Below are 55491 nucleotides of genomic sequence, written 5' to 3'. Positions count from 1 at the left end.
GCCCGGTGCCCGCTGTTCCAGGTTAGCCATTAGGCCGGGTAGCATCATCTCGGTGAAAAAATCCGACGCTGCAATGCGGAAAGTCTGCACCGCACTCACCGGATCGAAGCTTGCCGGGTTTAAGAGGCGGCTTGAATCCTCAAGCAGTTGCGTCAGCGGCAACACCAAAGCAAGTGCAAATTCGGTCGGGCGCATTTGCTGGCCATCACGCATCAGCAGTGGATCGCCGAAGGCGGCGCGCAACCGCCCAAGGGCCGCCGACACGGCCGGCTGCGATAGGCCAACCCGCTCCCCGGCGCGCACGGTAGACCGTTCGCGCAACAAGGCATCCAGCACTTTCAATAGGTTAAGGTCGAAGGCGGATAAATTCATGGGATCAATTCAGTCGATATAATCATCCAATTTATCACAAGCCCGGCGGTGCGCTATTTCGGGGGCCTTCCGATCAACCAACCACGAAGGTCCCTGTATCATGAACGTATATACCCAGCCACAGCAGTCTCATAGCTGGAACGGCACCACCTATCGCATCCTGTTGTCCTCCGCCGAAACGCAAGGCGCCATGTCCATCGTCCACGGCGTTGCCGGCCCGCTTGAGGGCCCGCCTTCGCACATCCATGAGGCCGAGGACGAAACTTTCCTTGTGCTGGAAGGCGTCATTGATTTCGAACTTGAGGGTACCGTGTTTCGGCGCGGTCCGATGGAGACTGCGCATATCCCACGTGGCAAGCGTCATAGCTTCCGCACCGGTCCCGACGGCGCTGTTTGCATCGCCGTGCTGACGCCGGGTGGCTTTGAAGGTTTTTTCGAAGAAGTCGCCGCAGCCGGTTTTCAAATACCGCGTGACATCGCCGCGGTTGCCGAATGTGCGGCACGCTATGGCTCGCAGTTTACCGGCCCCGGGCTGGCGCAGAGAGGCTGATATGCGTGACATCGCCTTTATCTTTTTTCTCGCGGCGGTCGTGTGTGTCACCTCTGGCATGGTTTGGGGGATCCAGATGGCAATCAGCGAGGACCACTTGCTGGCGCCGGCCCATGCGCATCTCAACCTGGTGGGATGGACGACGCTGGCGTTGTTTGGCCTGTACTACCGGCTGACCCCCACTGCAGCGCGGGGGATACTTCCCCGCGTTCACGCCGGACTTGCCATCCTCGGTGTCGCTCTCATGGTCCCAGGTATTGCCATGGTCATGGCCGGAGGTCCGCCCGCTCTGGCGAGTGCCGGCGCGATACTGACTTTGGCCTCGATGCTGCTGTTTCTGGTGACCGTTGCCCGCCACGGATTTGGTGCAGAGGCGTGACGACTGACCGCGGGCTTCGCAACGCCCGCGGTCAAAAGGCTTGGTTTAGCCTCCGGGCATTATAAGAGAAGGGGACCGAACGCCGCGAGAACTGCCGTCCGATTGCCAGAGGTCCTGTGGCGGCATCACCTGCTGTCTCGCCAGTTCGGGCAAATGTCCGCTTTGCGGGTGCGGCTAAAAAATCTCAATGTCCGACATAAGGGCGCAAAGCGGTCAAGACCGCCGTCGGCCCCTTTGCTGCCGTTCGAGGTCGATCCGAGGAACGTGCGGTATGTGCTAGAATGCGGCCTGAAGGCGGAATGCGACGGACGCACTGCGAGGGACGGTGTGATCGTACCGGAATTCGCGCAACCGAGAGCCCACGTTGTGCTCTTGAAAGGGGAGACGAGGACGATGCCGACACCACAGCAACCCAGTCTAATAGTTCGACAGAAATCCCCACAGAACATCGAGTTTCCGTTTGCGTCGCTCTCCGATTGGCTGATCCCAACCGAGCTGTTCTTCGTGCGAAACCATTTCCCGTCGCCGGACCTCGATGCGCGAGACTGGAGATTGCGCGTTGGCGGGGCGGTGGAGCGGCCGATCGAACTTGACCTCGACAGCATCAAGGCGATGCGGAGCACGACTTTCACCGCCGTCGTCGAGTGTGCAGGGAACGGGCGCGTCTACTATGAGCCGCCGAAGGAGGGGTTGCAGTGGCAGAACGGAGCCGTCGGCAATGCCGCGTGKACAGGTGTTCTTCTGCGCGAGATTTTGGAAATGGCGGGCGTTAAACGAACCGMACGTGAGGTACTTCTCGCAGGCGCCGACAGCGGCGTCGTCGACACAAACAAGAAAACGGCTTCTCCCGGCCCCATCGCTTTTGCGCGCAGTTTACCGCTTGAGAAGGCCATCGCTGACAGCACGATCCTTGCCTATTCGATGAACGAGGAGCCGTTGACGCGCGATCACGGCTACCCGCTACGCGCGGTCGTGGGTGGCTGGTTCGGCATGGCTTGGGTCAAGTGGATCACTGATATCACGGTTGTGGAGCAACCGTTCCTTGGCTACTGGCAGGCGCGCGACTATTTCCGTTGGGAGCGCAGCCTCGGGGAACCCAGGCTGGTCCCCCTTGCGGAGATGGAGGTCAAAGCGCAGATCGCGCGTCCCGTACAGGGGGCGCGTCTCATCGCCGGCCAACCGTACCGGATTTTCGGAGCCGCCTGGAGCGGAGAGGCTGTTATCCGGCAGGTGCAGGTCTGCACCGGAGATGGCAGGGGCTGGCGCGAGGGAAGGCTCCTCGAAACAGAACGTCCCTTTGCATGGCGCTTGTGGGAGTACATGTGGACCCCTGAAGAAGTGGGGCAATATATACTGCGATGTCGCGCGATCGATGGGGCGGGGTGCGTGCAGCCCGAGCTCCAGCGTTCCGACTGCGAGAGCTACGCAGCCAATTGGATCGTTCCGGTGGAGGTTACGGTCGTTCCCGAGCCACAGACGTACGAGGAGGAATTCGTGATCTAATCACCCGCATGGGGTGGAATATGAAGGCCGGCGCAACTCGACCAGCAGGTATCTGGCTGGACCGGCTCAACAATGGCGGAAGGCTGATCCTACCGCTTACCACCGATCTTGGATTTACCAGCAGCAACTGGAGCAACAGGCACCTTCGCGGGCCGGACTCTGCTATCTGCAGGAGATTGTCCAAAGACGTTCGTGGAGTGAGAAGCACCCCGAAATCATGCCGGCGGGCAGCCGTAATTGCTTGGGGTGTCATTCGCGCCTAGCCGAATCCGACCCCTGGCAGGACGAACCGCCGAAACAGGGCCAGTCGGCTCAGGCCGCCGTCGGATTGATCACGTTCATATCGATTTCGGTCAGTTCCACGCGCCGCTCGAAAGCTATGCCCGCCTCGTCGAAGAGGTGGCAATCTGCGGCATTGATGCCGGTTGCAACCGGCACGTCCGCGCGGATGCCGACGCTGCCCGGCAGCATGGCGCAGAAATTTTCGGCCTCTCCGTTGAGCGAGGCGTAAGCGACCGTATTTGCCCCGAGGCGCTCGATAACCGTCGGCGTCACGGTAAAGACGATATCGCCGCCGTTAAGCTGGATATGCTCCGGCCGGATGCCGAGCGTCAAAGCCTTGCCGACAATGCCGTCGCGCGGCGCCACGGGCAAAAGGGCTGTCTGGCCCTGATAATCCACCTCGACGCCATTGGCGCTGACGCTTTTACAGGTCACAGGAAGAAAATTCATTTTCGGATTGCCGATGAAACCGGCGACGAACTGGTTCGCGGGCTTGTGATAAAGCTCCAGCGGCGCCCCCGTCTGGGAGATATCACCGGAATCCAGCACGACGATACGATCGGCCATGGTCATCGCCTCGACCTGGTCGTGCGTCACATAGATCATCGTCGCCTTCAACTGCCTGTGCAGCTTGGCAAGCTCGATGCGCATGTCGGCGCGCAACGCCGCGTCGAGGTTGGACAGCGGCTCGTCGAACAGGAATATCTTGGGTTCGCGCACGATCGCGCGGCCGATCGCGACGCGTTGGCGCTGGCCGCCGGAAAGCATACCGGGTTTCTGCTGCAGCCGCTGTTCGAGGTGAAGGATGCGCGCTGCATTTTCTACCTTGGCCTTGAGCTTTTCCTCTTCCATCCTTTCGACGCGAAGCGGAAAGGCGATGTTCTCGAAGACTGTCATGTGCGGGTAAAGCGCGTAGGACTGGAACACCATGGCGATGCCGCGCTTGACCGGCGGCAGGTCATTGACCCTGATACCATCGATAACGATGTCGCCCGCGCTCGTCGCGTCGAGACCGGCAATCATGCGCAGCAGGGTGGATTTGCCGCAGCCTGACGGGCCGACGAAGACGACGAATTCGCCGTTCTTCACATCGAGCTGCACGCCCTTCAGAACTTCGTAGTCGCCATAGAACTTCTGAACTTTGTTGAGAAAGAGCTRTCCCAAAAATCTGTCTCCACCGGCGGCCTTCGTCGCACATTCGATCATCGTTCCTGCATATTCCCTAAATCGGATTCGATTTAGAGATGAAATTATGCAGCAATTCAAAGTGTTACAGCGTTTCCTTGCGGCTGTGGAACAGACGCACGGCGCTGTAGGGAAGGGATCGCGGKCTGTTGCCGTCCGCGATCCCAGGGGCCCAAAAAGCTTACTTGAACGCCTCGACTTCGCCAGCAGCCTTCTTGAGCGCCGCTTCCGGCTCGGCCTTGCCCGTCACCACGGACTGGATCATCTCGATCATCGAGTTCTGGAAGCCCTTATAGTCGGTGAAGAGCGGCTCGGGACCACCATAGCTGATGCCGTCGATCAAGGGCTTCCAGTAAGGATCCTTGGCGACGAACTCGTCGACCTTGGCTGACGGACGCAGGGGAGTGAGACCGGCGCCGCCCTGCAGTTCGTATTCCGACTGCACGTCGGGCGAGGTGATGAACTTGGCAAATTCCGTCGCCTTGTCCTCGACCCCCGAACCCTTGAAGATCGCCAGGCTGTCGGTGATCAGCAGCGTGCCGGGGCCCTTTGCGTCGGGACCGAGCGGCAGCGTCGTGATGCCCCAGCTGATCTTCGTTTTCTTCAGGCGGTCGGCCGCACCCGAACCTGCCTGGATCATGGCGACCTTGCCGTCGAGGAAGATGGCGCGGACTTCGTTCTGCTCGTAGGCGGTCGGACCTTCTTCGGAGTAKGGAACGATATCCTTGTAGGCCTTCAGCGCAGCAAGAATCTCAGGGCTGTCGAGCGTGACCTTGCCGTCGGCATCGATCACCGCGCCATTATTGGTGTAAACCCAATGCATGAACTGGTGCATCGTATTGTCGAAGGTCTTGGCGGAGAGACCGTAGCCCGGAATGCCGGTCTTTTCCTTGATGGTCTTTGCCATCGCGATTTCTTCAGCCCAGGTCTTCGGCGGCGTCTCGGGATCGAGGCCGGCCTGCTTGAAGAGATCCTTGTTCCAGTAGAGCGCCTTGGTGGAGAAGGCGATCGGAACGCCCCACTGTGAGCCCTCGAAGGTGACCGTGTCGACGATGTGCGGATAGTAGGTCTTCTTCTCGTCGTCTGTCATCGGCACCGGAACGATGAGGTCGTTCTGCGCGAATTCCTTCAGCGTGCGCGAACCGACATAGGCCATCGCCACCGGCGTGCCGGCGGCGGCGAGCGTCGTTGCCTTGTCCTGGCACTGCGCCCATCCGACGACCTCGGGGGCGATCTTCCAGCCTGCGTTCTTTTCTTCCCACTGCTTGATGTATTTGGTGTGGACCGGGTCGATCGTGTCGCCGCAATAGATCCAGCTGATTTCCTTGTCGGCCGCCTGGGCAGTGACGGCGGTCAGTGCCGTCGAACCGAGCAGGGCGAGCGCCATAAGGCCTGTCTTGATGGTAATGCTCACGTCGTGACTCCCATTCTTGTGTTAGCTGTTCACTCGTTTTTTGGTCTTATTGTTTCACCGCACCGGCGGTCAGCCCGCCGACAAGGTAGCGCTGAAGGAAGAAGATGACGACCATTGCCGGCGCGATACCGACGAAGGAAGCCGCCATCAGTTCGTTCCAGATGACCTCCTGCTTGCCGAAGTAAGCAAAGAGCCCCACCGGCAAGGGCATGTATTCGGTCTTCGAGTTGAACGTCAGCGCGAAGATGAATTGCTGGGCGTAAGCGCCGATGAAGGTGGTAATGGCGACGACGATAATCCCCGGCATCGCAATGGGCAGGATGACACGGCGAAGCGTATAGAAATGGCTGGCGCCATCCATGTAGGCCGCTTCGTTGAGTTCCTGTGGAATGCGGATCATGTAAGTGCGCAGCAGCCAGATCGCCGACGGAATCAAGAAGGCGACGCCCGGCACGATCATGGCGAGATAGGTGTTGAGCACGCCGATGCTGCGCATCAGCCGGAAGAGCGGGATCAACAGCACGGCGCCGGAGAACATGTTCACCGTCAGGAACGCGCCGAGCAGGATCCCCATGCCCTTGAATTCGAACTTCGCAAAGGCATAGGCCGCCGGAATGACGAGGCAGAGCACGATCAGCGTGACGATGATCGAGATGAAGAACGAGTTGAAAATATAGCGCCCGAAGCCCGGCACGCTGATCCACATCGTCCGATAGGCTTCAAACGAGCCGTTCTCCGGCCAGAAGCGGTAGGGCGAAGAGAAGAGCYGGCTGAGCGGCTTCAGCGAAACCAGGAAACCTTCGACGAAGGGCGACAGCACAAAGAAAAGAAACAGCGCGATGCCGCAATAGATCAGGATGATTTCCCACCAGCGGTAACGGTCGATCATGGCTGCATTGCTCATGCGCGCTTCTCCGGGTTGAGACGGCGGGTGACGCGGAAATAGGCGAAGCAGAAGAGCGACAGGAAGATGCAGATCAAAACGGCGCGCGCGGCACCTTCACCGTATTTCTTCGAGCCGATCGCGGTCTGATAGGTATCGATGATCATCGTCGTGGTCTCGCCGCTCGGTCCGCCCTGCGTCAGGATCCAGATGATGTCGAACGAGTTGAAGGTGGCGATCAGCGACAGCATCGACATGGTGATGATCGCCGGAACCATCAGCGGCAGCGTGATGCGGCGGAAGCGGTACCAGCGGCCGGCGCCGTCGGTCCAGGCGGCCTCGTAGAGATCCTTCGGAATGGATTGGATCGCGGCCAGGAAGTAGATCGTCACCAGCGGCACGCCGATCCACACGTCGGTGACGATCGTTGCCCAGAAAGCGGTGCTTCCATAGGCGAGGAAGGCGACCGGACCGTCGACGAGACCGAAGCGCTGCAACATGCCTGATATCATCCCGAACTGGCCATTATACATCCAGCCCCACATGAAGATGCCGATCGCCATCGGCACGATCCATGGCGGCATGGTCAAAAGCCGGAACAGCGAGCGGCCGGGGACCGCGGCATTCAGCATGGTCGCACCGAAAGTGCCGATCACCATTTTCAGGGCGACCGAGAAGAATGTCCAGATGAACGTACGGATGATGACTTCTGCAAACCGCTCGTTGAAGATTTTCTCGTAGTTGACCCAGCCGACCCAATTGGTGGTCTTCTTAAGGGATGCATCGGTGAAGGAGAGAATGAAGGTATCGACCAGCGGATAGGCGACGATCGCCAGAACATAGAGCACAGCCGGAAGAAGAAGGATGCAAGCGAAGATGAAGGTGCTTCTTTGAACACTCATCTTGCCGCCCTCCTCAAGCCGCTCTTGCGTGAAGGGCTTCGTCGAAGCGGTCCCAGATGGGACGCAGATCGATGACCGCTTTCTTCATCCTCGCTTCGTCCATCGCCAAGGCGAGGATACCGGCTTCGAGCGCATTCAGCGTGGAAACAGGAAGTTCGAGCCCGGTGCGCACGCTTTCAAGCAGATCGCTCGCCATCTGTTCATCGGCGCCGTAGTGCTGGGAGAGCTCGGTGGCGGCATATTTGTTTTCGACAATCTTGTTGCCGGTCAGCTGTTCGTGAACGTCGAGATAGCCGCGCACGAAATCGCCTTCGGCCATGCCGCGCGAACCCATGATGGCAAAACGGCGGAATTGATCGGGCACATTCAGATTGGTGTGAAAGTTCATGCCGACGCCATTGGCATATTCGACGATCGCCACCTGATAGTCGATGATATCGGCATCGCTGTCGAAGACCTTGTCCGATCCCATCCACCCGCTCGGCTTGCGGTGGAAAAGCTCGAGGTCGTTGATGCCCTCGCGCGCCGGGTCGTTTGCCGGAATGAAGCTCTTGCGGCCACCGAAACTTGCGACGCGTTCCGGCCTTGCGCCGGCGACACCATTGTAAAGATCGAGGTCGTGGCAGCATTTCTCCAGCATGAAGCTGCCGGAATAGCGCTCATAGCGGCGCCAGTCGCGCATGAAGAAGGCACCGTGATAAGGCTCGATATGTTCGGAGGCCTCGATCGACACGATCTGACCAAGCTTGCCCTCGGCCTGGATAGCGCGGAGATCCTTATAAAGAGGAGAATAGCGCAAGACGAGACCGACCATCAGTCGCTCGTGGCCGAATTTTGCCATCAGATGGGCAAGTTCGATGCTTTCAGCGATCGTGGTGACGATCGGCTTTTCGCAGAAGACCTTGAGACCGGCTTGAAGTCCGAGCCTGATGTGGTCGAGATGCAGGTGATTGGGGGAGCCGATCATCAGGAGATCGAGCTTTTCGGAGGCAAGGAGCTCCTCCGGCGAACCATAGGCCTTGCCGACCGAAATTCCCTTTTCCGTCAATCCGGGAAGTCCGGCTGGTTCCGGATCCACATAGCCTACAATGTCGAAGCTGCTATCGATTGCCTTGAAAACATAGCCGAGATAGCCGAGCCGGAATCCTAGCCCGATGATTCCCACTTTCATGCCGATCAAGTTCCCATTTAGTAATTTATTTTCTTTAAGTTGGGACAAAAATCGCGAGGCGTCAATAGAAAACGGGCCTCAAAGCGCGAGCATGAAATTAATTTTCATAGATCGGTAGCCGGCGGTCGATTGCTGGCTGCGACCGGCCGGACGCCGATTGCCAAAGGGAATAGGCCGCATCTCTTGACGCCGGGGCGGCGAATTCAGCGACTGTTGGCGCAGCCAACGATCGCCCCGGCAAGCTCACGCAGAACTCGCGAAATGTTGAAAAGAGCCGCGAGTTTACGTGTGTAGGATAGTGCGAGACCCGAAGGCAAGGAGGAGCCATCATGACCCGCATGACAGCCAAGGATTTCCCTCAGGAACTTCTCGAACTCTACGATTATTACGCGCACGGGAGAATTACCAAGCGCGAGTTTCTCGACAGGGCCGGCAAATTCGCTGTCGGCGGCGTCACGGCAGCCGCCATTCTTGCGTCACTGAGCCCCGACTATGCGCTGGCGACCCAGGTCGAGTTCACCGATCCCGATATATCAGCCGAATACATCACCTATCCCTCGCCAAAAGGAAATGGAGATGTCCGCGGCTATCTCGTCCGCCCTGCAAAAGCCGCCGGCAAAGTCGCGGCCGTGGTGGTCGTTCACGAAAACAGAGGTCTGAACCCCTATATCGAGGATGTGGCGCGGCGCGTGGCAAAGGCAGGCTTCATAGCCCTTGCGCCCGATGGGCTCACGTCGGTCGGAGGCTACCCCGGCAACGATGAAAAGGGGCGGGACCTGCAGCAGAAGGTCGACCCGGAAAAGCTGATGAACGATTTCTTCGCGGCGGTCGAATTTTTGATGCACAGCGATCTCACCACCGGCAAGGTCGGCATCACCGGCTTCTGCTATGGCGGCGGCGTCGCCAACGCCGCGGCGGTGGCCTATCCGGAACTTGCCGCAGCCGTGCCCTTTTACGGCAGGCAGCCGCGCGCCGAAGACGTGCCGAAGATCAAGGCGCCACTGCTTCTCCATTATGCCGGGCTGGACAAGGGAATCAACGAAGGCTGGCCGGCCTATGAAGCTGCGCTGAAGTCAGCTGGAAAGACATTTGAGGCCTACATCTACCCTGACGTCAATCACGGTTTTCACAATGATTCCACGCCCCGCTACGACGAAGCAGCAGCCAAGCTCGCCTGGCAGCGAACGGTCGACTGGTTTACGAAATACCTCGCCTGAGAAGGCTGCCGCCTGAACGATGATGCGGCCGGGGAGGCGTTCCCCGCCGCCTGTCCGTCCCCACGGCTTGTCAAGGCGACTAACGGTCTGCAATCAGGCTCCAGAAGAGATCGTCGCCAGACAGGTTTTCAACATCGGCAAGCTTGCGAAGCTGCAGGAAGAAGGCGCCGGACGCAGTCCGACTTCCCCAGCGCAAGCAGTCGATGAATTTGACTTCACGTTCATGAACGCTCATCGGCGCTTCGAGCGATCCCTTCGCATGCAAGCGGGATTTGTTCAAAATGCGCCCGTCGCGCATCATGACCGTGACGACATGCGGGAGGCGCTCCACGCCTTTTTCCTCATCAGCCGAATAGGACCGCATGTCGATGCGCGGCATGAATTCCCGGATTTCCGGCCGCCCAATCTCCTGCCGTGTAAAATCCGAAAGGCTAAGGGAGCCTTTGAGGAAAGCTGTCGCCAGGCAATACTGCATCGAGAAGCGTGCCTGCATCTCGTCGGCAGGGTCGGGATAAGCGAGGTTGCGGACAGCGGATATGCCGACTTTCGCCTCGATYCTGGCAATGTCGCCCGCCAAAAGCCCATGCTCCTGCTTCAGATCCAGAAGCGCGTCGATTGCGCGATGGGTCGAGGCGCAGCAGGGATGGCGCTTGGTCACCACGCCCCGGCTTTCGATGATATGCTCCTTCTCGAATGTCAGGTCGTCCCAGCCCTTGGCATCATCGCCCCCGAAAAGATCGAGGAAGCCTTGCGGCCGTTCGAGGATATCCGCCCGTCCGCTCATGCCCGCAAGCGCCATGCGCGCCGCGTCCACGGCATTGCGCGCTGCAATGCCGGCATGAAGCGGTTTGGCGCTCGTGCCGAATTGCCCTTTCGGGCCGCAGGCGAAGCTCGTCGCGAGGCTCATCGCCGCGGTTAGGCTCTCTTCGTCGGCGCCGAGAAGCCGTGCCACGCCAGCCGCGGCCCCGATGCTGCCGACCGTCGCCGTCGCGTGCCAGCCCCTGTTGTAGTGAGAGGGATTGACGCCAAAGCCGACAGCCGCCTGCGCTTCCAGCCCGGCCAGGTAGGCCTCGAGAAACCGTCTTCCGCTTGTCACCTTGCCGCTCGTCAGAACCGCCAGCAGCGCCGGCACCAGCACCGCGGAAGCATGCGCCCTTGCCGGATGGAAATTGTCATCGAAATCGAGCGCATGAGCCGCCGTTGCGTTGATGAGTGCGGCGAAAGAGGGCGAGGCGGAGCCGCCGGTGATGAGCCGCGCTTTGCCGCCTCCGGCGATTTCCCGGTCGAAGGCGCGGGTGAGCGCAGCAACGCTTTCATCGCCACTGCCTGCAATCATGCAGCCGATCGTGTCCACCACAGCATCTCTTGCCCGGTCCATGGCGACGTTCGAGAACGTCGTTCGCGACAGGACCTGTTCCGCGATCTTCCGGAGAATGGTGGCCATTGACGAAAGTCTTTCCGTGAGTTTGGTTCTCAGCGGAAAATGTTCAACTTTCCGCAGGTCCGCAATCTTATGCGGTTTGCGGGTAGGGCTATCGACATTGGAGATAGAATGGCGCGCGACACGAGTGCGGCGATCAGCCTGAAGCATATCGAAGCCTATGACGCCATCGCCGCGACAGGCTCGACGATCGCCGCTTCCGTCGAGCTTGGTATCTCGCAATCGAATGCCAGCCGCTTATTGCAGCAACTGGAAGACTATCTCGGCGTCCGGCTTTTCGACCGGGAAAAGAACCGGCTTCAACCGACCCGCGAGGGGCTGCAGCTCGGCCCGGAAATCCGTGCCATTTCAGACCGGCTGCGCGCCTTGAAAACGGCGGCGATGGAGCTCGAGAGCGGTCGATCGCGCGAGATCATGCTGCGGCTCGCCTTTCCCTCCAGTCTTTCCTCGACGCGCATTCCGAAGCTGGTGAAGTACTTTCTTGCAGCGAATGGTCCGATGCGCGTCGAAGTCGCATCCGGCAGCTATCTGGCAATTGAACGGATGGTGGCCGACGGCGAGGCCGATCTCGGCTTCGCGCGTCTGCCGCTGATGAGCCCGGGATTGAAACAGGAGAAGATCCTGTCGTCGCGGATCATTTGCGTCCTGCACAACGATCATCCGAACGCCGGCAGCCGGCAATTGTCGGTCGGCGATCTGAAGGGGCAGGATCTGATCATGCTGAACAGGGAGCGACCGGTTCGCCATGAGCTGGAGGCGTTGTTCTACAAGGCCGGCATCCGCCAACGCCCCTTGCTCGAAGCGCATTCGGTGGCGAGTGCCTGCGCGCTGGCCGCGCAGGGGCTCGGCATTGCGCTGGTCGGCGAGATCATCGCCCGCGAATATGCGACGCTGCCGCTGCAGTTCATTCCGCTCGAACCGGAACTGCCGGTTGCCTACGCGCTGATCAGCGGCGAGAAATTTCCGATGCCCAAGGCCGCCAGCCTCTTCCTTCAAAGCATTTCGGACTGGGCATGATGACGGTGCCTGAACCGTCCCGGGGGATCGCAAACACATGAATATCAAGCAACTGGAAGTCCTGCGCACGCTTCTGGCGACAGGGTCGACGATTGCCACGGCAAAGACGATGGGGCTCAGTCAGTCCGGCGTCAGCCGCCTCCTGCAGCAGCTCGAGGCGGACCTTTCGATGTCGCTTTTCGTGCGCGACAAAGGCCGTCTCATCCCCACCCCCGAGGCCCTGCTTCTTGCCCGCGATGCCGAAAACATCTTGCTCGCGGTCGATCGGATGTCGGGCCACGCGGAGGACTTAAGAAGCGGCGCCGCCGGCCCGGAGATCGTCCGCATCGGCCTGCCGAGCAGCATGTGGGAGCATTTCGCGCCGGCAATGCTGGCCGATTACATCAGCGATTTCCCAGGTGTGCGGATCGAAACCTTCTTCGAGACGACGACCGCGATCAACAAGCTCGTCGAGCAGCGGGTGATCGATTTCGGCTTTCTGCGCATGGAGGGCGAGAGCGGACCGGGCATCGAGGTCGAGCGCGTCGCCACCGGCGAAAGCGTCTGCGTCGTTCCGAAGGATCATGCTCTTGCGAAACTGGAGGAAATCACGGTCAGGAATTTGCGCGACGTTCCTCTCATTCTGATCGGCCGCCAACGGCCGAACCGCATGGCGCTCGACCAGACCTTCCGACGGGCCGGCATCAAGCAGATCGTCAAGATCGAGACGCATACCAACAGTTCCGCCTGTTCCTACGTCGCGCATGGCCTCGGGGTCACGATCATCAGCAGCTTTTATGCAAATCTCTATCGCCATCTGCCGGTGGTCCACCGTCCTTTCGTGCCACGCGCGACCCAGGAATTCGGATTGGCGAGGGCGGTTGGGACGCCACTCTCGATTGCCGCCCATGCTCTGAGCGATGCCTTAAAGCGACAGATTAAGCTTTCGCAAAAAGACATTTAAAATCAAATTTTTAGCCTGAACTCTTACACCAACGCAGCCGCTTTGGTTGCGGTCATATTCCGCATAGACTTATGACAGAATCGCATAATATTGCGGATATTTCTTCATTCGATCATAGTCTGCAGCAACGAAACCGATGGCGCCGGGTACTGTCCGTTGCCCATCGCGGGGAACAAAAATGCTGAAATTCGTTCTGAACCGCCTGCTGATGGCATTGCCGACGATCGCCCTCGTCTCGGTGACTGTCTTCACGCTGATTCGCTTCATACCCGGCGATCCGGCGGCACTGATGCTGGGCGATATGGCTGAGCCGGAGCAGATCGCGGCGATGCGCTCGGAACTCGGCCTCGACAAATCGCTGCCGCAACAGTTCCTGATCTGGACCGCCAATGTCGTCCAGGGTGATTTCGGCCGCTCGATCGTCAATGACGAGCCGGTTCTGCCGCTCGTCGCATCACGCTTTCTGGTCAGCGCCGAAATCGTTGTCGTCGCCGTCCTTCTGGCGAGCCTCATCGCCGTGCCGGCGGGTGTCATCGCCGCCTGGCGGCAGAACAGTCTGACGGACCTGGCGCTGGTCGGCACGGCCACGATCCTGCTGTCGATCCCGACATTCTGGCTCGGACTCCTGCTTCTGCTTTTCTTCGGCTTGAAACTCGGCTGGTTACCGGTCCTGGGCTATGTCTCGATAGGCAGCAACGTTACCGGCGGCCTGGTCTACCTCGTGCTGCCGATCATGACCCTGGTCATTCACGAGATGGGTGTGTTGATCCGCATGGCACGCGCCTCGACGCTGGAAGTGCTGCGTCTCGACTATATCACCCACGCCCGGGCCAAGGGTCTTTCCGAAAGCGCCGTCCTTTGGCGGCACGCCTTCAAGAATGCCTTCGGCCCGACCTGGACAGTCATCGGTCTGATCCTCGGCAATCTGCTCGGCGGCATTGCCGTCATCGAGACGGTCTTCACCATTCCGGGGCTCGGGCGACTGATGGTCGACAGCATTTTTGCCCGCGATTACCCCGTGATCCAGGGCTGCCTGCTGTTCGTCTCGCTATCCTATGTGCTGGTCAATTTGGTCGTCGACCTGCTCTATCCCCTGTTCGATCCGCGGGTCGTCGCCGAATGAAAAACGTCACGTTCAACGGCTTCATCGGCAGCATTCTGATTGCCGCATTGCTGATCTCCGCTGCGATCGGCCTTTTCTGGACCCCCTATGATCCGATGAAGCTCGGCTTCACGGCACGGCTGGCGGCACCAAGCAGCGCCCACTGGCTCGGAACCGACGAATTCGGCCGCGACGTGCTCAGCCGCCTGATCGTCGGCGCCCGGGCGAGCGTCTGGATCGGCACCTTGACGGTCACATTCGCGACGGTCTGCGGCACGCTGATCGGTCTCGTCAGCGGCTACGCCCGCGGTTGGATCGATGCGGTCATCATGGCCGTCAACAATGCGCTTCTTGCCTTTCCGGGCATCCTTCTGGCGCTGGGATTGCTCGCCGTCTTCGGCGCCAACCAATATGGCATCATCTTCGCGCTGGGCATTGCCTATTCTCCCTCCATGGCCCGCGTTGTCCGGGGTGCCGTCCTGTCACTGCGCGAGCGGGAATTCATCGAGGCCTCCAAGGTGATGGGCAATGGCGAGCTCTACACCATGTTCCGCCATATCCTCCCCAATTGCATCGCTCCGATCACCGTGCTGGCGACCTCGATGTTCGGCTGGGCGATCCTTTCCGAAAGCGCGCTCAGCTTTCTCGGCCTCGGCGTTCCGCCACCGGCACCGACCTGGGGCAACATGCTGGCCGCCGGCCGGCCATTCATCGAGCAGGCGGTCTGGCTGGGTCTCTTCCCGGGCCTGGCGATCGCCCTGACGCTCCTCGGCATCAATCTTCTGGGCGACGCTCTTCGGGACAAGCTTGATCCGCGGATGAGGGGGCTGAAATGACCAATAGAACGCTTTTGAATGTCCGCAACCTGTCGCTTCAGGTCACCGGAACCGGTGTGCAGGTTGTCAAGGACGTCAGCTTCGACATCGCGCCCGGCGAGATCTTCGGCATCGTCGGAGAAAGCGGATCGGGCAAGACGCTGGCAACACGCGCCCTGATCTCGCTGCTGCCGGCGCCCATCAAGGTGATCGGCGGCTCCGTTGCCTACAAGGGACGCGACGTGCTTTCCATGAACGGCGCGCAATTGCGCCAATTGCGTGGTGCAGAAGTCGGTGTCGTCTTCCAGGAGCCGATGACCTCGCTCAATCCCTCGATGACCGTCGGCCGCCAACTCGAAGAAGGGCTGCAGCTGCATACGAAACTTTCGAAGGAAGAGCGGCGCAGCCGGATCCTCGACATGCTGAACCGGGTCGGAATCCACGATCCCGCCGGGGCGCTCACTGCCTATCCGCACGAATTCTCGGGCGGCATGCGCCAGCGCATCATGCTGGCATCCGTCATGCTGCTGAAACCGGCGCTCTTGATCGCCGACGAGCCGACGACCGCGCTCGATGCCGTGATCCAGCGCGATGTCATGGAATTGATGGTGGAGCTGACGCAGGCAGAAGGCACCGCCGTGCTGCTGATCAGTCACGATCTGCCGATGGTTGCCCGCTACACGAACCGCATCGTCGTCATGGAAAAGGGCGTGATCGTCGAAGAAGGGCGCACCGCCGATCTGCTCGACGCACCGCAGCGTGCCTATACGAAGAAGCTGCTTTCCTCCCTGCCGTTCCGCGGAGAGACGCGGACGATCGACAAGACCAAGGCGCCGATGGTTTCGGCGCGGGATATTGTCGTCGACTATGCGGGCCGGCGGTCGCTGATGAAGAAGGCAACGCCGAAACGGGCGCTGCATGGCGTCAGCATCGATATCCACGAGGGCGAAGTCGTGGCACTGGTCGGCGGTTCGGGTTCCGGCAAGACCACGCTCGGCCGCACCATTGCCGGGCTGGTCCGCGAGAGCGAAGGCGATATCCGGTTCAAGGGACGCAGCCGCAACGACGACTGGATGGACTATCGGCTGAATTGCCAGATGGTTTTTCAGGATCCTTATTCCTCGCTCAATCCGCGCATGACCATCCTCGCGCTTGTGGAAGAAGCGTTGCGGCTCGTTCCCGATCTCGACGCCATGGCTAAGCGCAAGCGCGCCCTGGAGACGCTGGAGGAGGTCGGCCTTGGGGCCGACTACGCCGGGCGCTATCCGCATGAGCTTTCGGGCGGCCAGCGTCAGCGCGTGGCGATTGCCCGGGCCATTGCGCGCCGGCCGAAATTCCTGATCGCCGACGAGCCGGTATCGGCGCTTGACGTGACGGTCCGGGCGCAGGTGCTCGAACTCCTGTCCGATCTGCAAAAACGCTACCGCTTTTCCTGCCTGTTCATCAGCCACGATCTCGGCGTGGTCGAACAGGTGGCCGATCGCGTCGTCGTCATGCAGGACGGCCGGATCATCGAAGAGGGCGACCGCGATACGGTTTTCGACAGCCCGAAGGAGGCCTATACGCAAAGGCTTCTCTCGGCCATCCCCGCTCTGGACCACAATGCTCAGGGCGGCGTGATCCTCAAATGGCGCCTGGAGAACTGACATGACGACGATGATTGAATCCGCAAAGCTCGCGGAGCGATTGAACGCGATCTGCGATGCCCAGCCTTTCGTAACGCGCTTCTTGGTGCGTGCGCTTGGCAGCGGCGAAACGATCGGCAGAGGCGCGGACGAGGAAACCCCCTCCGCCAGTACCCGAAAGACATCGATCATGATGGCAGCCCTGAAGGCCGCCCATGAAGGCCGCCTGGATCTGGACGAACCGATCACCTACGAAAAACGTTTCGCCGAGGAAGTGGCGAGCGGGATGTTCCGCTATCTGACGCCCGGTATCGTCATATCGCTGCGCGATGCCATCACCGGCATGATGGTGCTGAGCGACAATGTCTGCACCAAGATGGTGTTCGAAAGGCTGACGCTCGAAGAGGTCGACAGCTATTGCAAGTCGATCGGCATGTCAGGCACCAACCATCGCTTCCTCATCCCGCCCTTGGCGCTGTCGCCCGATCATTCTTTGAAAGCCGTCACCACGACGACGGCGCGGGATCAGGTCTATCTGCTGCAGACCATCCTGGATGCGCAGGATTCGCGGGAAGCCGCAGACCGGCTCGGCTGCTCGCAGGCGCTCAGCGCTTACGCGCTTCAAACCCTGAAGAACCAGATCCTGCGTTATGCCATTCCCTCCCGGCTGCCCTTCGGTGTGCTCGTCGCCCACAAGGGCGGCACGGGAAAGCGCGGCCGCATGAATGCCGGTATCGTCTATCGCGAGGGTTCCCCCTTCTACATCATCGCCGCCTATACCGACGAGGTGCCGCAGGAAATGCCGGACGGCACCCCTGGCTACACGGTCGCGCTTGAAACCATCGGCAGGCTTTCGCGCGCCTGCTGGGATGAACTCCGATCCTAACAATCCATAAAAAGAGGGTAGAACAATGCACAAGCTTCTTCTTGCAGGCACCATGTTGATGGCGATGACCGGCGTGGTCGACGCCCGCGACATCGTCGTGGCTCAAAGTTCCGATCTGCGCAGCAACAATCCGGGCGTCAATCGCGACGGCAATACCGATGGCGTCATCCTGCATATCGTCGAGGGACTCGTCGGCTATGCCAACAACGGCGAGGTCAAGCCGCTGCTGGCAAAGAGTTTTGAAGTCTCGGCGGATGGGCTGAGCTACAGCTTCAAACTGCGTGACGACGTCAAATTCCACAACGGCAAGACATTGACCGCCGATGACGTCGTGTGGAACTGGAACCGTTATCTCAAGCCCGAAACGAAATGGACCTGCCTTCCCGACTTCGACGGCAGCGRCTCCGTGCATGTTACGGGGGTCAAGGCAGTCGATGCTTCCACAGTCAGCATCACGCTGGAAAAGCCATCCGCAGTTTTCCTTGGCCTGATGTCGCGCCCTGAATGCGGTTACACCGGGATGATTTCCCCGGAATCGGTCGGCGCGGACGGAAGCTTCATCAAGCCGATCGGCACCGGTCCCTTCAAATGGGATGAATGGAAGAAGGGCGAGTATATCCATCTCGCCAAGTTCGACGATTATGTCTCGCCAGAGAATGACGGCAAGCCCGACGGCATGGTCGGTTCCAAGCGCCCTCTCGTCGATGGCATCAAGTTCATGGTCATTCCCGATGCTTCGACCGTAAAGGCCGGCCTTCAGTCCGGCGTGCTCGACACCGCCGAGATTTCGCCGGATCTCATTCCCGAATTCAAGACGAGCGACACGATGCAGCTGATCGTGGCGCGCAACAACGGCAAAAACCTTTTCTACATCCAGACGCGCGACAAGGTTCTGAGCAATCCCGGCGTGCGTCGCGCCATGGCGATGGCACTCGATCTCGACCAGCTCGTCGAGGCCGCCTCCAATGGCACCGGCGCAGCCAACGGTTCGATGGTTTCGCAAGACTCGCTCTATTTCGACGATGTCCAGAAGGAGCGTCTGCCCTACGACATCGAGGCCGCGAAGAAAGAGCTTGCGACGGCCGGCTACAAGGGCGAGCCGATTACGATCATCGCCAACAAGCGCAGCAACGTGCCAAGCTTCCCGGCCGCGGTGATGGCGCAGGCCATGATGCAGCAGGCAGGTCTCAATGTGCAGATCGAGGTGCTCGACTATGCGACGCAGGTCGATCGCCGCCGGTCCGGCAACTACCAGATCATCTCGCAATCGGTCGCGCCGCGCCTCGATCCGGCGCTGATGTACGGCTTCTATGTCGGCAACAAGGACAAGAACGCTTCCTTGATGTGGGATGACCCGAAGGCCGTCGAGTTGATGAAGGCCGCCTATGCGGAAGCCGACCAGACAAAGCGTCAGGCGATCTTCGACGAGTTTCACACGCTGATGCTCAAGGAAATGCCGGGCATCTTTCTCTATGACATGGTCGATGTCTGGGGCGCGACCAAGAAGCTGAAGGGCCAGCCCGTCTGGCAATCGAATGCCCGTCTTTGGGAAGTTTCGCTCGACAATTGAGCCTGAACTGCCGCGCCCGGTAGGTCGGGCGCCGCCATCCCGCTTCGACAGTCAACAGGAGATCCGGCAGGCAGTCCTGCCGGATCCGGTGCAACACGTCCMTGTGGCGGCAGGACAGACAGCGAGGAAATGCCATGAATCTTGACGCGATCGGCTCCATTGCCGCGACGATCGAAAAGATGAAGCCGGATTATATCGCTCTCAGCGACAGTATCTGGGATTTCGCGGAGTTGAAGTTCGAGGAGCGGCGCTCGTCGCAATTGCTGGCAAGGACACTCGAGGAAAACGGCTTTGCCGTGCGCCGCGGCGTGGCAAGCATGGAAACGGCCTTCATCGGCGAATCCGGCAGCGGCAAGCCGGTGATTGCTTTCCTCGGCGAATTCGATGCCCTGGCCGGAATGAGCCAGGCCGCCGACGTGGCCGAGCCTCTTCCCGAGGCGGCGGGAGCAACCGGTCACGGCTGCGGGCACAATCTGCTTGGCGTCGGATCGCTGATGGCGGCGGTTGCGCTTGCCGGCCACCTCAAGGCGAACAACCTGCCCGGAACGGTGCGCTATTACGGCTGCCCGGGGGAGGAGGGCGGCTCCGGCAAGACCTTCATGGTTCGCGCCGGCGCATTCGATGACGTCGATGCCGCCCTGACCTGGCATCCGGCTCCGTTCAACGGTGTTCGTTCAACGAACAATCTTGCCGTTCTCGAATATTACTATCGCTTCAGGGGTGTCGCGGCACATGCTGCCAACAGCGCCCATCTCGGCCGTTCGGCGCTCGATGCGGTCGAACTCATGAATGTCGGCGTCAATTTCCTGCGTGAACACATGCCGCAGGATTGTCGCGTTCACTACGCGATCACCGACACCGGCGGCAGGGCCGCCAATGTCGTGCAGGCCAGCGCCGAGGTTCTCTATCTGATCAGGGCGCCTGACATGCCACAGGCGCTTGAGCTTGCAGGGCGCGTCGAGAAAGTTGCACGAGGTGCGGCGATGATGACCGAAACCGCGGTCGAGATCGTGTTCGACACCGCCTCGACGAACCTTCTTCCCAACATCACGCTCGAAACGGCAATGCACGAGAACATGGTCACGCTCGGGCCGATAGCCTTCGACGATGCCGACATGGCCTTCGCCCGGAAGATCCAGGAAACCTTCTCGCAGGAAGCGATCAGGAGCAGCATCCGCCTCTACCAGATCAAGGGCGACGTATTCTCCAACGCCAAGGTCGATGGCTCGACGCCCTTGCACACCGGTCTGCGCGATTTCGAGGGACAATCGCATTTCCGGGCCGGATCGACCGACGTCGGCGACGTCAGCTGGGTGACGCCGACCGCGCAATGCTGGGCGCCAGCCTGGGCGATCGGCACCAATCCCCATACCTGGCAGGTCGTCGCGCAGGGAAAAAGCCCGGCCGCGCACAAGGCCATGGCGCATGCGGCCAAGACGCTTGCGACCACGGGGCTCGCATTGATGTCGTCATCCGACCTCCTGGCAGCCGCGACGGCCGAGTGGCGGGAAAAGACCAGTGGCAAAGCCTATGTGTGCCCGATCCCCGACGATGTGATGCCTGCATCGGTTCATAGCCGGTAACTCCGCGCTGAGAACACCGCGCCTAAGAGATGCTGCGGGGGCGGGGGGCCACTCCCCGCCGTCCATCCCTCTCGTGGCTATTGTGCGCCGCTGGCTTTGCGTCGGCGGCTGATCATCATTCCGCCGACGATGAGAACAATTCCGGCCGCGTTCGCCCAAAATGACGCTGGAACGGCGCTGATATAATCAAACGCTACCCCTGTTACCATCTGGCCACCGATGATCAGCAGAGCCGAATTAACCGCACCTATTCGGGCAATGACCCAACTGCCCGCCGCCACGAAAACAACGCCGATGGAACCACCCAGATAGGCATACCAAGGCGCCTCGGCAGCGCCCGCAGGAAGCAGGCCCCCGACAAAGAGACCAAGGCAGGTAAGGACAGCAAAGCCTATGGCATGGTTCCAGAAGGATGCGATCAGCGGCGTGGTGGATATGCTCAACCGCCCATTGAGCTGACGACTGAGGCCGACGAGCACACCGCCCAGGCAAGCCAGGAGAATGAACACCGTCACGCCGCACCTCGGCCAAACAGGATAATGAGTGCAGCCCCCGTGACGACCAAGCCGAGTGCTACGATGTCTCGTGTATCTGGACGCCGCTTTGGCAGACCAAACAATCCCCAACTGTCGGCCGCGACGCTGAAAGCGACCTGGCCTGCCAAACCCAAAGCCAAGGTGCCGGAGAGCCCGAGCGGTGAGTTGACCGCGGTCGAAGTCAGAATGACCGTTGCCGCGCCGGATATCCCACCGAAGTAAGCCCACCAAGGCGCGTTAGGGGCTTTTTCTGGCCTCGGCGTGCGTCGGCGGTGGACCACCAGGAGAAGAACGACGGCTGCTATGATGCCTGTGCCGTGAGCGGTCCACGATGAGAACAGGGGATTCCCATAACGGGCCAACTCCCCATTGAGGTGCACCATGAACGTCAGGAGCCCACCCGTGGCAAAAGCTCCGATGAAATAGATGGGATGCGAATTACGCGCTGCTTCGGTGGTCATTGTAGATCCCGTCAAAGAATCGATTGCGCCCGATATTTTTCAAATTGCCACTAAGGCCATTCATCGGCATTTTCAGCAAGATGATTAGCACCGTCCGATCGACGCATGGTTGGTGTATTTGACAGGCTAAATTCGAGCGATGTCCCATAATGCAAGATGATGCCATGTCCGCGGAACTCGATGGTCCAGACGCCTCCACGATGCCGAAAGCCGGATTGTCGGAAATCCTCGCTCCTGGCCTTTCCGTGGTTTTCTGCGGATTGAATCCGGCTCTATCTGCCGTTCGCGACGGGCATAATTTCTCGAACCCGAGCAACCGTTTTTGGCGGGTATTGCATCTGGCTGGATTTACACCGCGTCTGCTGCGGGCCGATGAAGAGCGCGCGCTATTGCAATATGGCTGTGGTCTGACATCGGCGGTTTCACGCCCCACGAAAAGCGCAAGCGAGCTCAAGAGGCAGGATTATCTCAGCGCCGCGCCCGTCCTGGAAAACAAGATACGAAAGTTTGCGCCAGCCAATCTGGCCTTTCTTGGAAAGGCGGCATACGCGGCTATCAGTCTTCGAGCCAATGTTGAATGGGGTCGGCAGCCCGAGGAATTTGCCGGCGCATGCGTCTGGCTGTTGCCAAATCCGAGCGGCCTCAACAGAGCCTTCACCTTGACGACTTTGACCGAACACTATCTCGAACTGAGATTGACGCTGTAGTCATCCTGCGTCGATCTCGAAATTGCGATCATCGTCATTCGGGAGAAATGTCATGGTACGCTTGCTTTCGGTCAATGTGGGCCTGCCACGCGACGTCACCTGGCAAGGCAAGATCGTCAACACTGCCATTTGGAAGACGCCGGTCGACGGCCCGCGCATGGTGCGGCGCCTGAACGTGGACGGCGATGGACAGGGCGATCTGGCTGGCCACGGCGGCGAACGCCGCGCAGTCTTTGTCTATCAGATCGATTCCTATCGGTACTGGCAGGAGCAATTGCGCCGAGACGACTTCGTTTACGGACAGTTCGGCGAGAATTTCACCGTCGATGGGTTGCCGGATGCAGAGGTCTGCATTGGAGACCGTTACCGGATCGGCGGCGCTTTGTTCGAGGTGACGCAACCGCGCGTCACCTGCTACCGGCTCGGCATACGCATGGACGAGCCGGAGATGGCCGCACTGGTGGTCAAACATGGTCGACCTGGTTTCTATTTCCGTGTGCTGGAGGAAGGGGAAGTGCAGTCCGGCGACGAGATCACGAAGGTGGCGTCCGGGCCTGAGGGTATGAGCGTTTTCGAGATCAACGCGCTGCTTTATATGCCGGGTCACCCGCGCGATCAGTTGGAGCGCGCGCTGCGCATCCCGGCGCTGAGCGCAGGCTGGCGTCATTCTTTCGAGGCCCTGCTCAAGCAGGAGCGGAAGGAGGGCGCGACGACAGGAAATGCCGGGCTGACAGCTGCTCCCGGCCTGCCTCCGGCATGGCGCGGGTTCCGCCCGCTGCGTGTGTCGCGCAAGGTGCGCGAAAGCGGCAGCGTGGTTTCCCTCGTGCTCGAACCGGCGGATGGCCAGCCTGTTGCCGCCGCACTCCCCGGGCAGTTCGTGGTGCTGCGGCTCGGACGGGATTCGGCGCCGGCGCTGATGCGCAGCTATTCGCTGTCGGGCGAGCCCAGCGCCACGCATTATCGCGTCAGCGTCAAGCGGGAGGTCCATGGCGCAGCCAGCGGCTACATCGACAACGAGCTGCAGGTCGGCGACATCGTGCAGGCAAGTGCGGCACGCGGCAGTTTCACATTACGGCCAGGCGATACGCCGGTTGTTCTGTTGAGTGCCGGGATCGGAGTGACGCCGGTGCTCGCGATGCTTCATGTTTTGGCCGCCAAAGCATCGACCCGGGAAGTCTGGTGGTTATACGGAACCCGCAACGGCCGCGAACATCCGTTTGCCGAGGAGGCGCGCGGCCTGCTCAAGGCGCTCGCTCACCATCACAGCCACATTTGCTACAGCTCCCCCGACCCCAAGGATCGGCCCGATATCGATTTTGACGCTCGCGGCCATCTTGATGCGCAGGCGCTCAAGTCGCTCAACCTGCCGCGCGATTGCGACGTCTATGTCTGCGGACCATCGAGCTTCATGAGCGATCTGACCCTCGGCCTTGTTGCGTTGGGTATCGCGCCGGATCGCATCCACACCGAGATGTTCGGCGCTGGTCCTGCGATGACCCCCGGCATAGCAGCTTCGCCCCGCCGGCCACCACATTTGCCGGCAGGGCTTCCAGGCTCTGGGCCGATGGTGTCGTTTGCCCGCACGGGTCTCAATGTACGCTGGGAGCCGACATTCCAGAGCTTGCTCGAACTGGCCGAGGCCTGCGACGTGCCAGTGCGATGGTCGTGCCGAACCGGCGTCTGTCACACTTGCGAGACCGGACTTGTGGAGGGCAGTGTGGGCTACCGGCCGGACCCTGTCGATGCTCCGGCGGATGGCAATGTGCTGATTTGCTGCGCAAAACCTAAGGGCGACATCGTGATTGATTTGTAATGCCTGGACGAACGCGCCGACCGTGATTCTTGCTCATGATGCGCGGCGCGGCAATGGCCTGGTGTCGTCACTGCCTTGCAAGCATGGAGGATGCGATGCTGCTCAAGGGCGAACGAACATTCGTGGTGCGGGATATGGGAGGCTTCGTCGCACATCTCAACATGCCGGGCTGGTTGAAGCCGAAGCCGACCGATCACGGCCAAGGCCCTCTCGCCATGGTCGTTGAATCCATCCTCGATCCCGGCCGCTTGATCGCCATGCACGAGCACAGGAATGACGAGATTATTTCCTGGGTGCCCGAAGGTGTCATGCGTCACGACGACAAAGCCGCTGGCCGACTGGTGATCGACCGCGATCATCTGATGGTGATGAATGCCGGAGCAAGCTTTTGGCATTCCGAAGAGACGCTGGCATCCGATCCGCCTCTGCGAATGCTGCAGATCCTCGTTCGCCCTTATGCGGTTGATCTCGAGCCGAAGATCCAGCACGGGCCGATGCCAGCTGCCGCGGCAAACGTGTGGCGACACCTGGTCGGGCCGGAAGGGGAGGGCGCGCCCTTCTATGTCCGCAGCGCAATCGACGTCTTCGACATGCGGCTGGACGCGGGCGTACGGGTGGAATTCCCGCAGAAACAAGGCCGAGATCTCTATTTCTATGTCTTTAGCGGTTCCGTTGTCGTCAATAGGCAGACGTTCGCCGAAGGCGAGCAGGGGCTGCATTTATCGGATGACAAGCTCGAAGTAGAGGCGCAGAGTGCAAGCACGTTGGTCGCGTTTCTGCTCGACCCGAACGCATCTATCACCAGGCAGGGGACTGTCGGCKACCACAAGAAGATCCCGCCGGCAATCATCATTCGCGCGTTCCTGCGATGGAGGAAATTTCGCCATATGTGGCGTCGTCATCTTTCGCATCGCCGCTCGAAGACCGAAAAGGCGATATGAATGGAACAAGGATGCCCTGAATGGGTTTCGAACCTTAGCGTTCAATAGGAGGAGCATTTCATGCCTACGGTTGCCGCCACACCCATCACCCCACCAGACCAGCACGTTGTAACAGCCCGCGAAGCCATCGAGCCGCTATACGAGAAGCTCGAGCTTCAAACGGAATCGCTGGTCCTGTCTGCGGCGCTGGAAGCGGGATGGTCTTCGGATGAGGCAACCGAGGCATTGGCGGCGCTCAGACTGCAGGATGCACTTTCCACCCTTGGACGAACGGACTGACCGAGAAACCGACAAGATCGGCTGCAAGGTTGGCAAAGCACCTTCCGGTTCTATCAGATAGGAGATCAACAAGGCTGGACCTTGGTTGAAAACTTCGCCGATGAATTGTATATGCATATGTATATACACGGGAGTCTGATGTGGCCTATTCCCGACATCAAGAGCCTATTCCCCCGCGGGAGGCGAAGCTTTTCAGATACAACAAGAGTCAGGCTGTGCGAATCCCAGCTGACTTTGAGCTACCCGGTGACCGAGTGATGATCCACCGCGATGGCGATCGCCGAAAGCGGTGTCCTGGGCGCACCTGGACCAAGATGCTTTAAGCAGATTCGAAGACTGCCGCCATGACGGGGCGACTGGTTCGTGTCGCAAGGGGACAGCACACTGTGAACTGACCTTTCCAGGGTTCTCCCTGAAACAGGGAGGTGGGATGATATTACCCCTCGCTCGCCTAAAGTGATTACGAATGGAACGTTGCGCTTGAGGGCGAAAGCGCGCATAAAAACCCTATCGAAGCCAACCTTTCACGGGCGGGCTCCGACTGGAAGTGACCCAGCTTCCGCCCCAACCTGAAAGGACGAACCATGTTTGGCTACGTCCGAACCCGTCATCGAAAACCGTTGGGACTGTCAATCGTCGAGGAAAATTTCGACGGCTCCGCCGCCAAGCGCGGTCACGGTCACCAAACTCTGTCCAGTCTTCGCTTCACAATGTACGGCGAGGGATTCGGAAGCGACAGCGATCTCCTTAAAATAGCAAGAGCCAACTGACCACGCGGCAGTAGGCTTGTCCTTAACAACCGAGTTTCGACTACGGTCGAAAGCAGCGTGGGCTCTGAGTATGGTTCACGCTGTAGTATCCCTGTTAAGTGCGCAGGTCTTTCTCTCGCCCAATTTCAGGTGCGTTTCGACTTGCCGTCCGGACATCACGTCGATGGACAGGTTTGAAAAATCGGGCCGATAGAGCACCGTGGCTGCATAGACCAAGGAGTCGTCAAAAAGCTGCTAATCAGGGAATAAGGTCGATGTGCCCCACAGCCGAAGAACAGCGAATACTAAGACTCATCCTAAAGCGAGCGGACTACGCGACATCGGAAATACAAGCTGCCGACGGTGACTCCCATTTGGTGGAAGTCACTACAATCCGTCGAATTGAAGCGGCAACGATCCCCACCATGAATTATCCAGCCTCCAAACGTCAAAGGTCGAGTTTTGATCTCGCTGCTCTTTCTGCTTGGGAGAGCGAGGGAGGCTCAGTGCGTTCACGAGTGGGAAGAAAACTCGCGAGAAGCCTGCCACAAGGTTGAGGAGCACTACGGGAAATTTTTCGAATTGCACGGCCGGCTAAAACATGGTCGCTAGCTGCGGCATCGACCATTGCAGGAGGTTCGATGAGCGATACCGACATGCCGCCGCTGACGAAAGCGCCGGAGATGTATGTCCATTACTGCGAAGAAGAGGGTCGCACGGAGTGGAGCGGCTGGGGAAACAGCCCGTCCCCAGCTGTGACGACCCGTTGGTGGTGCTTCGCGCATTTCCCGCACAGGTCGTACGAGCAGGAACAGGCGCTCAGGCGTATGATCGAGGCGGCCGAGCGTGGGAATATTATTCAATGATAGTTGAACTGATCATCTGCGCATCGCTAACCGTCGTCGACGGCGACACGGTCAAAATGCGACGGGCAGAACATGCGGCTGTTGGTAAAGCGTTCCGTTCGTCTCAGGCATCGATACATCAGAGATCGGTTCGCACGCAAAGTGCATGAAGGAACGGAAGCTAGCCCTGACTGCCAAGGGAAGGCTGAAGGAGCTGCTGGCTGAAAAGGGCTTGAGGATTGAGTGGAGCGGCGCGGTGGACAAGACCCCCACTCACCGGCCGCCAATCAAGATCTACCGATCGAATAGTGAAGAAATCGGAAAAAGGCTGCTTCAGGAGGGCCACGCCAGGACATGGAACCCGAAGCGACGAAACGACTGGTGTTCACGATCTTTTTGATGCGTTTAGCCATCTAGAGTCAAGAAAGTAGATCGATATCACTAATGATGAGACGTCGACGTCGGCGCGTTGACGTCCAGCGAGTGAAGGCAATCAAACTTGCTGATCAGCAGCGTGACCAGTTCCTCGCGCGTCCTGTGTCCTTGATTATAGAGGTCAAACGCCGCGCTGCAAAGCAGCTGTGTTGATTGTTCCGTTGGCGTGGCGTGATTATGCCGGTACCAGATCCGAACAGCATCCGAAAGCATGTTCACGTCTGCTAGCTGGAGTGAGAGATTGAAGTCCGTCATATCATCCTCCTTGAGCGTCGCAAAAGCTCGCCCGGATCGCGATAAGAAAACCGTAGTGCATCAACCTCCCAAGGCCAACCATCAGTGCGGTTGCGCACAGTTGCAGTCGTGACATGGCACAGTGGCGAATGCGTTGCCGATGCTGTTACTTTGAGCGCGACGGAAAGGCAAAATGGCCAGGCTATCCTGCCCGGCCATGCCGGCTTTGAAGGATTTCGAATGCCCCGCTTCTACTTCAACATTCTGTCTGAAGCAGGATCGCTCGACGACTGGGAAGGAACCGAGCTTGCTGATTTGGATGCCGCTCGCATTGAAGCGGTGCGTGATGCGCGCGCATTGATGAGCAGTGCCGTGCTCCACGGATATGACATTGCGTCAAGAAGCGTCGAGATCAGAAACGAAACAGGCGATATCCTGCTCGTGTTGCCCTTTTCGGAAGCGGTTAAGCGAGTGGGCTAATCTACCTGGCGCAGTGCGGAAGACCCAGCACCTTTTCGTATTCGCGCTCCGGCACTCCATAGCAGCCACCGGCGATTTCGATCAACTTCTCCCTGTCCAGAATTCTAACATTTCCGCGGGTCGATCGGATCGCGTGGACGCCCTCAAGSACGTGTAGTTCATTGGTGACGCCCGAACGTCGGACACCMAGCATCAATGCCAGAAATTCATGGGTAATTGCCAGGTTGTTGCCTTCAAGGCGGTCGTGACACATCAGTATCCACCGAGCCAGCCGTTCATGCATATTGTAGCGGGCGTTCGCAAGCGCCGAATGGGCGAGCTGCAGCACGGTTGTGTGAACATAGCGAAGGAAGAAATCCTTCATCTCGGGATCATCGGCGAGCGCSCGCTGAAACGTCTCCATCGGCACCATAATTCCGGACCCTGCGACTTGCATGAACGTGCGCGTGGGAGTCGTCTCTACTGCCAGGACGACGTGCATGCCGGATGCGCCTTCGGGCCCGATGTGGCCAATTTCCACCACTTCTTCGTCGGTGCTGCTGACAACCATGGATCCCAAGCCTCTTTCCAAGAAGCAGACATGCGTGGTTGGGACGTCGCTAGCAACAAGAACGTGCCTTAATGGAAGGTCGACGCGCTCCATCTCTCCCGAGAGGCGTGCGAAGCCGTCTACGCTCAACAATTTCAGTAGGGTGTTCTCGACCGTCGATTGGTCGAAGTGGTTAGCAGCTCCGCGTGGGGAGTTTGGATGTCAAACCAAACGCCTGTGGGTATGGTGAAAGCTACGGGACGGCCACAGATTTGGCTAAAGGTCCCCAGGAAGTGTGCGTTTATGACCAACCGCACATAAGCCACTGACATTGTGGATCATCAGCGACGATAGACCGGCAACGATGTTCGATACCGACCAAGAGACCTTAGCACATTTTGCCCCGGCATGTGCGCTCATTGCGAAAGGACGAGCGATTGACAATATAAATATCTGCCCTTCGTGGATCGTTGACAGAAGTCGCAATCAATCTCGCCAACCAAGTCAGCGGCAATGCACTTTTCTAACGATTGGTGCGGAATGGTACAGGAACGCTATCGCGCGTGCGTCGTTAGGAAGTCGGATCGCAGGAGAAGGAGACTCAGTCTCCGAGTCTCAGCCACCTCCAACACTCTTGCGATCCGCCCCTCCCAGGGGTTGGCCGCGCAGAGGCAAGGTTTTGGTGGTTCCTCTCACCCGACGCCTTCGGTAACGCTCTGCGCGGTCTCCTGATGCGAAATTCTATTGGCGAGGGAGCAACCGTCGCACCCCCTTGGCCAGCCCGCTTTGCGGTTCGGGAGGAACAACTTCCCTCTCAAGTGGTTAGGGGGCTTTCTTGATGGAGCAAACCATGCCGAAGTATTTTTTCCACGTCCGCAGGAGCGGTGCCTTCAAGGAAGATCCTGAGGGCATTGACCTAGCCACTCCCGAGCTGGCGTTCGAGGAAGCAACGGCCGCCGCCCGCGAAATCATGGCGGAGCGGATCCGCATGGGCGATCCGGCAAACGGAGACACTTTCGAGATTATGACGGAAGACGGCTCGTTGGTCGCAACCGTTCCCTTCCGATCCGCTGTCCGCCTGGAATAGCGCCCTCGCGCAAACGCCTGACCGGTCGCTGCAATGTTGAAACCGTACAGTGTGAAACCCTCTAACGAAAGGGATCTCGTTGACCGTTCAACGTAAGCGCTATCTCGCTCGCACCTTGACCACGATGTTTTGCCGTTTCGAAGACTGCCGCCATGAGGCGGTCGGCGCTTCGCGCCAACACCGGGCGTTCCGACAAGTAGATCATCGCTATTTTCGGGGCCGCATTGATGCCCACCTTGTTCGAGATGCCGTTCAAATGATCACGAAGCCTGTCTTCGACATGCTCGGGACTCCAAACAGCAGCGCATTCTAGGCGGTCTGCCTCTTCAAAGCTAAGCGGAGACTCGGCATTCGCGATGGCATCACGGCTCGGTTCACCGTCGGAATTTGCCACCCGAGTCATCGTGACGCACCTATTCGATTGCTGCTGGTGCTCTCGTCTCCACAGTACGGACCCGACGCCAATCGAGGCCTGCAAACAGCGCCTCGAACTGGGCATGCCCCAAGGTCAGCAGGCCGTCTCTGACGCCCGGCCAGATGAACGTGTGCTCCTCCAGCCGCTTGTAGGCCATCACCAGACCGCTGCCATCCCAATAGATCAGCTTCAACCGGTCCGCTTTGCGCGACCGGAATACGAAGACCGTCCCTGTGAACGGGTCCTTGTGCAGCTCATTCTTGACCAGCGCCGCCAGACCATCGTGACCCTTACGAAAGTCGACTGGCTTGGTCGCCACCATGATCCTTACCCGGTTCGATGGAAAGATCATGCCGGAACCGCGCAGGCACGCGCAACAGCGGCGATCCGGGCGACAGATGCGCCTTCTTCCAATCGGATGGTAATGGAACCGACGATGATCTCGGGGCGACTGGCTTTCTTGATCGGCGGCTCCGAAACGGGCGGATCAACGATCACCGCTGCGAATTCCAGCGCATCCTCAGGCGCAGGCAGAACCAGCTTGCCCTGCCGCGCCATAGTCCGCCAGGTGGAGAGGTGGTTGGGCTTCAACCCATACCGCTCGGCGACCTCATTCACCATCGCGCCCGGCCGCAGGCTCTCCGAAACGATCTGCGCCTTGAACTCGTCCGGCCAGTGCCGGTGAACCTCACGTCCAGACTTCCTGGTCGTGAGAACCTCCAATGTAGTCTCCATGGAGAAACTCCCGTTGCTCATCCACGGAATCCGATCACAGATTATGACGGCGGGGACAATGTGGGAGCGGGACACCGGTTACCGATCGGCTCATTATTGAGCCTGTGCACCGCAAAAACCTCCTGGAGGTTCTCGCCGGTTTGGAGCCGCTTGGTCCTGACGATCAGTTTCCTGATGTAGACGATACCCTGCTTCCTGTGAAGGAAATTGACCTTTGAGCAGGCTTTATATGCTGGACATCAATATCGTGTCGGAGCTTGCTCGAAACCCTAGGGGCGTAGTCGCCCAACGCATCGCCGAAGTTGGGCCCGATGCAATCTGCGTCAGCATTATCACGGCGTCGGATTTGCGCTACGGGTGCGCCAAGAAGGGATCACCGAAACTACTAGCCCAGATTGAAGCCATCCTTGGCAGCCTACCGGTGCTTGCGCTGGATGTGCCCGCCGATGCTGCATACGGAGGCATCCGGGTTGAACTGGAGGCCGCTGGCAAGCCTATCGGTCCGAATTACCTATTCATCGCCGCCCACGCATTTGCCCTCGGAGCGGTTCTGGTGCCGGCGAACGTTGGCGAGTTCATGCGTATTCGCGCCTTGCGGGTTGAAAACTGGTTGGTTTGATGGCCATAAGCCATTTTGGAAATTCAATGTCGATTTGTCCTGGCGTGTTCCTTCTTACCTTGCATCCGGCCTTGCCCTCCGGACCAACCAAAAGAATCATTGGTCACGGATGGAAGATATCGGCCTCGATGTTGAGCGCCGGCGCATTGGATCATCGCGGTCGCGCGCCGCAAACGTCGCTCGACCTACATTAAACCAGATCCCCGACGGCGGCCGTGGAGCAGGCAAATGTCACAGGATTGCGGACAGCCCAAAACCACGCACACGCCTATAGTTCCATCTGTTCCATAAGATAGATTACGCCACTTTTGCAATTATAGGTTGCTAAACTGTAAGCGCGCGAATTCACGGTTGGTGCCGATGTGTAGCTGGGTTCAAATGCCGATTGATAATCGCAGTTCGTAGAGCACGTGATCGCGCAACCGATACCCTTCGGCGAAAATGATTGAACTCACCGATGCAGCTCATCCCCAGTCGTCTCATCACCCCCATAATTTGATGTTTGCTGCACCGTGAAGCTGACTGTGCGATGAAGCATCAGCTTTTCGTAGGCGGGGCGAAAAGCGATTTACGGAACCAGCTTAACGGTCCGGTCATTTTGACCTATATACTGGAACCTGTATAAAAGGGTTATCATATGGAACGTCTTGTCTACGATAACGTCTTCGAGTCACTCGTTGACGACAAGGATGAAGCCGCCGACTTGAGCTTCCGCGCATCGTTGATCTCCGCTCTCGTCGATCTCGTCGAGGATCGCGGTTGGAAGCAAGCGGATGTAGCAGAAGCACTAGGCATCCCACAGCCACGAGTTAGTGAGCTGATGCGGGGGAAGGTTCATCTGTTCTCTGCTGATCGGCTCATAGGCTACCTGGCTCGCCTCGGCGTTCGCTTCAAACCATCCTTTGAACATCCCAGAATCGTCTGTGATGTGGAAATGACAGGGGGCGCCTAACGCGGCCTCAGTCGTCTCACTTCTTCCTTTGCTTCTTTCRCGCGTTCATCTCGGCCATCTTTCTAGCTGACCTTTTCGTAGAGGACGTGACGGCGTAACGGGTGCCCTTCGGCCAAATTGGGATGATCGAACTCACCGATCCGGTTCATCCCCAGTCGTCTCATCAAACCCCAGGAATTGCTGTTTGCGGGCACCGTGAAGCTGACGATGCGGTCAAGCTTCAAATCGTTGAACGCAAAGTCGAGAGACCGTTCTGCGGCCTCGCGCGCATATCCGGCGCCGTGCCGCGACGCTGAAAGCCGCCAACCGATTTCGACTGCCGGCGCAAACGGCAAAGCCGGCGAAACATTGTTGAGGCCGCAGAGGCCGATCAACGCGCCGCTTGCCTTCTCTTCCAGCGCCCAGAACCCCCAGCCATGATCCTCGAAGTGCCGGTCGATACRGTCGAGCATCGCATTCGACTGTTCGTCGGTCAAAGGATTGAGATATCTGACAACGTCGGGCTCGGCATTGATCGCAGCGAAGGGCTTGCGATCTTGCGGTCGCCAGGGTCTCAAAATGAGACGTTCGCTTTCGAGCCTCATCGTCCCTCTGCGATAGCTCCTACCAGAGCGTCATGTGACGGTTGACATCCTTGTAGAGCAGGTAGCGGAACCGGCCGGGGCCGCCGGCATAACATGCCTGCGGGCAGAAGGAGCGCAGCCACATGAAGTCGCCGGCCTCGACCTCGACCCAATCCTGGTTCAGCCGATAGACGGCCTTGCCCTCCAGCACGTAGAGACCATGCTCCATGACATGGGTTTCCATGAAGGGGATCACGGCACCCGGCTCCAAAGTCACGATATTCACGTGCATGTCGTAGCGGACGTCGGCCGGATCGATGAACCGGGTCGTCCCCCAACGTCCGTCGGTATCGGGCATTGCCGAGATGGGGTGCTGGTCCTCATGCGTGAAGATCGCCGGTGGCGGCTCCAGCCCCTCGACCTCCTGAAAGGTCTTTCGAATCCAGTGGAATTTTACCGCAGTCGAGCCGCCGTTTTTCAGGCGCCAGACCGAGCCCGCCGGAAGATAGGCGAACGAACCGGCGCGCAGCGCATGGCTGTTGCCGTCGAGCTCCACGGTCATCTCGCCTTCGACGACGAACAGGACCGCTTCGGCCCGCTTGTTGGGCTCCGGCCGATCGCTTCCGCCGCCGGGCTGAACCTCCATCACATATTGCGAAAAGGTCTCGGAGAAACCGGAAAGCGGCCGGGAGAGAACCCATGCCCGTGTCCCCGTCCAGTGAGGAAGGACGCTGGTGACGATATCGGTCATGACGCTGCGCGGGATGACCGCGTAGGCTGTGGTGAAAACGGCCTTGCTGGAAAGCAGCTCGGTCTGCGGCGGCAGTCCGCCGAGTTTGGAATAATAGTCGTTGTTGTTCATCGGTCCAGATTTCGCGGCATGTGGCACTGCAACTGATTTATGCGCCGCTCACCTTCCAGGCAACTCTTAATTCGGCGCGTGAAGGTCGATGCGCAGCCGCACCGCCGCGTTCCCTTCAGAACTCGACTTCCAACTCGACGATCTCGTCCGGCTCGACCATCGCGCCTTCGGTCCATTCGCCCATCAGCGGCCAGGACAGCACCGTTTCCACATAGGCTTCGAGCTGCGGTTCGAGCTCCACCGCATAGGTGCGGAAGCGGGTGCAGACCGGCGCATACATCGCATCGGCCACGGTCGGATCGGTCCCGAACAGCCAGGGCCCGCCGCTCGCGTCGAGGCATTCGGTCCAGATCGCCTTGACACGCTCGACATCGGGCCGCGCGCCCGAAAATATCTTGAAGCTCGCATGCCGCGCCTTGAGGTTCATCGGCAAGGCCGAGCGCAGGTTATGGAAACCCGAATGCATCTCGCCCGACACCGACCGGCAGCGGGCGCGCGCCGCCCGCTCGGTGGGCCAGAGCCCGGCAGTGGGCACGACCTCATGGAGATATTCGGCAATCGCCAGCGTGTCCCAGACTGTCACCTCGTCATGGGTCAGCCTCGGCACCAGGACCGATGGTGAAAGCAGAAGCAGTTCCTGGCGCGCCTCGTCATCCATCTCCACAAGGACTTCGGCGAAGTCCAGCCCGGCCATCCGGCACAGCAGCCAGCCGCGCAGAGACCATGAAGAGTAGTTCTTCGAGGAAATCGTTAGTGCCGCCTGCGACATCGCGCTCGTATCCTTGTCGGACAATGTTGCTTCTTCCTCGATAATCTTCTCGCATGGCAAGACATATTCCACTAGCATTTTTTGCACCGCCGCATCGATGCGGCAGTGCGGGAGATTTCGGCCCATGCTCTACCAGGCCTATCAGTTCCAGGATGATCTCATCGCGCCGCTCCGCGATCTGGCGCGGCGCCTGCAGATCTTCTCCGCGACAGCGCTCTGGGGATCCGGCAGCGAAATGGGACGGCACTTCGCCGCCGCGCTGGAGATGATCTCACGCTTCGAGATCACCCACCAACGTCCGGATTTCGCGATAGACTCGGTCATGATCGGCAATCGCGTGGTGCCCGTGACCGTCGAGACCGTACTCGACATGCCCTTCGGCGCACTGCTGCACTTTGCAACGGACACCGATGCAAAGCGGCCGCGGGTGCTGGTCGTCGCCCCGCTGTCCGGCCATTTCGCAACACTCCTGCGAGGCACCGTGCAGACCCTGCTGCGCGATCACGACGTCTATATTACCGACTGGGCGAACGCCCGCGACGTGCCGCTGTCGGCCGGACGCTTCGGCATGGACGACTATGTCGATTATATCATGCATTTCCTGGAGGAAATCGGCCCCGGCGCCCATATCCTCGCCGTCTGCCAGCCCTGCGTACAGGCGCTGGCCGCCGTTGCCGTGATGTCGGAAGAGCGGCATCCCGCCACCCCGCGGACCATGACGCTGATGGCCGGGCCGATCGATCCGCGCGAGAGCCCGACCAAGGTCAACGAACTTGCCGTATCGAAGTCGCTCGCCTGGTTCGAGAACTCGCTGATCACGGGCGTTCCCTGGCGTTATCGGGGCGCCGGGCGGCGGGTCTATCCCGGCTTCCTCCAGCTCGTCGCCTTCATGTCGATGAACATGCAGCGCCACCAGGACGCCCATCGCAAGCTCTACGACCATCTGGCGAAGGGCGAGACGGCCGAAGCCGGCAAGATCAAGAAGTTCTACGACGAATATTTCGCCGTGCTCGACCTCACCGAAGAATTCTACATCGAAACCATCGAACGCGTCTTCCAGAAGGCGGAACTCGCGACCGGCGACCTCACCCACCATGGCCGCAAGGTCGACCCGGGCCAGATCCGCAACACCGCGCTTTTGACCGTCGAGGGCGGCCGCGACGACATCTGCGCGCTCGGCCAGACGTCGGCCGCGCACGATCTCTGTCGTGCACTGCGCCCGCATCTGAAGCGCCATCATCTTCAGGCCAATGTCGGACATTACGGCGTCTTCAGCGGCCGCCGCTGGGAGGGGGAAATCTACCCTGTCGTGCGCAACATGATCCTGGCGATGGAATAGCGCCCGTCAGATCCGAAACGCGATGGCAAGTCTACCGATCGGCCATGACCAGGTGGCCTGGCCCGACTTCGCGATAAGACGTGCTCGCAGGCTGATAGTCGACGGCACGCATCGGGCTCTTGATTTCGTCATTCGCCACCATCCGCTTTTCGTGGCGACGGTCGGGATCGGGCACGGGCACTGCCGCAATGAGTTTCTTGGTATAGGGATGCTGCGGATTTTCGAAGACCGCGGCCCGCGGGCCGATCTCGACGATCTCGCCGAGATACATCACCGCCACGCGATGGCTGACGCGCTCGACCACCGCCATGTCGTGCGAGATGAACAGGAAGGCAAGGTTGAGGCTCTGCTGCAGGTCCAGCATCAGGTTGATGACTTGCGCCTTGATCGAGACGTCGAGCGCCGAGACGCTTTCGTCGGCGACGATCACCTTCGGCTGCAAGGCAAGCGCGCGGGCGATGCAGATGCGCTGGCGCTGGCCGCCGGAAAATTCATGCGGATAACGCGCGGCCATATCCGAGGACAGACCGACCTTCACCAGCAGATCGGCGACGACATCCTTTGCCTGTTTCGCGTTGCCCATCTTGTGCTCGAGATAGGGTTCGGCGATCGCCGCACCAACTGTCATGCGCGGATTGAGGCTGGCAAAGGGATCCTGGAAGATCATCTGTACGGATTTGCGCATCTCGCGCAGATCCTTCCTGTCGAGGCCGAGCACCTCCCTGCCCTCGACGAGAACGGAACCGGCCTGCGGCTCGATGAGGCGCATGATGGCGCGGCCGGTCGTCGATTTGCCGCAACCGGATTCGCCGACGAGCGACAGCGTCTCGCCAGCGTGAAGATCAAAAGAGACGTTTTCGACGGCATGCACCCGGCTGGTCAATCGGCCGAACAGGCCGGAATGAATGTCGAAGCGCTTGGTGAGGTTCTTCACCTGCAGGACTGGCGTCACTGCCACCGTATCGGCAACTTCGGTCGGTATGTCCGATTCCCCCGTTGCCGTATTGACCACGGGAAAGCGCAGCGGCCGTGGCCTGCCCTGCATCGAGCCGAGCACCGGCACGGCTGAAAGTAGCGCTCTCGTATAGGGGTGTTTGCCGCGGTGGAAGATATCGGCGGTGGCGCCGCTTTCCACCTGTTCGCCGCGATACATCACCACCGTCCTGTCGGCGATCTCGGCGACGACACCCATGTCATGGGTGATGAAGAGAACGGAGGTCCCCTCCTCGTCCTGCAGCATCTTGATGAGATCGAGGATCTGGCCCTGGATCGTCACGTCGAGCGCCGTCGTCGGCTCGTCGGCGATCAACAGCTTCGGCCGGCTGGCGAGCGCCATGGCGATCATCACCCGCTGGCGCATGCCGCCGGAAAAACGATGCGGATATTCGCCGAAGCGCGAAGCGGCCGAGGGGATGCGGACCTTTTCCAGCAGCCTTATCGTCTCGGCTTTGGCATCGGCCCTGCTCATATCGGAATGGCAAAGCAGTGCTTCGGATATCTGGTCGCCGATGGTGAAGAGCGGATTGAGCGATGTCATCGGCTCCTGGAAGATCATCGCCACCTCGTTGCCGCGCACCTGCCGCATGGCATTTTCCGGTAAGGCCAGAAGGTCGCGTCCGCCGAGCATGACGCGGCCCTCGACGCGGCTGGTATCCGCCTGCAGCAGCCGCATGATCGAGAGCGAGGTGACGCTCTTGCCCGAGCCGGACTCGCCGACGATCGCCACCGTCTCCGCCGGCGCCACCGTAAAAGAAACATCGCGCACGACCGGTTTCCAGACGCCGTCCACCAGAAAGGATGTCGTCAGCCTTTCGACGGAAAGAACGTCGGTCGTCGTCTGGATCGGTTGGGTTTGGGCGCTGGCCATGGCGGTTCCTCTTGCGACGGGTAAGCGGCGGATCAATCCGGCCAGCTCAACGCACCGTCGAAGCGGTGCCTGCTACGATTCTCGATCGGCGTTGCGATGATCTCGTTGGAGGCGCGCGCCTTGTCGAGTTCCTGCGCTAGGCGCTCCGCGACAATCGTCTCTTCGCCCGGGTGCAGATTGCACGGGTCGAGGTAGAAATAGCGGTGCTCCACCTCGTGATCGCGCACGATGATCGGCGGGCTGCCCTTGGCAAGCGCATCGGCCAGATCCCAGGCGGTGATATGGGCTTGCTCGGGATCGACGATCAGGCGCAGCCGATCGAGCGGATTATTGGTCGGATCGGGCTCGATCAGCGCGGTAAGGCCAGGGCGGCCGTCGAGCGTGCGCTTCCACAAGTTGAGATAGCTGGTTTCGCGTTCCCGGATGCCGGCATGGTCGCGGTTTTCCCAGGCTTCGAGCGCTGCCATGACGCCAAAGATGCTCTCCTTGCCGACCTTCATGCCGCGGCCGATGCCCATATTCTGCAGGAAGGCATGGCGCACCAGCTCCTTCCTGCCGGCAACGATGCCCGAGGTCGGGCCGCCGAGGAATTTGTGGCCGGAATAAAGCGCGATATCCGCGCCCTGTTCGAGAAAGATGCGCAGGTCATATTCCGAGGCCGCATCGACGATGACCGGCACGCCCTTGGCATGGGCGATCTCGACGAATTCCTTGAGATTCAACAGGCCGTAGTCGACGACATGGTGGGAGACGACATAGACGGCGGCGGCGGTCTTGTCGGTGATGGCGTTTTCCATGTGGAAGCGATGCGTCGAGGTCGCCTGCCCGACAAGAACGACCTTGCCGCCGGCAAGCCGGATCGCCTGGTCGACCGGGGCGCCGTAACTGACGACATGGCCCATCTGCACCAGCACTTCGTTCTTCTCCGGCACGACATCCGGCAGCCTCTCGATCGCCAGCAGATTATTACCGGTGATTGCGCCGGCGACGGCGAGCGAAATGCCGGCCGAGCAGGAGGCGGTGACGAAGCCCGCCTCGCCGCCGGTCAGCCGGGCGATGACGGCGCTTGCCTTGCGCTGCAGATCGTTGATCTCGACGAAGTGCGGCAGCATCGATGCCATCGCGCTGATCGCTTCTGGAACGACGATCGAGGCGCCGAGGCTGGTCATGGTGCCCGATACATTGATGACAGGGCGAAGGCCGAGCGACGGGCGGATATCAGTGGACATGGAGATCTCCAGGATTCTGGGTCGAAAAACGAAACATGGGGCGGTCGATCAAGTGTGTCGAGTTCCCGTCAGCCGTGCAAGGCGACGATCGCCTCGATCTCGACGGTGATGTTGCCGGGCAGCGAGCCGAAGCCGACGGCCGAGCGGGCATGTTCGCCGGCCGGCCCGAAGACTGCAATCAGCAGATCCGAACAGCCGTTGATGACGCTCGGATGATCCTCGAACTCAGGCACGGCATTGACCATGCCGAGCAGCTTGACCACCCGCTTGACCCGGGTGAGATCACCGAGCGCATCCTGCATGACGGCAAGCAGGTTGATGCCGGTCAGCCGCGCATGGCCATAGGCCTCCTCGACACTGATGCCGGCGCCGACCTTGCCGGCATGCATGAAGCCGTCGGCCTCGCGCGGTCCCTGGCCGGAGAGGTAGAGCATGTTGCCTTCGATTACGTGCGTCACGAAATTGGCGATCGGCGGCGGCGGCGGCGGAAGCGCAATACCGAGGGCGGCAAGCCGTTCGTAAGGCGAGTTCTCGACCTTGCCGGCGGCGGTGGGAAACTGATTCACGCAAACTCCTGTCATGCAATTTTCGATTTAGCGAATTTCGATTGGGCCAACGCTTGGTCGGCGGATTAAAGATCCTTGCGAAGTCTGGGATCGAGCATGTCCCTGAGGCCATCGCCGACCATCTGCAGCGACAGCACGGAGAGGATGATGGCGACGCCGGGAAACAGCGTCATCCAGTCCGCCTGGCCGATATACTGGCGGCCGGAGGCGATCATCGTTCCCCAGGTCGGGATTTCGGGGCTGACGCCGAGGCCGAGGAAAGACAGGCCGGCTTCGGCGAGCATGGCGCTGGCGAAGAGGAACGTCGCCTGCACAAGGATCGGCGACAGCAGATTGCGCAGCACATGCCGCGTCATGATATGGAAGGTCGAGATGCCAAGCGCCCTCGCCGCCTCGACATAGGGCAGCTCGCGAATGACCAGCGTCGAAGCGCGAACGATGCGGGCAAGGCGCGGCGCATAGACGATCGATAGCGCGATGATGACAGTCGTCAGCGACGGGCCGAGGGCAGCAACGAGCGCGATCGCCAGCAGAATATCCGGAAACGCCATCATCGCGTCGATCAGCCGGGCGATCGGCGTATCTAGCTTCTGGAAGAAGCCGGCAAGCAGGCCGAGCGTCACGCCGATCACGGCTGACAAGATCACGACCGCAACACCGACGAGCAGCGACAGGCGGCCGGCGAAGATGGTGCGCGAGAAGACGTCGCGGCCGAACTCGTCTGTGCCGAAGACAAAGGTGCCGCTCGGCGGTTTCAGCCGGTTGACGATGGAAAGCTTCGACGGCGAATAGGGCGCGACAACAGGCGCAAAGACTGCCAGAAGCACGAAGATCGTCAGGATCAGCAGGCCCAAGGCAACCGTCTTGCGCTTCAGCAGGCGCCTGGCGAATTTGCTGCCCTCGCCTTCGGCTGATTTGATTGCAATATCGGCCATCAGTAGCGCACCCTCGGATCAATCAGCAGATAGAGCATGTCGATCGCAAAATTGATCAGCACATAGAGGGCGGCGATGACGAGCAGCGCGCCCTGGATGACGGGGTAGTCACGGCGCAGCACCGCCGAGACGACGAGATTGCCGACACCCGGCAGGCCGAAGACGGTCTCGGTGACGACGGCGCCCGAAATCAGCACCGCCGCCGTCAGGCCGATCACAGTCAGGATCGGGATCAGCGCATTCTTCAGCGCGTGCTTGAGGATGACCCGGCGCTCGACCAGCCCCTTGGCGCGGGCGGTACGGATATAATCGTCGCCGAGCACATCGAGCATCGAGGCGCGGGTGAAACGCAGGATCAGCGCGGAGGAAACGATGCCGAGCGCAAAGGCCGGCAGCGTCAGATGATACATGCGCTCGAAGAAGGTCGAGCCAGGACCGCCATAGCCCGAGACCGGGAAGAGGTTCAGCCTGACGGCGAAGAACTGCATCAGGATCAGGCCGAGCCAGAAGCTTGGAATGCTGGCGGCGAACATCGCGAGCGTCGTTGCCGCCTGGTCGATGAAGGAACCGCGCCGATAGGCGGCATAAATGCCGATCGGCAAGGCGATGATGCTGGCGATTGCGAGCGAAAATAAAGTCAGGAAAAAGGTCGGCTCGGCGCGGTCGAGCAGAGCCGAAGTGACCGGCATGTTGAGGAAGATCGACTGGCCGAGATCACCTCTCAGCATCTGGCCGATATAATAGACATATTGCAGGGCGAGCGACTGATCGAGGCCGAGCCGGGCCCTGAGGTCGGCAATATCCTGCGGCGTCGCATCCGGCCCGAGCATGACGGCGGCCGGATCGCCCGGGGTCACGCGCACGATGACGAAGACGATCGTGACGACGAGAAACATCACGACGATCATGCCGAACAGGCGCTGGAGGATGTAACGTATCATGAATGCCTGGCAAACCTTTGCAGATGCTGCAAAAAAGAAGACCGATACCGGCCAGGGATGGCCGGTATCGGTGGCGATGTTTACTTCTTGATCGAAGCATTCCAGAAATACGGCCACGGAGCCGGATCGACGCCTTCAAGCTTGGTCGATTCCGCCGAAACGGCGTTGAAGTCGCCGATCTTCATGAAGGGGGCGTCGGCATAGATCGCCTTCTGGACATCGGCCCAGAGCGCCACGCGCTTCTTCGGATCGACTTCCGAGGTGAAGGCATCGACGGCGGCCTTGCGGGCCGGCGTATCCCACCAGCCCGGCGAGCTGGTCGAGAGCGAGCCGATGAGGGCAGGCTCCGGCAGGAAGGGGCTATGGGTGATGTAGATATCCCAGAGCTTCGGATCGGTGCGGCGCTGCGTCAGCGTCGCCCAGTCCACAACCTGCATATCGACGGTGAAGCCGGCAAGCTTCAGATATTCGGCGGCGACCTGCGCCATCTTGTAATGGAACTCGTACTGGCGGCTGGTCAGGATGCGGATCGGCTCGCCATTGTAGCCGGCCTTCTTGGCGGCAGCCGCCGCCCCTTCCGGATCGGCGACGTTATAGGCGCCCTCGACGCCGGCATCCGTCGACCAGGCAAAGGTCTTGGGATAGATGGCGCCGTCGAGCGCATAAAAATCCTTGCTGCCGAAAGCCGCGGCCAGCATGTCTTCCATGCTGAGCGCCTGGCGGATGGCCTTGCGAACCTCGACATTCCCAGCACTCCCTTCCTTCGTGTTGAAGACGAAGACGGGATAACCGAAGGGCTTCAGGATGATCGGCTGCGAGGCGGTGGAGGCCTTCAACTTGTCGTAGGATTCCACAGGGATCGAGTCGACATAATCATACTGGCCGGAAACGGCGGCTTCGACGCGGGTGTTCGGATCCGGCACCGGCACGAAGCGGATCTCATCGAGATATTGATGACGGGCGCCGCCGTAACCATTGCTGTCGCCTTCGCGGGACTTATAGCCATCGAAACGGACAAGCTGGATATACTGGTCGGCCTTGCGCTCTTTCAGCATATAGGGACCGGTGCCGATGAAGTCCTTCATCGGCTCGTCCTGCTTTTCCGACGGGATGATGATCGCGGCCGAATTGTTGAAGGCGAGCAGCGAGGTCAGCGGCGCATAGGGCTGCTTCAGCGCAATCTTGACGGTCGCCGGATCGACGGCAGCAACGGATTCGATGAAGCCGGCCACCTGCTTGCCGCGCGAGGCGATCTTCATCCAGCGACCAAGCGAGGCGACGACATCTTCCGAGGTCATATCGGTATTGTCGTGGAACTTGATGCCGGTCCTGAGCTTGATCGTATAGGTTTTGCCGTCGGCGCTGATCTCAGGCAGGCTTTCGGCCAGAAGCGGCGTGACGTTCCAGCTCTTGTCGAAGGTGTAGAGCGTTTCGAAAATGTGCTGGGTGACGATGCCGACCAGATCGGCCGTCGACGACATCGGATCGAGCGTCGGCGGTTCGCCGATCGTCGCGACATTGATGACGCCACCCTTTTCCTGGGCAAGGAGTGTCGAAGGCAGGGCGACGAGCGCAGTGCCGAGAAGGAATGCGACCAGTGTTTTCATGTGATGGCTCCCGTTTAGTTCCACAATTATGTAATTCATCTTTTTGTAACAGAATAGGAGATGGATCGATCCTGTCAAGCACGAGCGACGGATTATGCCCGGGGCGGATACCCGGACGCCGGAAAAATACACAATCTTCGGCTGCGCCCGCCTGCACCACGGCCGCGCATTGTGCCAAGGTGAGGCGATCGCCCTTAGTCAGGCTTCAAGGGAATGGGAGAAGAGGATGAGCATCGATTTCAACGACGGAAAATGGCTGAACGAGCCGGCTCAATGGCGGGCGGCCGACGCAGGTCTCACCCTGACGACCGACGAGAATACCGATTTCTGGCGGGAAACCCATTATGGCTTCACCCGCGACAGTGGCCATTTCCTCGCCTTTCCCACCACCGACGGCTTCACCGCGCAGATCCGCGTCCAGGGCGAATTCCGCACCCTCTACGACCAGGCCGGCCTGATGGTGCGCATCGACGAGAAACGCTGGGTGAAAACAGGCGTCGAGTTCACCGACGGCGAAGCCTTCCTCAGCACCGTCGTCACCGACGGCAAGTCCGACTGGTCCGTGGCGCAGCCTTTCAGGGAATTGGAGGATTTCTACATCCGCGTCACCGTCGCCAACGGCGCGATGCGCATCCAGGCTTCGCGCGATGGCAGTTTCTGGCCGCTGCTGCGGCTCGCCCCCTTCCCGGCTGCCGATCACTACGAGGTCGGACCCACGGCCTGCACGCCTGAGCGCAGCGGATTGGCAGTCTGCTTCTCCGAATTCTCGATTGGGCCGGCAATTACCAGGGATCTGCATGATTTGAGCTAGAAGAGCGTCCTTTCGCGGCTCTACCGAAAGAACAAGATCAAATGACTGCGAGTGCAGCGCAGCACACTTGACAAAGACAAGCTGCCTGTATTTTACTCAAGCCTGYGGAATAGGCAAAAGGCCGGCCGCATTGACATGACTCCGATAGTCTCTGGGCAGTTTCGCCCCATGACGCCTCATCGCTCGATGGGACCAGCGTCGTGGGGTTTTTGATGTGGTCACTTCATGAACGACACGCTGAAAATCGGCATCCTCTATTCGACCACCGGGCCTTACGGCTCGATGGGCCGCGACGCGCGCGACGGCGCCGATTTCGCGATGGCCGAATATGCCGGCGTCGAAGGGCTGGCGATCGAACCCGTCTTCTTCGATCCGCATGCCGATCTTGCCGCCTATCTCGATGGCGCGCGCCATCTTCTGCGCGCCGGCTGCCGCCATATCGTCGGCACGATCACCTCTGCGGCACGCAAGGAAGTCATCCCGCTCGTCGAAAAACATGACGGCCTGCTCTGGTACATGTGCCCCTATGAAGGCTTCGAGGCCAACGAGAACGTCATCTATGTCGGCGGCTGTCCCAACCAGCATCTGCTGCCACTGTTCGAGCACCTGATCCCGCGTTTCGGCGCAAGGCCCTATCTCGTCGGCGCCAACTATGTCTGGGGCTGGGAGATGAACCGGCTCGCCCGCGAACTCATTACCAATGCCGGCGGCGAAGTACTTGGCGAACGCTATCTTCCGCTTGAGGAGACCGCCGTCGAGCGCATTGTCGCCGAGATCGCACAACGCCGCCCGAGCTTCATCCTCAACAATCTGATCGGCCCGTCGAGCTACGCCTTCCTGGAGGCGATCAAGGCCCTCGGTGATCGCGACCCGGCCTTCCGCGCGGAAAACTGCCCGGTGGTCAGCTGCGACCTGATGGAATGCGAGCTCGACGATATCGCCGCCGGAGCTGCTGCCGGCCAGCTTTGCGCCGCTTCCTATTTCGACAGTATCGCGACCCCCGAAAATGCCGCCTTCAAGGCCCGTGTCACTGAGCGTCACGGCGCCGAGCGGCGTGTCTCCAGCGTCTTTGCCAGCGCCTATACGGCCGTCCGGCTCTGCGTCGACGCGATCGTCGCTGCCGGCGGTGACGAGCCCGACGCCGTCCGGCGCGAGCTCTACAATCGATCCTGGCCGACCCCGTTCGGCACGCTTTCGATCGACCGCGAGACCAATCATGCCGCCCTGCCCTTCCATCTCGGCCGGATCAACGCCGACAACGGCTTCGATGTCGTCGCCTCGCGGCCGCCGCTCGCCGCCGACCCCTATCTGACCGGCCGCAACCGCCAGGCATTTCCACGGCTGAGGGTGGTCTCATGAGAGAGACACCCAATTTCACCGGCTGGCAGGCGATGGTCCTGCACCGCGAGGACGGCAACACCGAAAAGCTGATCCGCCAGCTTCGCCTGCTCGGCATCCATGCAGCGCTGCAATGGGCGCCGCTTTCGGCTGCGGCACTGCCCGATCTCGTCATCGTCGATGCCGACCAGGGCTGGGACGATCTGCTGCCCTGGAACGGCGAAACGCCTGCCTGCCCCGTCGTCGCCTTGCTCGGTTCGGAAGCGCCCGGCCGCATCGCCTGGGCGCTCGGACAGGGTGCCGGCGCAATCATCGCCAAGCCGATCGCCACATCGGCCGTCTATCCGGCGCTTGTCATGGCCGTCTCCATTCATCAGGAGCGCAAGGCGACCTCGGAAAAGCTGCAATATCTCGAAGAGCGCGTCCGGCTGCGGCCGCTCGTTCACGCCGCCGTCGAAAAGCTTCAGGCCGCACACGGCATCGACGAGGAGAGCGCTTACGCAATCCTGCGCAATTGCGCCATGCGCCGCCGCCTGCCGATGGAGCAGATATCAGCCTTCATCCTGGCGGGTGCCGAACCCCTGCCGGAGGCGGGCTGATGCATGTCTTGAAACAGATGATCCGCCAGCCGACGGCCCTCTTCGGCCTGATCGTCGTCACACTCGTCATCGGGCTCGCCATCGCAGCGCCGTGGATCGCGCCGTTCAGCCCCGACGACCAGATGTTTGACGGCCTTTCGCTCGAAGGCGCGCCGCTGCCGCCGGGCGGTCCCTATCTGCTGGGCACCGACACGCTCGGCCGCGACCTCTTCTCCCGCCTGCTCTTTGGCGCCCGCACCTCGCTGATCATCGGCCTTGTCGCCAATGGCATCGCGGTGGCGATCGGCCTCTTCGTCGGCATCGTTGCCGGTTATCTCCGCGGACTGCCGGGCAACATCCTGATGCGCTTCACCGATCTGATGATGGCCTTTCCGGCGCTGCTGCTCGCCATCATGCTGGCCGCATTGCTGAAGCCGAGCCTCTGGATCGTCGCCATGGTGATCGCGCTGGTCAACTGGGTGCAGGTCGCCCGCATCGTCTATACCGAGACGCGCGGGCTGGTGGAGCGCGATTTCATCATGGCCGAACGCTCGCTCGGCGCCGGCCATATGCGCGTGCTCTTCATGCATATCCTGCCGCATCTCATGCCGACGGCAATCGTCTGGGGAACGCTCGGCATCGCCACCACCGTGCTGCTCGAGGCCACACTCTCCTTCCTCGGCGTCGGTGTCCAGCCGCCGCAGCCCTCCTGGGGCAACATCATCTTCGAGAGCCAAAGCTATTTCCAGGCTGCACCCTGGCTGGTCTTCATTCCGGGCGCGATCATCCTTCTGACGGCGCTTTCCTTCAATCTGGTGGGCGACGCACTGCGCGACATTCTCGACCCGACCCAGCGCGGGAGGGGCTGATGGCATCACTCATGCTGCGCCGGCTGGCGCAGGCGGCCCTCATCCTGCTCGGCGTCGCGGCAATCACCTTCGTGCTGCTCTACGCCCTTCCGGCCGATCCGGCCCGCATGATCGCCGGCCGCAGCGCCACGGCCCAGACGGTCGCCAACATCCGCCATGAGCTCGGCCTCGACCAGCCGCTGCTGGTCCAGTTCGGCACCTATCTCGGCAACCTGCTGAACGGCAATCTCGGCCGCTCCTATGCGCAGAAAACCGATGTCTGGACGCTGATCGCCGCCCGACTGCCGGCGACATTGACGCTGATGCTTGCCGGCATCTTCGTCGAGGTGGTGCTCGGCCTGACACTCGGCACCATCGCCGCCGTGCGCCGCGGCGGCTTCATCGACCGGCTGGTGATGATGGCCTCCTTTGTCGGCACCTCGGCGCCGCAGTTCCTCGTCGCCCTGCTGCTGCTCTACCTGCTGGCGGCAATGCTCGGCTGGTTTCCGATGAGCGGCTACGGCAGCTTCTCGCATCTCGTCCTGCCTGCCGTAACACTCGGCATCTGCGGCGCCGGCTGGTACGCCCGCATGGTGCGCTCGTCGATGATCGACGTGCTGAACCAGGATTATGTCCGCACGGCGCGCGCCAAGGGCCTTTCCTCGAAACGCGTCATCTTGCGCCATGCGCTGCCCAATGCCGTGCTCCCGATCATCGCCATGATCGGTATCGATATCGGCCAGTTCATGGGCGGAGTGGTCGTGGTCGAGGCGGTCTACGGCTGGCCCGGCATCGGCCAGCTTGCCTGGCAGGCGATCCAGCAGGTCGACATCCCGATCATCATGGGCGTCACGCTGACCTCGGCGCTTGCCATCATCATCGGCAACCTGCTTGCCGACCTCATCGCGCCGGTCATCGATCCGCGTATCCGCACACGCTGACAGCAACCAAAGAAGGGGAACCAAGATGTTCAAACGCTGGCTGCAACAGACGACCATGGCAACGATGGTGGCGCTCGCCCCATTGTCCGTCATGGCTGAGGAAACGCCCAAGCAGGGCGGCGATATCGTCGTCACCTACAAGGACGACATCACCACGCTCGACCCGGCGATCGGCTACGACTGGGTCAACTGGTCGATGATCAAAAGCCTTTATTCCCGCCTGATGGATTATGCGCCCGGCACGCCGAACCCGGTGCCCTCGCTTGCCGAGAGCTTCACCGTTTCGCCCGACGGCTTGATCTATACCTTCAAGCTGCACAAGGGCGTGAAGTTCTCGAACGGCCGCGAGGTCGTCGCCTCCGACGTGAAATATTCGATCGAACGCGCCGTCGACCCGAAGACGCAGGGGCCTGGCGCCGGCTTCTTCGGCGCCATCAAGGGCTTCGAGGATGAAACCGGCGGCAAGACGACGACGCTCTCCGGCATCGAGACGCCGGATGACAGCACCGTCATCTTCAATCTCTCGCGTCCCGACGCCACCTTCCTGCACGTGCTTGCCATCAACTTCGCCTCGGTCGTGCCGAAGGAAGCTGTCGAGGCGGCCGCCGGCGACTTCGGCAAGAAGCCCGTCGGCTCCGGCACCTTCATCCTGAAGGATTGGACGATCGGCCAGCAGCTCGTTTTCGAGCGCAACAAGGATTATTTCGTCAAGGGCGTTCCCTATATCGACAGCTTCAAGGTCGAGGTCGGCCAGGAGCCGCTTGTGGCGCTCTTGCGCCTGCAGAAGGGTGAGGTCGACATTGCTGGCGACGGCATTCCGCCGGCGAAGTTCCTCGAAATCAAGAACYCGGCCGACGGCGCACAGATGATCGTCGACGGCGAACAGCTGCACACCGGCTACATCACGCTGAACACCAAGGTGAAGCCCTTCGACAACGTCAAAGTTCGCCAGGCGCTGAACATGGCAATCAACAAGGACCGCATCACCCGCATCCTCAACGGCCGCGCAACGCCTGCCAACCAGCCGCTGCCGCCGCTGATGCCGGGCTACGACAAGGCCTTCACCGGCTATGCCTATGACGTGGCAAAAGCCAAGGCGCTGCTTGCCGAAGCCGGCTATCCCGACGGCTTCGAAACCGTGCTCTACTCCACCAACACCGACCCGCAGCCGCGTATCGCCCAGGCGATCCAGCAGGATCTGGCCGCTGTCGGCGTCAAGGCCGAAGTCCGGGCGCTCGCCCAGGCAAACGTCATCTCGGCCGGCGGCACGGAAGGCGAAGCGCCGATGATCTGGTCGGGCGGCATGGCCTGGATCGCCGACTTCCCGGACCCGTCCAACTTCTACGGCCCGATCCTCGGCTGCGCCGGCGCGGTTCCGGGCGGCTGGAACTGGTCATGGTACTGCAACGCCGATCTCGACAAGCGCGCCGTTGCCGCTGACTCGATGTCCGACCCGGCAAAGGCAGCCGAGCGTACTGCCGCCTGGGGCAAGGTCTTCACCGACATCATGGCCGATGCGCCGTGGATCCCTGTGATCAACGAACGCCGCGTCGTCGCCAAGTCGCTGCGCATGGGCGGTRCCGACAACATCTACATCGATCCGACCCGCGTCATCAATTACGACGCGATCTACGTGAAGYAATAAGCCCTGAAGAAACAAAGCCTTCCCGGTCCATGCCGGGAAGGCATCATAAAATCGAGGGAGATATGACATGTGCATCGCCTGCACCCACACCATTCACCGCGCCCAGCATAATTTCGGCTGGAACAAGGATTTCGCCCCCGCCGTCGTCGCCAAGCCTGGCGAGACGATCCACTTCGAATGCATGGATTCATCAGGTGGCCAGCTCGGAAGCGACGCCACGCTGGAAACGCTGAACGCGCTCGATTTTGGCAAGATCAACCCGGTTTCCGGCCCGGTCTATATCGAAGGCGCCAAGCCCGGCGATGCGCTGAAGGTGACGCTGCGCAAGTTCATTCCCTCGGGCGTCGGCTGGACGGCCAATATTCCGGGCTTCGGCCTGCTCGCCGATCAGTTCACGGATCCGGCGCTGCATGTCTGGTCTTATGACGCCAACAGCATGATGCCCGCTCTTTACGGTCCGGGCGGGCGCGTGCCGCTGAAGCCCTTCGCCGGCACGATCGGCGTTGCACCCGCCGAGCCCGGCACCCACTCCGTCGTTCCCCCACGTCGCGTCGGCGGCAACATGGACATCCGCGACTTGACGGCGGGCGTGACGCTCTACCTGCCCGTCGAGGTCGACGGCGCGCTGTTTTCGATCGGTGATACCCATGCCGCCCAGGGCGATGGCGAAGTCTGCGGCACGGCGATCGAAAGCCAGATGAACGTCGAAGCGACGATCGAGCTCGTCAAGGACGCCAGGCTGCAGACGCCGCGCTTCACCACGACCGAACCCGTGACCCGCCATCTCGACGGCGCCGGCTACGAAGTCACGACAGGCATCGGCCCTGACCTGATGACCGGGGCGCGCGAAAGCGTGATGCGGATGATCGATCTTCTCGGCGCCGAACATGGCATGAGCGCCGTCGATGCCTATCTGCTCTGCTCGGTTTGCGGCGATCTGCGCATCAGCGAGATCGTCGACCAGCCGAACTGGGTGGTTTCCTTCTACTTCCCGAGGATCGTGTTCGCGTGAACGACGCCATGCCCGCCGCCGCACCGGTGCTCAGCCTTCGCAATCTGAGCGTCGATGCCCGCACCCCCGAAGGCCGCAAGCCGGTGCTCCAGGATGTCAGCTTCGCGCTTGCAAGCGGCGAAACGCTCTGCATTGCCGGCGAATCCGGCTCCGGCAAATCGGTCACCTCGCTGTCGATCATGGGGCTCTTGCCGAAGGCCTCGCTGAAGGTCGCCTCCGGCAGCGTGCTGCTTGGCGAGCGCGACCTGCTCAGGCTTTCCGACCGGGCGATGCGCAGCGTGCGCGGCGGCGATATCGCCATGGTGTTCCAGGAGCCGATGACTTCGCTGAACCCGGTCATGTCGGTCGGCAACCAGCTGACCGAGGCAATCCGCGCGCACCAGGGCAGCGACAATGCCGAGGCGGTGGCACTGAAGATGCTCGATGCCGTGCAGATCACCGAGCCGGCCCGGCGGCTGAAGCAATATCCGCACGAGCTTTCCGGCGGCATGCGCCAGCGTGTGATGATCGCCATGGCGCTCTCCTGTCGGCCGAAGGTGCTGATTGCCGACGAGCCGACGACGGCGCTCGACGTCACCGTGCAGGCGCAGATCCTCAGGCTGATGCGCGAGTTGAAGCGCGAATTCGGCGCCTCGATCATCCTGATCACCCACGACATGGGCGTCGTCGCCGAAATGGCCGATCGCGTCGTCATCATGCAGAATGGCAGGATCGTCGAGCAGGGAACGGCGCTCGCCGTCTTCCAGCGGCCGAAGGAAGCCTATACGCAGCAATTGCTGGCCGCCGTCCCGCGGCTCGGCGCGCTTGCAGGCACCGACTGTCCACCGCGCATCACGCAGCGCGCCGTCGAGACGCTGCATCCGGACCGCACGCCGGTTCTGAACGTGCGCGACCTCACCGTCACCTATGGCAATGCCGCAAGCCGGTTTTTCAAGGGCAAGCCGCCGGTTGCAGCCGTCGACGGCGTCTCCTTCGATATCCTGCCGGGTGAAACGCTCGGCCTCGTCGGCGAAAGCGGCTCGGGCAAATCGACGACGGGCAAGGCCGTGCTCGGTCTCATCCCCTTCAAGGGCAATGTCCTGATCGACGGCGGCAATATCGCCGGCCTCAGCCAGCGCGAGATGCGGCCCGTGCGCCGCTCGGCGCAGATGATCTTCCAGGATCCCTATGCCTCGCTCGACCCGCGCATGGCCGTCGGCAAGGCGATCGGCGAACCGATGCTCATCCACGGCATCGGCAACCACAGCGAACGGCAAGACCGCGTCGCCGAACTGCTGCGCCGGGTCGGCCTGACGCCTGATGCAGCGACGCGCTATCCACACGAGTTTTCAGGCGGCCAACGCCAGCGCATCTGCATCGCCCGGGCGCTGGCACTGGAGCCAAAGCTGATCGTCGCCGACGAGAGCGTCGCAGCGCTTGACGTCTCCGTCCGCGCTCGGGTGCTCGACCTGCTGCTCGAACTGCAGGAAACGATGGGGCTCGCCTATCTCTTTATCTCCCACGACATGGCCGTCGTCGAGCGCATGTCCCACAACGTCGCCGTCATGCGCGCCGGCCACATCATCGAAACCGGCACGCGGCGGGATATCTTCGAGAACCCGAGGGATGACTACACCCGCGCACTGATCGCCGCGGTTCCGATCCCCGACCCGGAAGTCTATCGCGGCAGGGAAGTGCATGCCTGACTGAAGGCTAGACCGGCAGCCGTTAGCCGCTGCTGCGGTTAGCGCCGTTCCCGGCTGTCCAGCGCTGTGAGGCGAGGCCGACTCCGTGCATGCCGGACCGTCGTGGACCCGAGGGTGCGTTTCTCTGAACTCTCGATCGGGCCGGCGATCGCCAGCAATCTCCATGATTTGAGCTAGGGGATTTCGATGTCGTACTCTCGACGGCAATATACGAATCCAGATAATGGATCTAAGTCTTTGAAGGGCAAAGTTGCGTAAATGCATTCTACATTAATACGCTCGATCAAATCCGATCCGGCGGATGCATAAATGTTTGTAGWTAATACTTCCGCGCTGTCGACATCAAACTCGGTTGGCGCGCGCTCCAGATAATATCTTATGAGAAGAGTTTTCCCAACGAATTCGGCAGCAATGGCTCGGATCGCTGGGTAGATCTCTCCGAGTAGGCTTTGCCAAATATGAAGGATTAGCCAGGCTGGAAGTTTGTTCACCGCTGTCCCTCAAGCTTTGTCGGGTTTGCTTCCGGCCCACAGCCGATGCGATCCATGAAATGGCCGTAGACGTCCGCGGTCGGTGCACCTACCATCGGAGCTTTGGTTCAACTCGTGGACGGCATCCTAATGCTGGAATGCATGCCTGGCAGGTGATCCGCCTGCGCCAAAAAGTCGTGCGCGACTCGTACATTTGCGTCGTCGCCTAAGCCGATCACGCCAAAACCGAAATCATCGTGCGGATAAAAGGCCAGTTGCCAATCCGGCGCCATGATGAAACAATGACCGTACAATCCATACACAACCATCTTTGCGACAAGTAATGATCTTATGCATACGATAGAGAAATCATCCCCTTTGATAAGGGAAATATCGCTCCATTCCTTTTCGACAGATTCAGTATATTTCTGCGAACTAGGATCACGCCCAAATCGTTTTTTGTAACTAAATTGTCTAACAAGCCCAGACTGAACAAGGCCTTGAATTAGATCGCTGTCTCGCTGGTCGTCCGCAGCATCGCCGTAATGCCCAACTTCGTCAGAGTTTGCGTGCACCGAAGATGCAATCACAAAATATTCCAGATCATTTCTGAAATATCGCATGAAGAAATCGACGGCAGATTCTTCCATGCCCGGCTCATATCGGGTGTCTTTTTCAAAAAAACCTAGGAAGCCATTTGATTCGCCGTATCCTGAAAGATTGGCTGACATCATTAGCAATCGAAGGGTATCCCGCATTGTTCTTACCTACCGACGGTGATCTTGTCCCACAGTTCGGTGATCGTCCAGTTCACCAATCCGCTTCACGCACTACGAAATTTGCCTATATCCCGCATAGCAATCGTATCTGTCGACATCCAACATAAATCCATACTTGTCGAAAATTTTACTATTACTAATTTTGTCTATCTTGTACGATCCATACATTAATGGATCCTGATCTGGAACAGATAATACTCGTCGAAAAAACTCCAGATCGCTGAATTCTACATCAAGTGTATTCTTCAGAACTTGGCCCTGCTTCTCATACAGCTCCAGAACAAGCGAAACTTGCATAAGGTCATCCTTTTGGTGTTGTTCGTCCAGGCTTTGGAGGCTTTGTTTGCGCGCCGGTCACCGGATCGTATTCACCGAGATGCTTCTTTCCCGACTTATCGAATTTCTCAAGTTTACCGTGTTGGTAGTCCCATTCATAAATGTTTCCCTTGCTGTCGTACCAGAATCGACGGCGATCTCTCATCCCTCATGAAAGGCGATCCAGACCCATAAATCATCCGTAGCCATCGCGCGCCGCGTCGGTCGCAGAATTGTCATTTTCGAGGTGACATCAGCCCCGTTCTCTGCGAAAAAGAGCGCGATGAGAGACAGGGGCGCCCGTCGACAGACGGGCTGAGAAGCACCCTTCGAACCTGAACCGGATAATGCCGGCGGAGGGAGTCGCTCGGGGTCGCGGCACAGCCCGCACGAACCGCCCCGTGCCCGCCCCCGCCTGAAAGGGGCCACATGCAGACCAAGACCACACCCGGAGCGATGCTGAAGGCGATGCGCGAGAAGCCGCCGCTCGTTCAGTGCATCACCAATTACGTCGCCATGAACATCGCCGCAAATGTTCTGCTTGCATCAGGCGCCTCGCCCGCCATGGTGCATGCCGCAGAAGAAGCCGGCGAATTCGCCGGAATCGCCAGCGCGTTGACAATCAATATCGGCACGCTGTCGACGCAATGGATCGACGGCATGCAGGCGGCGGCGAAGGCGGCGAAATCAGCCGGCAAGCCCTGGGTGCTCGATCCAGTCGCCCATTATGCCACGGCCTTCCGCCGCAATGCGGTCGCCGAACTACTCGCCCTGCGCCCGACCATCATTCGTGGCAACGCGTCCGAGATCATCGCGCTTGCTGGCGGAGAAAGCCGCGGCCAGGGGGTCGACAGCCGCGATCCGGTCGAACAGGCGGAAGGTTCGGCGCGATGGCTGGCTGAGCGTCAGCGGGCGGTCGTCGCCGTTACCGGCGCCGTGGATTTCGTCACCGACGGCGAGCGGGCCGTGCGCATCGAAGGCGGATCGACCTTGATGCCGCAAGTCACAGCACTCGGCTGCTCGCTCACCTGCCTCGTCGGCGCCTTTGCCGCGACGGCACCTGAGGATATCTTCGGCGCGACGGTTGCGGCACTTGCAACCTTCGCCATCGCCGGCGAGGAGGCAGCACTTGGAGCGGCCGGCCCTGGCTCCTTCTCCTGGCGCTTCCTCGATGCACTGGCCGCGCTCGACGCCGAAACGCTTGACGCCAGGGCAAGGATATCAGCCGCATGAAGGCTTTCGACCTTTCGCTCTACCTCGTCCTCGACCCCGATCTCTGCGCCGGGATCGGCATGGTCGAAACCGCGCGCCTTGCCGTTGCCGGCGGCGCGACCATAGTGCAGCTGCGTGACAAACATGCCGGCACCAGCGGGATGATCGAGACCGGCCGCGCTTTGAAACAGGCGCTGGATGGGACCGGCGCGCTTCTCATCGTCAACGATGACGTCGAGGCGGCAATCGCCATCGGCGCTGACGGCCTGCATATCGGCCAGGAAGACATCGATGCGATGAGAGCGCGGACGCTGATCGGCCCCGACATGATCCTTGGCCTGTCGGTCGAGAACGAGGCGCTCGCCGGTGCCGTCGATCCTGATCTCATCGATTACACCGGCGTCGGGCCAGTGTTTGCGACACCGACGAAGGCCGATCACAAGCAGCCGATCGGCTTTGACGGTCTTGCAAGGCTGGTGAAGGCCTCGCCGGTGCCGTCGGTCGCGATCGGCGGGCTCAAGG

Annotated in this window: 59 protein-coding genes, 4 pseudogenes and 1 riboswitch (2 of these 64 only partly in view); of the genes and pseudogenes, 36 read left to right on the top strand and 27 right to left on the bottom strand. The window is 60.4% G+C overall.

Translation table 11 applies throughout. The annotated features are described in order from the left end of the window. Nucleotides 1-372, bottom strand: partial view of a LysR family transcriptional regulator gene (locus tag AC1ECN_RS06355; RefSeq protein ID WP_024320080.1) — the beginning only. It extends 612 nt beyond the left edge of the window; only the first 372 of its 984 coding nucleotides appear in the window; it begins with the start codon at nucleotides 370-372; the stop codon falls past the left edge of the window. A 100-nt stretch (nucleotides 373-472) separates the two neighbouring features. Here AC1ECN_RS06355 and AC1ECN_RS06350 point away from each other — a divergent pair, with 100 nt between their 5' ends. From AC1ECN_RS06350 to AC1ECN_RS06340, 3 genes are all read left to right on the top strand, one after another. Then, a complete protein-coding gene (locus AC1ECN_RS06350) occupies nucleotides 473-922 on the top strand; it encodes a cupin domain-containing protein (protein ID WP_075225678.1) in 450 nt (149 codons plus the stop codon). Between the two features lies 1 nt (nucleotide 923). Continuing rightward, the gene (locus AC1ECN_RS06345) at nucleotides 924-1301 is read left to right on the top strand and encodes a hypothetical protein (protein ID WP_024320078.1); all 378 of its coding nucleotides are present in this window, start codon (nucleotides 924-926) and stop codon (nucleotides 1299-1301) included. A 393-nt stretch (nucleotides 1302-1694) separates the two neighbouring features. Next, complete coding sequence (locus AC1ECN_RS06340) at nucleotides 1695-2804, top strand: sulfite oxidase (protein WP_477952512.1); 1110 nt, start codon at nucleotides 1695-1697, stop codon at nucleotides 2802-2804. A 312-nt stretch (nucleotides 2805-3116) separates the two neighbouring features. On the opposite strand, the gene AC1ECN_RS06335 is transcribed toward AC1ECN_RS06340, so the two are convergent. The 5 genes from AC1ECN_RS06335 to AC1ECN_RS06315 all read right to left on the bottom strand — a co-directional run bounded on the left by AC1ECN_RS06335 (nucleotide 3117) and on the right by AC1ECN_RS06315 (nucleotide 8641). Continuing rightward, nucleotides 3117-4250 (bottom strand): ABC transporter ATP-binding protein, encoded by a 1134-nt coding sequence (locus AC1ECN_RS06335; protein ID WP_477952510.1) that lies wholly within the window; start codon nucleotides 4248-4250, stop codon nucleotides 3117-3119. Between the two features lie 202 nt (nucleotides 4251-4452). Continuing rightward, nucleotides 4453-5658 carry an ABC transporter substrate-binding protein gene (locus AC1ECN_RS06330; RefSeq protein ID WP_018071213.1) on the bottom strand — a complete coding sequence of 402 codons (1206 nt, stop codon included), beginning with the start codon at nucleotides 5656-5658 and terminating at the stop codon, nucleotides 4453-4455. Nucleotides 5659-5731: 73 nt separating this feature from the next. After that, on the bottom strand, nucleotides 5732-6589 hold the full coding sequence (locus AC1ECN_RS06325) for a carbohydrate ABC transporter permease (protein WP_477952508.1): 858 nt from the start codon (nucleotides 6587-6589) through the stop codon (nucleotides 5732-5734). Then, nucleotides 6586-7470 carry a carbohydrate ABC transporter permease gene (locus tag AC1ECN_RS06320; protein WP_024320075.1) on the bottom strand — a complete coding sequence of 295 codons (885 nt, stop codon included), beginning with the start codon at nucleotides 7468-7470 and terminating at the stop codon, nucleotides 6586-6588. The genes AC1ECN_RS06325 and AC1ECN_RS06320 overlap by 4 nt, the downstream gene beginning before the upstream one ends. 13 nt (nucleotides 7471-7483) lie before the next feature. Continuing rightward, on the bottom strand, nucleotides 7484-8641 hold the full coding sequence (locus tag AC1ECN_RS06315) for a Gfo/Idh/MocA family protein (RefSeq protein ID WP_024320074.1): 1158 nt from the start codon (nucleotides 8639-8641) through the stop codon (nucleotides 7484-7486). A gap of 329 nt (nucleotides 8642-8970) precedes the next feature. Between AC1ECN_RS06315 and yghX the strand changes: the two genes are divergently transcribed. Beyond that, nucleotides 8971-9858, top strand: coding sequence for a YghX family hydrolase (yghX, locus tag AC1ECN_RS06310; protein ID WP_130657308.1), 888 nt, complete (start codon nucleotides 8971-8973; stop codon nucleotides 9856-9858). Nucleotides 9859-9937: 79 nt separating this feature from the next. Here the strand turns inward: yghX and AC1ECN_RS06305 are convergent, their stop codons facing one another. Next, nucleotides 9938-11302, bottom strand: a complete 1365-nt coding sequence (locus AC1ECN_RS06305) for an MmgE/PrpD family protein (protein ID WP_130673973.1) — start codon at nucleotides 11300-11302, stop codon at nucleotides 9938-9940. A gap of 39 nt (nucleotides 11303-11341) precedes the next feature. Here AC1ECN_RS06305 and AC1ECN_RS06300 point away from each other — a divergent pair, with 39 nt between their 5' ends. The 8 genes from AC1ECN_RS06300 (at nucleotide 11342) to AC1ECN_RS06265 (ending at nucleotide 20840) form a co-directional block, all read left to right on the top strand. After that, nucleotides 11342-12316 carry a LysR family transcriptional regulator gene (locus AC1ECN_RS06300; protein ID WP_197726613.1) on the top strand — a complete coding sequence of 325 codons (975 nt, stop codon included), beginning with the start codon at nucleotides 11342-11344 and terminating at the stop codon, nucleotides 12314-12316. 37 nt (nucleotides 12317-12353) lie between these two features. Further along, the gene (locus AC1ECN_RS06295; RefSeq protein WP_024320070.1) at nucleotides 12354-13259 is read left to right on the top strand and encodes a LysR family transcriptional regulator; all 906 of its coding nucleotides are present in this window, start codon (nucleotides 12354-12356) and stop codon (nucleotides 13257-13259) included. Nucleotides 13260-13437: 178 nt separating this feature from the next. Next, nucleotides 13438-14382 (top strand): ABC transporter permease, encoded by a 945-nt coding sequence (locus AC1ECN_RS06290; protein ID WP_130663496.1) that lies wholly within the window; start codon nucleotides 13438-13440, stop codon nucleotides 14380-14382. Next, a complete protein-coding gene (locus AC1ECN_RS06285) occupies nucleotides 14379-15197 on the top strand; it encodes an ABC transporter permease (protein ID WP_017992060.1) in 819 nt (272 codons plus the stop codon). The genes AC1ECN_RS06290 and AC1ECN_RS06285 overlap by 4 nt, the downstream gene beginning before the upstream one ends. Beyond that, the gene (locus AC1ECN_RS06280; RefSeq protein WP_130673975.1) at nucleotides 15194-16822 is read left to right on the top strand and encodes an ABC transporter ATP-binding protein; all 1629 of its coding nucleotides are present in this window, start codon (nucleotides 15194-15196) and stop codon (nucleotides 16820-16822) included. Before AC1ECN_RS06285 ends, AC1ECN_RS06280 begins: the two co-directional genes overlap by 4 nt. A gap of 1 nt (nucleotide 16823) precedes the next feature. Beyond that, nucleotides 16824-17687, top strand: coding sequence for a serine hydrolase (locus AC1ECN_RS06275; protein ID WP_130673976.1), 864 nt, complete (start codon nucleotides 16824-16826; stop codon nucleotides 17685-17687). Between the two features lie 25 nt (nucleotides 17688-17712). Further along, a complete protein-coding gene (locus AC1ECN_RS06270) occupies nucleotides 17713-19257 on the top strand; it encodes an ABC transporter substrate-binding protein (protein ID WP_477952504.1) in 1545 nt (514 codons plus the stop codon). Between the two features lie 134 nt (nucleotides 19258-19391). Beyond that, nucleotides 19392-20840 carry a M20 family metallopeptidase gene (locus AC1ECN_RS06265; RefSeq protein ID WP_130673978.1) on the top strand — a complete coding sequence of 483 codons (1449 nt, stop codon included), beginning with the start codon at nucleotides 19392-19394 and terminating at the stop codon, nucleotides 20838-20840. Nucleotides 20841-20917: 77 nt separating this feature from the next. On the opposite strand, the gene AC1ECN_RS06260 is transcribed toward AC1ECN_RS06265, so the two are convergent. After that, entirely contained in the window at nucleotides 20918-21355 is a 438-nt protein-coding gene (locus AC1ECN_RS06260) for a DMT family transporter (protein ID WP_027690173.1), read from the bottom strand. Continuing rightward, nucleotides 21352-21837, bottom strand: coding sequence for a DMT family transporter (locus AC1ECN_RS06255; protein WP_130673979.1), 486 nt, complete (start codon nucleotides 21835-21837; stop codon nucleotides 21352-21354). The genes AC1ECN_RS06260 and AC1ECN_RS06255 overlap by 4 nt, the downstream gene beginning before the upstream one ends. Nucleotides 21838-22001: 164 nt before the next feature. Between AC1ECN_RS06255 and mug the strand changes: the two genes are divergently transcribed. From mug to AC1ECN_RS06220, 7 genes and pseudogenes are all read left to right on the top strand, one after another. Next, nucleotides 22002-22544 carry a G/U mismatch-specific DNA glycosylase gene (gene mug, locus AC1ECN_RS06250; RefSeq protein ID WP_018071191.1) on the top strand — a complete coding sequence of 181 codons (543 nt, stop codon included), beginning with the start codon at nucleotides 22002-22004 and terminating at the stop codon, nucleotides 22542-22544. A gap of 52 nt (nucleotides 22545-22596) precedes the next feature. Beyond that, nucleotides 22597-24357 (top strand): MOSC and FAD-binding oxidoreductase domain-containing protein, encoded by a 1761-nt coding sequence (locus AC1ECN_RS06245; RefSeq protein WP_130673980.1) that lies wholly within the window; start codon nucleotides 22597-22599, stop codon nucleotides 24355-24357. 95 nt (nucleotides 24358-24452) lie between these two features. Then, the gene (locus tag AC1ECN_RS06240) at nucleotides 24453-25298 is read left to right on the top strand and encodes a pirin family protein (RefSeq protein WP_477952502.1); all 846 of its coding nucleotides are present in this window, start codon (nucleotides 24453-24455) and stop codon (nucleotides 25296-25298) included. 60 nt (nucleotides 25299-25358) lie between these two features. Further along, entirely contained in the window at nucleotides 25359-25577 is a 219-nt protein-coding gene (locus AC1ECN_RS06235; protein ID WP_018483477.1) for a hypothetical protein, read from the top strand. 140 nt (nucleotides 25578-25717) lie between these two features. Beyond that, a pseudogene (locus tag AC1ECN_RS06230) lies at nucleotides 25718-25858 on the top strand (antitoxin); the annotation flags it as partial. Nucleotides 25859-26967: 1109 nt separating this feature from the next. Beyond that, nucleotides 26968-27192 (top strand): hypothetical protein, encoded by a 225-nt coding sequence (locus AC1ECN_RS06225; RefSeq protein WP_130657326.1) that lies wholly within the window; start codon nucleotides 26968-26970, stop codon nucleotides 27190-27192. Further along, a pseudogene (locus AC1ECN_RS06220) lies at nucleotides 27189-27571 on the top strand (thermonuclease family protein). The gene AC1ECN_RS06225 and the pseudogene AC1ECN_RS06220 overlap by 4 nt, the downstream one beginning before the upstream one ends. A gap of 41 nt (nucleotides 27572-27612) precedes the next feature. On the opposite strand, the gene AC1ECN_RS06215 reads toward AC1ECN_RS06220, so the two are convergent. Further along, nucleotides 27613-27861 (bottom strand): hypothetical protein, encoded by a 249-nt coding sequence (locus tag AC1ECN_RS06215; protein ID WP_130673982.1) that lies wholly within the window; start codon nucleotides 27859-27861, stop codon nucleotides 27613-27615. A 219-nt stretch (nucleotides 27862-28080) separates the two neighbouring features. On the opposite strand from AC1ECN_RS06215, the gene AC1ECN_RS06210 reads away from it, so the two are divergent. Then, a complete protein-coding gene (locus tag AC1ECN_RS06210; RefSeq protein ID WP_130674127.1) occupies nucleotides 28081-28320 on the top strand; it encodes a DUF6894 family protein in 240 nt (79 codons plus the stop codon). A gap of 1 nt (nucleotide 28321) precedes the next feature. Here the strand turns inward: AC1ECN_RS06210 and AC1ECN_RS06205 are convergent, their stop codons facing one another. Beyond that, complete coding sequence (locus AC1ECN_RS06205) at nucleotides 28322-29008, bottom strand: Crp/Fnr family transcriptional regulator (RefSeq protein WP_130673983.1); 687 nt, start codon at nucleotides 29006-29008, stop codon at nucleotides 28322-28324. 691 nt (nucleotides 29009-29699) lie between these two features. Between AC1ECN_RS06205 and AC1ECN_RS06200 the strand changes: the two genes are divergently transcribed. Beyond that, nucleotides 29700-29936, top strand: a complete 237-nt coding sequence (locus AC1ECN_RS06200) for a DUF6894 family protein (protein ID WP_130657329.1) — start codon at nucleotides 29700-29702, stop codon at nucleotides 29934-29936. 61 nt (nucleotides 29937-29997) lie between these two features. Here AC1ECN_RS06200 and AC1ECN_RS06195 read toward each other — a convergent pair whose 3' ends face one another. The 3 genes from AC1ECN_RS06195 to tnpA are packed head-to-tail and all read right to left on the bottom strand — an operon-like array spanning nucleotide 29998 to nucleotide 31086. Next, entirely contained in the window at nucleotides 29998-30330 is a 333-nt protein-coding gene (locus AC1ECN_RS06195; RefSeq protein ID WP_163861771.1) for a hypothetical protein, read from the bottom strand. Nucleotides 30331-30349: 19 nt separating this feature from the next. Next, nucleotides 30350-30703 carry an IS66 family insertion sequence element accessory protein TnpB gene (tnpB, locus tag AC1ECN_RS06190; protein ID WP_163861788.1) on the bottom strand — a complete coding sequence of 118 codons (354 nt, stop codon included), beginning with the start codon at nucleotides 30701-30703 and terminating at the stop codon, nucleotides 30350-30352. Further along, nucleotides 30700-31086 carry an IS66-like element accessory protein TnpA gene (gene tnpA / locus AC1ECN_RS06185; RefSeq protein ID WP_245483680.1) on the bottom strand — a complete coding sequence of 129 codons (387 nt, stop codon included), beginning with the start codon at nucleotides 31084-31086 and terminating at the stop codon, nucleotides 30700-30702. The genes tnpB and tnpA overlap by 4 nt, the downstream gene beginning before the upstream one ends. Nucleotides 31087-31169: 83 nt before the next feature. Between tnpA and AC1ECN_RS06180 the strand changes: the two are divergent. The 3 genes and pseudogenes from AC1ECN_RS06180 to AC1ECN_RS06170 all read left to right on the top strand — a co-directional run. Continuing rightward, a pseudogene (locus tag AC1ECN_RS06180) lies at nucleotides 31170-31304 on the top strand (AbrB/MazE/SpoVT family DNA-binding domain-containing protein); the annotation flags it as partial. Then, nucleotides 31301-31705, top strand: a complete 405-nt coding sequence (locus AC1ECN_RS06175; protein WP_130673984.1) for a type II toxin-antitoxin system VapC family toxin — start codon at nucleotides 31301-31303, stop codon at nucleotides 31703-31705. The pseudogene AC1ECN_RS06180 and the gene AC1ECN_RS06175, both read left to right, overlap by 4 nt. 637 nt (nucleotides 31706-32342) lie before the next feature. Next, complete coding sequence (locus tag AC1ECN_RS06170; RefSeq protein ID WP_477952499.1) at nucleotides 32343-32657, top strand: helix-turn-helix domain-containing protein; 315 nt, start codon at nucleotides 32343-32345, stop codon at nucleotides 32655-32657. Between the two features lie 62 nt (nucleotides 32658-32719). Here the strand turns inward: AC1ECN_RS06170 and AC1ECN_RS06165 are convergent, their stop codons facing one another. The 3 genes from AC1ECN_RS06165 to AC1ECN_RS06155 form a co-directional block, all read right to left on the bottom strand. After that, nucleotides 32720-33241, bottom strand: coding sequence for a GNAT family N-acetyltransferase (locus tag AC1ECN_RS06165; protein ID WP_477952497.1), 522 nt, complete (start codon nucleotides 33239-33241; stop codon nucleotides 32720-32722). Nucleotides 33242-33260: 19 nt separating this feature from the next. Next, nucleotides 33261-34082 (bottom strand): bifunctional allantoicase/(S)-ureidoglycine aminohydrolase, encoded by an 822-nt coding sequence (locus AC1ECN_RS06160; RefSeq protein ID WP_477952495.1) that lies wholly within the window; start codon nucleotides 34080-34082, stop codon nucleotides 33261-33263. A 115-nt stretch (nucleotides 34083-34197) separates the two neighbouring features. Further along, on the bottom strand, nucleotides 34198-34851 hold the full coding sequence (locus AC1ECN_RS06155) for a glutathione S-transferase (protein ID WP_130692670.1): 654 nt from the start codon (nucleotides 34849-34851) through the stop codon (nucleotides 34198-34200). Between the two features lie 124 nt (nucleotides 34852-34975). Between AC1ECN_RS06155 and AC1ECN_RS06150 the strand changes: the two genes are divergently transcribed. Further along, nucleotides 34976-36190: a polyhydroxyalkanoate depolymerase gene (locus AC1ECN_RS06150; protein WP_130703991.1), complete on the top strand. Its 1215-nt coding sequence runs from the start codon at nucleotides 34976-34978 to the stop codon at nucleotides 36188-36190. Between the two features lie 31 nt (nucleotides 36191-36221). On the opposite strand, the gene AC1ECN_RS06145 is transcribed toward AC1ECN_RS06150, so the two are convergent. From AC1ECN_RS06145 to AC1ECN_RS06120, 6 genes are all read right to left on the bottom strand, one after another. After that, on the bottom strand, nucleotides 36222-38057 hold the full coding sequence (locus tag AC1ECN_RS06145) for an ABC transporter ATP-binding protein (protein WP_477952493.1): 1836 nt from the start codon (nucleotides 38055-38057) through the stop codon (nucleotides 36222-36224). Between the two features lie 32 nt (nucleotides 38058-38089). Next, on the bottom strand, nucleotides 38090-39286 hold the full coding sequence (locus AC1ECN_RS06140) for an aminotransferase class V-fold PLP-dependent enzyme (RefSeq protein ID WP_477952492.1): 1197 nt from the start codon (nucleotides 39284-39286) through the stop codon (nucleotides 38090-38092). Nucleotides 39287-39354: 68 nt separating this feature from the next. Then, nucleotides 39355-39867, bottom strand: coding sequence for a RidA family protein (locus AC1ECN_RS06135; protein ID WP_064246616.1), 513 nt, complete (start codon nucleotides 39865-39867; stop codon nucleotides 39355-39357). A gap of 50 nt (nucleotides 39868-39917) precedes the next feature. Further along, entirely contained in the window at nucleotides 39918-40787 is an 870-nt protein-coding gene (locus AC1ECN_RS06130; protein ID WP_477952490.1) for an ABC transporter permease, read from the bottom strand. Further along, entirely contained in the window at nucleotides 40787-41728 is a 942-nt protein-coding gene (locus tag AC1ECN_RS06125; protein WP_165418859.1) for an ABC transporter permease, read from the bottom strand. The genes AC1ECN_RS06130 and AC1ECN_RS06125 overlap by 1 nt, the downstream gene beginning before the upstream one ends. 80 nt (nucleotides 41729-41808) lie before the next feature. Further along, entirely contained in the window at nucleotides 41809-43335 is a 1527-nt protein-coding gene (locus AC1ECN_RS06120) for an ABC transporter substrate-binding protein (protein WP_477952488.1), read from the bottom strand. 226 nt (nucleotides 43336-43561) lie between these two features. Here AC1ECN_RS06120 and AC1ECN_RS06115 point away from each other — a divergent pair, with 226 nt between their 5' ends. From AC1ECN_RS06115 to AC1ECN_RS06075, 9 genes and pseudogenes are all read left to right on the top strand, one after another. Continuing rightward, complete coding sequence (locus AC1ECN_RS06115) at nucleotides 43562-44146, top strand: DUF1349 domain-containing protein (RefSeq protein ID WP_018071176.1); 585 nt, start codon at nucleotides 43562-43564, stop codon at nucleotides 44144-44146. 225 nt (nucleotides 44147-44371) lie between these two features. After that, nucleotides 44372-45505, top strand: coding sequence for a transporter substrate-binding protein (locus tag AC1ECN_RS06110; RefSeq protein ID WP_018071175.1), 1134 nt, complete (start codon nucleotides 44372-44374; stop codon nucleotides 45503-45505). Next, nucleotides 45502-46083 (top strand): ANTAR domain-containing response regulator, encoded by a 582-nt coding sequence (locus AC1ECN_RS06105; RefSeq protein ID WP_130692612.1) that lies wholly within the window; start codon nucleotides 45502-45504, stop codon nucleotides 46081-46083. The genes AC1ECN_RS06110 and AC1ECN_RS06105 overlap by 4 nt, the downstream gene beginning before the upstream one ends. After that, a complete protein-coding gene (locus AC1ECN_RS06100) occupies nucleotides 46083-46931 on the top strand; it encodes an ABC transporter permease (protein WP_130692610.1) in 849 nt (282 codons plus the stop codon). The genes AC1ECN_RS06105 and AC1ECN_RS06100 overlap by 1 nt, the downstream gene beginning before the upstream one ends. Beyond that, on the top strand, nucleotides 46931-47851 hold the full coding sequence (locus AC1ECN_RS06095; protein WP_130692608.1) for an ABC transporter permease: 921 nt from the start codon (nucleotides 46931-46933) through the stop codon (nucleotides 47849-47851). Before AC1ECN_RS06100 ends, AC1ECN_RS06095 begins: the two co-directional genes overlap by 1 nt. 25 nt (nucleotides 47852-47876) lie before the next feature. After that, entirely contained in the window at nucleotides 47877-49496 is a 1620-nt protein-coding gene (locus tag AC1ECN_RS06090; RefSeq protein ID WP_477952486.1) for an ABC transporter substrate-binding protein, read from the top strand. Between the two features lie 67 nt (nucleotides 49497-49563). Continuing rightward, nucleotides 49564-50508 carry an acetamidase/formamidase family protein gene (locus AC1ECN_RS06085; RefSeq protein WP_130692606.1) on the top strand — a complete coding sequence of 315 codons (945 nt, stop codon included), beginning with the start codon at nucleotides 49564-49566 and terminating at the stop codon, nucleotides 50506-50508. Next, nucleotides 50505-52193: an ABC transporter ATP-binding protein gene (locus AC1ECN_RS06080; RefSeq protein WP_130692604.1), complete on the top strand. Its 1689-nt coding sequence runs from the start codon at nucleotides 50505-50507 to the stop codon at nucleotides 52191-52193. The genes AC1ECN_RS06085 and AC1ECN_RS06080 overlap by 4 nt, the downstream gene beginning before the upstream one ends. Before the next feature lie 26 nt (nucleotides 52194-52219). Continuing rightward, nucleotides 52220-52370, top strand: a pseudogene (locus tag AC1ECN_RS06075) (DUF1349 domain-containing protein); the annotation flags it as partial. On the opposite strand, the gene AC1ECN_RS06070 reads toward AC1ECN_RS06075, so the two are convergent. The 4 genes from AC1ECN_RS06070 to AC1ECN_RS06055 all read right to left on the bottom strand — a co-directional run bounded on the left by AC1ECN_RS06070 (nucleotide 52367) and on the right by AC1ECN_RS06055 (nucleotide 53923). Continuing rightward, nucleotides 52367-52684, bottom strand: coding sequence for a MafI2 family immunity protein (locus AC1ECN_RS06070; RefSeq protein WP_477952485.1), 318 nt, complete (start codon nucleotides 52682-52684; stop codon nucleotides 52367-52369). The pseudogene AC1ECN_RS06075 and the gene AC1ECN_RS06070 overlap by 4 nt on opposite strands. Nucleotides 52685-52791: 107 nt before the next feature. Continuing rightward, entirely contained in the window at nucleotides 52792-53421 is a 630-nt protein-coding gene (locus tag AC1ECN_RS06065) for a hypothetical protein (RefSeq protein ID WP_245493999.1), read from the bottom strand. 72 nt (nucleotides 53422-53493) lie between these two features. After that, nucleotides 53494-53739 carry a DUF7683 domain-containing protein gene (locus AC1ECN_RS06060; protein ID WP_020052717.1) on the bottom strand — a complete coding sequence of 82 codons (246 nt, stop codon included), beginning with the start codon at nucleotides 53737-53739 and terminating at the stop codon, nucleotides 53494-53496. A 4-nt stretch (nucleotides 53740-53743) separates the two neighbouring features. Beyond that, nucleotides 53744-53923 carry a colicin E3/pyocin S6 family cytotoxin gene (locus AC1ECN_RS06055; protein ID WP_130666318.1) on the bottom strand — a complete coding sequence of 60 codons (180 nt, stop codon included), beginning with the start codon at nucleotides 53921-53923 and terminating at the stop codon, nucleotides 53744-53746. Nucleotides 53924-54039: 116 nt separating this feature from the next. Then, nucleotides 54040-54136, top strand: a riboswitch (TPP riboswitch). Between the two features lie 50 nt (nucleotides 54137-54186). Between AC1ECN_RS06055 and thiM the strand changes: the two genes are divergently transcribed. Both thiM and thiE read left to right on the top strand, forming a co-directional pair. After that, nucleotides 54187-54990: a hydroxyethylthiazole kinase gene (thiM, locus tag AC1ECN_RS06050; RefSeq protein WP_130692602.1), complete on the top strand. Its 804-nt coding sequence runs from the start codon at nucleotides 54187-54189 to the stop codon at nucleotides 54988-54990. Then, a protein-coding gene (thiE, locus tag AC1ECN_RS06045; RefSeq protein ID WP_130666316.1) for a thiamine phosphate synthase crosses the window boundary here: on the top strand, nucleotides 54987-55491 show its 5' portion. 131 nt of this gene lie beyond the right edge of the window; 505 of the gene's 636 nt are visible here — the first part of the coding sequence; the start codon lies at nucleotides 54987-54989; the stop codon falls past the right edge of the window. Before thiM ends, thiE begins: the two co-directional genes overlap by 4 nt.

The sequence above is a fragment of the Rhizobium sp. 01N447_2 genome (genome assembly GCF_056399245.1).
Note: the sequence above shows the minus strand (reverse complement) of the source record. Positions and strands in the feature narration are given on the sequence as shown.

Excerpts from the sequence above, each read along its gene's own strand:
- AC1ECN_RS06350 (WP_075225678.1), top strand. The coding sequence starts at position 473 with ATGAACGTATATACCCAGCCACAGCAGTCTCATAGCTGGAACGGCACC.
- AC1ECN_RS06345 (WP_024320078.1), top strand. The coding sequence starts at position 924 with ATGCGTGACATCGCCTTTATCTTTTTTCTCGCGGCGGTCGTGTGTGTC.
- AC1ECN_RS06320 (WP_024320075.1), bottom strand. The coding sequence starts at position 7,470 with ATGAGTGTTCAAAGAAGCACCTTCATCTTCGCTTGCATCCTTCTTCTT.
- AC1ECN_RS06315 (WP_024320074.1), bottom strand. The coding sequence starts at position 8,641 with ATGAAAGTGGGAATCATCGGGCTAGGATTCCGGCTCGGCTATCTCGGC.
- yghX (WP_130657308.1), top strand. The coding sequence starts at position 8,971 with ATGACCCGCATGACAGCCAAGGATTTCCCTCAGGAACTTCTCGAACTC.
- AC1ECN_RS06300 (WP_197726613.1), top strand. The coding sequence starts at position 11,342 with ATGTTCAACTTTCCGCAGGTCCGCAATCTTATGCGGTTTGCGGGTAGG.
- AC1ECN_RS06295 (WP_024320070.1), top strand. The coding sequence starts at position 12,354 with ATGAATATCAAGCAACTGGAAGTCCTGCGCACGCTTCTGGCGACAGGG.
- AC1ECN_RS06290 (WP_130663496.1), top strand. The coding sequence starts at position 13,438 with ATGCTGAAATTCGTTCTGAACCGCCTGCTGATGGCATTGCCGACGATC.
- AC1ECN_RS06285 (WP_017992060.1), top strand. The coding sequence starts at position 14,379 with ATGAAAAACGTCACGTTCAACGGCTTCATCGGCAGCATTCTGATTGCC.
- AC1ECN_RS06280 (WP_130673975.1), top strand. The coding sequence starts at position 15,194 with ATGACCAATAGAACGCTTTTGAATGTCCGCAACCTGTCGCTTCAGGTC.
- AC1ECN_RS06275 (WP_130673976.1), top strand. The coding sequence starts at position 16,824 with ATGACGACGATGATTGAATCCGCAAAGCTCGCGGAGCGATTGAACGCG.
- AC1ECN_RS06265 (WP_130673978.1), top strand. The coding sequence starts at position 19,392 with ATGAATCTTGACGCGATCGGCTCCATTGCCGCGACGATCGAAAAGATG.
- AC1ECN_RS06255 (WP_130673979.1), bottom strand. The coding sequence starts at position 21,837 with ATGACCACCGAAGCAGCGCGTAATTCGCATCCCATCTATTTCATCGGA.
- mug (WP_018071191.1), top strand. The coding sequence starts at position 22,002 with ATGTCCGCGGAACTCGATGGTCCAGACGCCTCCACGATGCCGAAAGCC.
- AC1ECN_RS06245 (WP_130673980.1), top strand. The coding sequence starts at position 22,597 with ATGGTACGCTTGCTTTCGGTCAATGTGGGCCTGCCACGCGACGTCACC.
- AC1ECN_RS06235 (WP_018483477.1), top strand. The coding sequence starts at position 25,359 with ATGCCTACGGTTGCCGCCACACCCATCACCCCACCAGACCAGCACGTT.
- AC1ECN_RS06225 (WP_130657326.1), top strand. The coding sequence starts at position 26,968 with ATGAGCGATACCGACATGCCGCCGCTGACGAAAGCGCCGGAGATGTAT.
- AC1ECN_RS06215 (WP_130673982.1), bottom strand. The coding sequence starts at position 27,861 with ATGACGGACTTCAATCTCTCACTCCAGCTAGCAGACGTGAACATGCTT.
- AC1ECN_RS06210 (WP_130674127.1), top strand. The coding sequence starts at position 28,081 with ATGCCCCGCTTCTACTTCAACATTCTGTCTGAAGCAGGATCGCTCGAC.
- AC1ECN_RS06200 (WP_130657329.1), top strand. The coding sequence starts at position 29,700 with ATGCCGAAGTATTTTTTCCACGTCCGCAGGAGCGGTGCCTTCAAGGAA.
- tnpB (WP_163861788.1), bottom strand. The coding sequence starts at position 30,703 with ATGATCTTTCCATCGAACCGGGTAAGGATCATGGTGGCGACCAAGCCA.
- tnpA (WP_245483680.1), bottom strand. The coding sequence starts at position 31,086 with ATGGAGACTACATTGGAGGTTCTCACGACCAGGAAGTCTGGACGTGAG.
- AC1ECN_RS06170 (WP_477952499.1), top strand. The coding sequence starts at position 32,343 with ATGGAACGTCTTGTCTACGATAACGTCTTCGAGTCACTCGTTGACGAC.
- AC1ECN_RS06160 (WP_477952495.1), bottom strand. The coding sequence starts at position 34,082 with ATGAACAACAACGACTATTATTCCAAACTCGGCGGACTGCCGCCGCAG.
- AC1ECN_RS06155 (WP_130692670.1), bottom strand. The coding sequence starts at position 34,851 with ATGTCGCAGGCGGCACTAACGATTTCCTCGAAGAACTACTCTTCATGG.
- AC1ECN_RS06150 (WP_130703991.1), top strand. The coding sequence starts at position 34,976 with ATGCTCTACCAGGCCTATCAGTTCCAGGATGATCTCATCGCGCCGCTC.
- AC1ECN_RS06145 (WP_477952493.1), bottom strand. The coding sequence starts at position 38,057 with ATGGCCAGCGCCCAAACCCAACCGATCCAGACGACGACCGACGTTCTT.
- AC1ECN_RS06140 (WP_477952492.1), bottom strand. The coding sequence starts at position 39,286 with ATGTCCACTGATATCCGCCCGTCGCTCGGCCTTCGCCCTGTCATCAAT.
- AC1ECN_RS06135 (WP_064246616.1), bottom strand. The coding sequence starts at position 39,867 with ATGACAGGAGTTTGCGTGAATCAGTTTCCCACCGCCGCCGGCAAGGTC.
- AC1ECN_RS06130 (WP_477952490.1), bottom strand. The coding sequence starts at position 40,787 with ATGGCCGATATTGCAATCAAATCAGCCGAAGGCGAGGGCAGCAAATTC.
- AC1ECN_RS06125 (WP_165418859.1), bottom strand. The coding sequence starts at position 41,728 with ATGATACGTTACATCCTCCAGCGCCTGTTCGGCATGATCGTCGTGATG.
- AC1ECN_RS06120 (WP_477952488.1), bottom strand. The coding sequence starts at position 43,335 with ATGAAAACACTGGTCGCATTCCTTCTCGGCACTGCGCTCGTCGCCCTG.
- AC1ECN_RS06115 (WP_018071176.1), top strand. The coding sequence starts at position 43,562 with ATGAGCATCGATTTCAACGACGGAAAATGGCTGAACGAGCCGGCTCAA.
- AC1ECN_RS06110 (WP_018071175.1), top strand. The coding sequence starts at position 44,372 with ATGAACGACACGCTGAAAATCGGCATCCTCTATTCGACCACCGGGCCT.
- AC1ECN_RS06105 (WP_130692612.1), top strand. The coding sequence starts at position 45,502 with ATGAGAGAGACACCCAATTTCACCGGCTGGCAGGCGATGGTCCTGCAC.
- AC1ECN_RS06100 (WP_130692610.1), top strand. The coding sequence starts at position 46,083 with ATGCATGTCTTGAAACAGATGATCCGCCAGCCGACGGCCCTCTTCGGC.
- AC1ECN_RS06095 (WP_130692608.1), top strand. The coding sequence starts at position 46,931 with ATGGCATCACTCATGCTGCGCCGGCTGGCGCAGGCGGCCCTCATCCTG.
- AC1ECN_RS06085 (WP_130692606.1), top strand. The coding sequence starts at position 49,564 with ATGTGCATCGCCTGCACCCACACCATTCACCGCGCCCAGCATAATTTC.
- AC1ECN_RS06065 (WP_245493999.1), bottom strand. The coding sequence starts at position 53,421 with ATGCGGGATACCCTTCGATTGCTAATGATGTCAGCCAATCTTTCAGGA.
- AC1ECN_RS06060 (WP_020052717.1), bottom strand. The coding sequence starts at position 53,739 with ATGCAAGTTTCGCTTGTTCTGGAGCTGTATGAGAAGCAGGGCCAAGTT.
- AC1ECN_RS06055 (WP_130666318.1), bottom strand. The coding sequence starts at position 53,923 with ATGAGAGATCGCCGTCGATTCTGGTACGACAGCAAGGGAAACATTTAT.
- thiM (WP_130692602.1), top strand. The coding sequence starts at position 54,187 with ATGCAGACCAAGACCACACCCGGAGCGATGCTGAAGGCGATGCGCGAG.